General features: G+C 62.3%; 48 protein-coding genes, 10 tRNA genes and 1 other RNA gene. 35 read left to right on the top strand and 24 right to left on the bottom strand.

Features of this window, described 5'->3' with window-relative positions:
• Window positions 1–262: integrase core domain-containing protein (locus C515_RS0111280; protein WP_043650107.1), on the top strand; the 262-nt coding region annotated here is incomplete at its 5' end.
• Between the two features lie 274 nt (window positions 263–536).
• Here C515_RS0111280 and C515_RS0111275 read toward each other — a convergent pair.
• From C515_RS0111275 to gyrA, 12 genes are all read right to left on the bottom strand, one after another.
• Window positions 537–809 (bottom strand): (2Fe-2S) ferredoxin domain-containing protein, encoded by a 273-nt coding sequence (locus C515_RS0111275; protein WP_028455622.1) that lies wholly within the window; start codon window positions 807–809, stop codon window positions 537–539.
• Window positions 810–911: 102 nt separating this feature from the next.
• Window positions 912–1,475, bottom strand: a complete 564-nt coding sequence (efp, locus tag C515_RS0111270; protein WP_028455621.1) for an elongation factor P — start codon at window positions 1,473–1,475, stop codon at window positions 912–914.
• A 52-nt stretch (window positions 1,476–1,527) separates the two neighbouring features.
• The gene (gene earP / locus C515_RS0111265) at window positions 1,528–2,658 is read right to left on the bottom strand and encodes an elongation factor P maturation arginine rhamnosyltransferase EarP (RefSeq protein ID WP_028455620.1); all 1,131 of its coding nucleotides are present in this window, start codon (window positions 2,656–2,658) and stop codon (window positions 1,528–1,530) included.
• A gap of 249 nt (window positions 2,659–2,907) precedes the next feature.
• Window positions 2,908–4,239: a UDP-glucose dehydrogenase family protein gene (locus C515_RS0111260; protein ID WP_028455619.1), complete on the bottom strand. Its 1,332-nt coding sequence runs from the start codon at window positions 4,237–4,239 to the stop codon at window positions 2,908–2,910.
• 186 nt (window positions 4,240–4,425) lie between these two features.
• Window positions 4,426–4,629, bottom strand: coding sequence for a DUF3460 family protein (locus tag C515_RS0111255; protein WP_043649188.1), 204 nt, complete (start codon window positions 4,627–4,629; stop codon window positions 4,426–4,428).
• A gap of 108 nt (window positions 4,630–4,737) precedes the next feature.
• Complete coding sequence (gene hisC / locus C515_RS0111250) at window positions 4,738–5,850, bottom strand: histidinol-phosphate transaminase (RefSeq protein WP_051304864.1); 1,113 nt, start codon at window positions 5,848–5,850, stop codon at window positions 4,738–4,740.
• 148 nt (window positions 5,851–5,998) lie between these two features.
• Window positions 5,999–6,586, bottom strand: coding sequence for an LOG family protein (locus tag C515_RS0111245; RefSeq protein ID WP_028455616.1), 588 nt, complete (start codon window positions 6,584–6,586; stop codon window positions 5,999–6,001).
• 152 nt (window positions 6,587–6,738) lie between these two features.
• On the bottom strand, window positions 6,739–7,812 hold the full coding sequence (pheA, locus tag C515_RS0111240; RefSeq protein ID WP_028455615.1) for a prephenate dehydratase: 1,074 nt from the start codon (window positions 7,810–7,812) through the stop codon (window positions 6,739–6,741).
• 121 nt (window positions 7,813–7,933) lie between these two features.
• Complete coding sequence (serC, locus tag C515_RS0111235; protein WP_211234043.1) at window positions 7,934–9,031, bottom strand: 3-phosphoserine/phosphohydroxythreonine transaminase; 1,098 nt, start codon at window positions 9,029–9,031, stop codon at window positions 7,934–7,936.
• Between the two features lie 74 nt (window positions 9,032–9,105).
• The gene (locus tag C515_RS0111230; RefSeq protein ID WP_028455613.1) at window positions 9,106–9,534 is read right to left on the bottom strand and encodes a PaaI family thioesterase; all 429 of its coding nucleotides are present in this window, start codon (window positions 9,532–9,534) and stop codon (window positions 9,106–9,108) included.
• On the bottom strand, window positions 9,531–9,992 hold the full coding sequence (locus tag C515_RS0111225) for a PaaI family thioesterase (RefSeq protein ID WP_028455612.1): 462 nt from the start codon (window positions 9,990–9,992) through the stop codon (window positions 9,531–9,533). The genes C515_RS0111230 and C515_RS0111225 overlap by 4 nt, the downstream gene beginning before the upstream one ends.
• Window positions 9,993–10,238: 246 nt before the next feature.
• Window positions 10,239–12,908 carry a DNA gyrase subunit A gene (gyrA, locus tag C515_RS0111220; RefSeq protein WP_028455611.1) on the bottom strand — a complete coding sequence of 890 codons (2,670 nt, stop codon included), beginning with the start codon at window positions 12,906–12,908 and terminating at the stop codon, window positions 10,239–10,241.
• Window positions 12,909–13,157: 249 nt separating this feature from the next.
• Between gyrA and C515_RS24795 the strand changes: the two genes are divergently transcribed.
• From C515_RS24795 to serS, 11 genes are all read left to right on the top strand, one after another.
• Window positions 13,158–13,883 (top strand): OmpA family protein, encoded by a 726-nt coding sequence (locus tag C515_RS24795; RefSeq protein WP_028455610.1) that lies wholly within the window; start codon window positions 13,158–13,160, stop codon window positions 13,881–13,883.
• Window positions 13,884–14,002: 119 nt separating this feature from the next.
• Window positions 14,003–14,623 carry an outer membrane lipoprotein periplasmic chaperone LolA gene (gene lolA / locus C515_RS0111210; RefSeq protein WP_028455609.1) on the top strand — a complete coding sequence of 207 codons (621 nt, stop codon included), beginning with the start codon at window positions 14,003–14,005 and terminating at the stop codon, window positions 14,621–14,623.
• The gene (locus C515_RS0111205; protein ID WP_028455608.1) at window positions 14,616–15,941 is read left to right on the top strand and encodes a replication-associated recombination protein A; all 1,326 of its coding nucleotides are present in this window, start codon (window positions 14,616–14,618) and stop codon (window positions 15,939–15,941) included. The genes lolA and C515_RS0111205 overlap by 8 nt, the downstream gene beginning before the upstream one ends.
• Window positions 15,942–16,092: 151 nt before the next feature.
• Window positions 16,093–19,146: a beta-galactosidase gene (locus C515_RS20690; protein ID WP_043649185.1), complete on the top strand. Its 3,054-nt coding sequence runs from the start codon at window positions 16,093–16,095 to the stop codon at window positions 19,144–19,146.
• A gap of 215 nt (window positions 19,147–19,361) precedes the next feature.
• Window positions 19,362–20,741 carry a glycoside hydrolase family 125 protein gene (locus C515_RS20685; protein ID WP_043649182.1) on the top strand — a complete coding sequence of 460 codons (1,380 nt, stop codon included), beginning with the start codon at window positions 19,362–19,364 and terminating at the stop codon, window positions 20,739–20,741.
• The gene (locus C515_RS20680) at window positions 20,738–21,745 is read left to right on the top strand and encodes a LacI family DNA-binding transcriptional regulator (protein ID WP_051304863.1); all 1,008 of its coding nucleotides are present in this window, start codon (window positions 20,738–20,740) and stop codon (window positions 21,743–21,745) included. Before C515_RS20685 ends, C515_RS20680 begins: the two co-directional genes overlap by 4 nt.
• A complete protein-coding gene (locus C515_RS0111185; protein WP_028455607.1) occupies window positions 21,732–22,919 on the top strand; it encodes an AGE family epimerase/isomerase in 1,188 nt (395 codons plus the stop codon). Before C515_RS20680 ends, C515_RS0111185 begins: the two co-directional genes overlap by 14 nt.
• 69 nt (window positions 22,920–22,988) lie before the next feature.
• Window positions 22,989–23,666, top strand: a complete 678-nt coding sequence (locus C515_RS0111180; protein WP_028455606.1) for a hypothetical protein — start codon at window positions 22,989–22,991, stop codon at window positions 23,664–23,666.
• Window positions 23,663–24,604, top strand: a complete 942-nt coding sequence (locus C515_RS0111175) for a carbohydrate kinase family protein (RefSeq protein ID WP_028455605.1) — start codon at window positions 23,663–23,665, stop codon at window positions 24,602–24,604. Before C515_RS0111180 ends, C515_RS0111175 begins: the two co-directional genes overlap by 4 nt.
• Window positions 24,605–24,628: 24 nt before the next feature.
• Window positions 24,629–25,090, top strand: a complete 462-nt coding sequence (locus tag C515_RS0111170) for a tetratricopeptide repeat protein (protein ID WP_043649179.1) — start codon at window positions 24,629–24,631, stop codon at window positions 25,088–25,090.
• 142 nt (window positions 25,091–25,232) lie between these two features.
• Window positions 25,233–26,507 (top strand): serine--tRNA ligase, encoded by a 1,275-nt coding sequence (gene serS, locus C515_RS0111165; RefSeq protein ID WP_028455603.1) that lies wholly within the window; start codon window positions 25,233–25,235, stop codon window positions 26,505–26,507.
• 144 nt (window positions 26,508–26,651) lie between these two features.
• On the opposite strand, the gene C515_RS0111160 is transcribed toward serS, so the two are convergent.
• The gene (locus C515_RS0111160; RefSeq protein ID WP_144290432.1) at window positions 26,652–27,326 is read right to left on the bottom strand and encodes a hypothetical protein; all 675 of its coding nucleotides are present in this window, start codon (window positions 27,324–27,326) and stop codon (window positions 26,652–26,654) included.
• A gap of 202 nt (window positions 27,327–27,528) precedes the next feature.
• On the opposite strand from C515_RS0111160, the gene C515_RS0111155 reads away from it, so the two are divergent.
• The 3 genes from C515_RS0111155 (at window position 27,529) to C515_RS0111145 (ending at window position 30,003) form a co-directional block, all read left to right on the top strand.
• Complete coding sequence (locus C515_RS0111155; protein WP_028455601.1) at window positions 27,529–27,972, top strand: NfeD family protein; 444 nt, start codon at window positions 27,529–27,531, stop codon at window positions 27,970–27,972.
• A 78-nt stretch (window positions 27,973–28,050) separates the two neighbouring features.
• The gene (locus C515_RS0111150) at window positions 28,051–28,998 is read left to right on the top strand and encodes an SPFH domain-containing protein (RefSeq protein ID WP_028455600.1); all 948 of its coding nucleotides are present in this window, start codon (window positions 28,051–28,053) and stop codon (window positions 28,996–28,998) included.
• Between the two features lie 72 nt (window positions 28,999–29,070).
• Window positions 29,071–30,003 carry an exopolyphosphatase gene (locus C515_RS0111145; RefSeq protein ID WP_028455599.1) on the top strand — a complete coding sequence of 311 codons (933 nt, stop codon included), beginning with the start codon at window positions 29,071–29,073 and terminating at the stop codon, window positions 30,001–30,003.
• 91 nt (window positions 30,004–30,094) lie between these two features.
• Here C515_RS0111145 and C515_RS0111140 read toward each other — a convergent pair whose 3' ends face one another.
• Window positions 30,095–30,955, bottom strand: coding sequence for a polysaccharide deacetylase family protein (locus tag C515_RS0111140; protein ID WP_028455598.1), 861 nt, complete (start codon window positions 30,953–30,955; stop codon window positions 30,095–30,097).
• A gap of 87 nt (window positions 30,956–31,042) precedes the next feature.
• Window positions 31,043–31,348 (bottom strand): PilZ domain-containing protein, encoded by a 306-nt coding sequence (locus C515_RS0111135; RefSeq protein ID WP_158380813.1) that lies wholly within the window; start codon window positions 31,346–31,348, stop codon window positions 31,043–31,045.
• A gap of 240 nt (window positions 31,349–31,588) precedes the next feature.
• On the opposite strand from C515_RS0111135, the gene C515_RS0111130 reads away from it, so the two are divergent.
• The 12 genes from C515_RS0111130 to C515_RS0111075 all read left to right on the top strand — a co-directional run bounded on the left by C515_RS0111130 (window position 31,589) and on the right by C515_RS0111075 (window position 39,822).
• Window positions 31,589–31,664 (top strand) — tRNA-Val (locus C515_RS0111130).
• A 23-nt stretch (window positions 31,665–31,687) separates the two neighbouring features.
• A tRNA-Asp gene (locus tag C515_RS0111125) sits at window positions 31,688–31,764 on the top strand.
• A 32-nt stretch (window positions 31,765–31,796) separates the two neighbouring features.
• Window positions 31,797–31,872: transfer RNA gene (locus C515_RS0111120), tRNA-Val, on the top strand.
• Between the two features lie 78 nt (window positions 31,873–31,950).
• A tRNA-Asp gene (locus C515_RS0111115) sits at window positions 31,951–32,027 on the top strand.
• Window positions 32,028–32,060: 33 nt separating this feature from the next.
• Window positions 32,061–32,136: transfer RNA gene (locus tag C515_RS0111110), tRNA-Val, on the top strand.
• An 84-nt stretch (window positions 32,137–32,220) separates the two neighbouring features.
• Window positions 32,221–32,297: transfer RNA gene (locus C515_RS0111105), tRNA-Asp, on the top strand.
• A gap of 194 nt (window positions 32,298–32,491) precedes the next feature.
• Entirely contained in the window at window positions 32,492–33,676 is a 1,185-nt protein-coding gene (locus tag C515_RS0111100; protein ID WP_028455596.1) for a PAS domain-containing protein, read from the top strand.
• 49 nt (window positions 33,677–33,725) lie between these two features.
• Entirely contained in the window at window positions 33,726–37,613 is a 3,888-nt protein-coding gene (gene hrpA / locus C515_RS0111095; RefSeq protein WP_028455595.1) for an ATP-dependent RNA helicase HrpA, read from the top strand.
• Window positions 37,614–37,773: 160 nt separating this feature from the next.
• Window positions 37,774–38,403, top strand: a complete 630-nt coding sequence (locus C515_RS0111090) for an inner membrane-spanning protein YciB (RefSeq protein WP_028455594.1) — start codon at window positions 37,774–37,776, stop codon at window positions 38,401–38,403.
• Between the two features lie 15 nt (window positions 38,404–38,418).
• Window positions 38,419–38,721, top strand: coding sequence for a YciI family protein (locus C515_RS0111085; RefSeq protein WP_028455593.1), 303 nt, complete (start codon window positions 38,419–38,421; stop codon window positions 38,719–38,721).
• Between the two features lies 1 nt (window position 38,722).
• Window positions 38,723–38,983 (top strand): BolA family protein, encoded by a 261-nt coding sequence (locus tag C515_RS0111080; RefSeq protein WP_028455592.1) that lies wholly within the window; start codon window positions 38,723–38,725, stop codon window positions 38,981–38,983.
• Window positions 38,984–39,024: 41 nt separating this feature from the next.
• Window positions 39,025–39,822, top strand: coding sequence for a peptidylprolyl isomerase (locus C515_RS0111075; protein WP_028455591.1), 798 nt, complete (start codon window positions 39,025–39,027; stop codon window positions 39,820–39,822).
• A gap of 223 nt (window positions 39,823–40,045) precedes the next feature.
• Here the strand turns inward: C515_RS0111075 and ffs are convergent.
• From ffs to C515_RS20670, 7 genes are all read right to left on the bottom strand, one after another.
• Window positions 40,046–40,143: signal recognition particle sRNA small type (gene ffs / locus C515_RS23105), an RNA gene on the bottom strand.
• An 84-nt stretch (window positions 40,144–40,227) separates the two neighbouring features.
• Entirely contained in the window at window positions 40,228–41,169 is a 942-nt protein-coding gene (locus C515_RS20675) for an asparaginase (RefSeq protein ID WP_043649176.1), read from the bottom strand.
• Between the two features lie 83 nt (window positions 41,170–41,252).
• Window positions 41,253–41,328, bottom strand: a tRNA-Glu gene (locus C515_RS0111065).
• Between the two features lie 26 nt (window positions 41,329–41,354).
• A tRNA-Ala gene (locus tag C515_RS0111060) sits at window positions 41,355–41,430 on the bottom strand.
• A 55-nt stretch (window positions 41,431–41,485) separates the two neighbouring features.
• Window positions 41,486–41,561 (bottom strand) — tRNA-Glu (locus C515_RS0111055).
• 51 nt (window positions 41,562–41,612) lie between these two features.
• Window positions 41,613–41,688 (bottom strand) — tRNA-Ala (locus C515_RS0111050).
• 73 nt (window positions 41,689–41,761) lie between these two features.
• Complete coding sequence (locus C515_RS20670) at window positions 41,762–42,565, bottom strand: outer membrane protein assembly factor BamD (RefSeq protein ID WP_081686902.1); 804 nt, start codon at window positions 42,563–42,565, stop codon at window positions 41,762–41,764.
• Between C515_RS20670 and rluD the strand changes: the two genes are divergently transcribed.
• The 6 genes from rluD to btsR all read left to right on the top strand — a co-directional run bounded on the left by rluD (window position 42,564) and on the right by btsR (window position 49,934).
• Window positions 42,564–43,619, top strand: coding sequence for a 23S rRNA pseudouridine(1911/1915/1917) synthase RluD (gene rluD / locus C515_RS0111040; RefSeq protein WP_028455590.1), 1,056 nt, complete (start codon window positions 42,564–42,566; stop codon window positions 43,617–43,619). The genes C515_RS20670 and rluD overlap by 2 nt on opposite strands.
• Window positions 43,606–44,349, top strand: coding sequence for a peptidoglycan editing factor PgeF (gene pgeF / locus C515_RS0111035; protein ID WP_028455589.1), 744 nt, complete (start codon window positions 43,606–43,608; stop codon window positions 44,347–44,349). The genes rluD and pgeF overlap by 14 nt, the downstream gene beginning before the upstream one ends.
• A 186-nt stretch (window positions 44,350–44,535) precedes the next feature.
• Window positions 44,536–46,233, top strand: coding sequence for a DUF2971 domain-containing protein (locus C515_RS0111025; RefSeq protein WP_158380812.1), 1,698 nt, complete (start codon window positions 44,536–44,538; stop codon window positions 46,231–46,233).
• Between the two features lie 95 nt (window positions 46,234–46,328).
• A complete protein-coding gene (locus C515_RS0111020; protein ID WP_028455586.1) occupies window positions 46,329–47,297 on the top strand; it encodes a ZIP family metal transporter in 969 nt (322 codons plus the stop codon).
• A gap of 221 nt (window positions 47,298–47,518) precedes the next feature.
• Window positions 47,519–49,234: a sensor histidine kinase gene (locus tag C515_RS0111015; protein WP_144290431.1), complete on the top strand. Its 1,716-nt coding sequence runs from the start codon at window positions 47,519–47,521 to the stop codon at window positions 49,232–49,234.
• Window positions 49,215–49,934, top strand: coding sequence for a two-component system response regulator BtsR (gene btsR / locus C515_RS0111010; RefSeq protein ID WP_028455584.1), 720 nt, complete (start codon window positions 49,215–49,217; stop codon window positions 49,932–49,934). The genes C515_RS0111015 and btsR overlap by 20 nt, the downstream gene beginning before the upstream one ends.
• 122 nt (window positions 49,935–50,056) lie before the next feature.
• On the opposite strand, the gene C515_RS0111005 is transcribed toward btsR, so the two are convergent.
• Window positions 50,057–50,545, bottom strand: a complete 489-nt coding sequence (locus C515_RS0111005) for a DUF2059 domain-containing protein (protein ID WP_028455583.1) — start codon at window positions 50,543–50,545, stop codon at window positions 50,057–50,059.
• Between the two features lie 202 nt (window positions 50,546–50,747).
• On the opposite strand from C515_RS0111005, the gene C515_RS0111000 reads away from it, so the two are divergent.
• Window positions 50,748–52,814 carry a carbon starvation CstA family protein gene (locus C515_RS0111000; RefSeq protein ID WP_028455582.1) on the top strand — a complete coding sequence of 689 codons (2,067 nt, stop codon included), beginning with the start codon at window positions 50,748–50,750 and terminating at the stop codon, window positions 52,812–52,814.
• Window positions 52,807–53,187 (top strand): YbdD/YjiX family protein, encoded by a 381-nt coding sequence (locus C515_RS24870; protein WP_028455581.1) that lies wholly within the window; start codon window positions 52,807–52,809, stop codon window positions 53,185–53,187. Before C515_RS0111000 ends, C515_RS24870 begins: the two co-directional genes overlap by 8 nt.
• Window positions 53,188–53,371: 184 nt before the next feature.
• Here C515_RS24870 and tnpA read toward each other — a convergent pair whose 3' ends face one another.
• Window positions 53,372–53,803, bottom strand: coding sequence for an IS200/IS605 family transposase (tnpA, locus tag C515_RS0110990; protein WP_028455501.1), 432 nt, complete (start codon window positions 53,801–53,803; stop codon window positions 53,372–53,374).
• Window positions 53,804–53,843: the final 40 nt, after the last annotated feature.

Raw genomic sequence — 53,843 nt, 5'->3', positions numbered from 1 at the left:
GTTGCGTAACTATGGCATGACGGCGTCGATGAGTCGCAAGGGCAACTGCTGGGACAATGCGCCGATGGAGAGTTTTTTCAACAGCCTGAAAAACGAGCGCGTGTTCCACCGGCGCTACGCGACCCGGTCGGCAGCCAAGGCAGATCTCTTTGATTACATCGAGGTGTTTTACAATCGCAAGCGCCGGCATTCGTCGCTGAATTACGAATCACCGGCAACCCATTACGCAGCCTGGCTGGAGCGAGAAAAGCTGGCCGCATAACCGCTACCTTGGTAGCCGGAAAGCGCGGGTAACCTCACCTGGCCAATACTGTTAAGCAACACTTGAGGAATTTGGTACTAGCAACACCAGACAACTGGCGCGAAAAATTCTCAAAATTGGCATCTATATAAAAACGCCTGATTACGCGAATCACCCCTGCATGGGCCGTGCGGTCATCGGTCTTCAATTGCTTGGCGGAAAGAAGCAAGTAGGTGCCAATAGCTCAGCGTATTCGTACACATGAACAATCGGGCGATATGATCCAGCCACCTGCTCAGTCATCCAGCGCCGCCAGCACCACATCCAGCCGCTCAAGCGTCACCTCGTGCAGCAGCTCGCCGCCGACAATCTTCACATTCGGCCCGCGCTCGCAGTTGCCCAGACAGCCCATAGGAAAAACATCGGCCAGCCTGCCGGCACTCGCCAGGCGGTCGCGCAGGGCGGTCAGCAGCTGCGGGCTGCCGAGGGCGGCGCAGGAGGGCTGGCCCTTGAGGCGGCGATGCACGCAGATGCCGATACGTGCAATGGGCGTGGTGGTTTCGTTCATGGGCGCAGCATAAAGAATCCGCACCAAAACAAACAGCCCCGCTGTGCGGGGCTGTTTTGTGCAGCACAGGGCTGCAGGACACGAGCCTTGCGGCTCTGGCACTCAGGCGCGCTTCTTGAATTCGCCGGTGCGGGTGTCGATTTCGATCTTGTCGCCGATTTCGATGAAGGCGGCAACCTGGATCTGGGTTTCGGTGCCAACCAGCTTGGCCGGCTTCATGACCTTGCCCGAGGTGTCGCCGCGTACGGCCGGCTCGGTGTACTCGACTTCGCGGACGATGGTGGTCGGCAGCTCGACGGAAATGGCCTTGCCGTCGTAGAAGGTCACTTCGCACTGGTCTTCCATGCCGTCAACGATGAAGGCAGCGGTGTCGCCGAGGTTTTCGGCTTCGACTTCGTACTGGTTGAATTCGGCATCCATGAACACGAACATCGGGTCGGCGAAGTAGGAGTAGGTGCACTCCTTCTTGTCGAGCACGATGACGTCGAACTTGTCGTCGGCCTTGAAGACGTTTTCCGATGCGGAATCGGTCAGCAGATTCTTCATCTTCATCTTGACGACGGCGGCGTTGCGGCCGGACTTGTTGTATTCGGTCTTTTGCACAACCAGCGGCTGGCCATCAACCATGATCACGTTACCAGCGCGAACTTCCTGAGCGGTCTTCATTACTTGGATTCCTGTTGCTGCACGAGCAGATTAGACGATAAAAAACGCGCGATTATACCTTGCCCGCGACGAAGCTGACCAGATTCGCCGCCAGATTTCCGTGTTGCGCCAGTTGCTTAGCCCAGCCACGCGCATGCAGGGCCAGGTCGGGCCAGGCGGCAAGCCAGGCGCGCCAGACGGCCGGATCGGCCAGCCCGGCATTCCAGGCGGCGAGCGCGGCAGCCTGGGCGGTGGCGGCCGGTGCGGGACACTCGGCCAGATAGACGGTCTGCCAGGCGGCCAGCTTGTCCAGATGCGCGTCCTCGCTCTGGTGATAGATATGCCAGATCAGCGGCTTGCCGGCCCACTGGGCGCGCACGAAGCTGTCTTCCCCGCGCACGAAGTTGGCGTCGCAACTCCACAGCAAGCGGTCGTAATCGTCCTGTGCCAGCATGGGCAGCGCGATGAGCTGCAGGCTGCCGGCTTGCCAGCAGGCACCCGGCGCCAGATACCCGCCAACATATTCACCCAGATCCTTTTCCAGCAATGACTCGGGGACGTATACCCGGCTTATCTGCTCATCATCCCGCAGCGCATCCAGCAAGCCCGGCAGGGCGCGGTTCGGGTAGGCGAACAGCGAAATCCGCCGATGCGCCGCGGCGCCGGGAAGCGGCCATTGCGCCAGAAAGCGTGCGGCATCGTCGGCCTGCCAGCGCGCGCACTCGCTCTGCTGGCGCTGCGACTGCAAAAGGCCGCCCGTGCCGGCGACAAAGCCGGGGAAGAAGAAAAACTTCTGCAGGCCCTGCCCTTGCGGCGAACCCAGGCCATGGCAGCCCGTCACCCAGTCTTCGGCGCTGAGGTATTCGAGATTGATCCAGCAGCGCGTGCTGCCCGGCATGGCAGCCCGGTAGCTGACGGGCAACTCGCAGGCAAACGCCTCGATCACGACGTCGGCCGGACGTACGAGGGGAAAGGCGTCGACCCAGTGGCCAACGGTAATGCCGCCCAGCTGCTGGCTGGCGGCACCGGCGTCGACTGCGGGGGCGATGCGGGCAAAACTTGCCAGATCGTCCACCCACAGGCGCACGACCAGACCATGCTCGTCGGCCAGCTGGCGCGCCAGCCGCCAGCACACGCCGATGTCGCCGTAGTTGTCGACCACGCGACAGAAAATGTCCCAGTGCGGGCTGGCAGCCTGAGTCATCACTTCAGCACAATCCCTGATTAAAAAATGGCAGTGCAATCAGCACAACACGCTGATTTTGTTCCTACCCCAGGCAGCGTCATTCCCGCGCAAGCGGGAAGCCGGTTCGCGCAGCAAACTCAACTCTGGCTCTGGATGCCCGCCTGCGCGGGCATGACGATAAGGCATTTCTGAAAGCAGAGAGACTTCATCAGGAAAACCAAGGGCACAGCCTGCGCTGGCTGTGCCCTGGCCGCCCGCAAACCGGCGTCAGTCCGCCTGCTGGCGGCCGACCGGGAAGTAGCGCAAGCCGGCTTCGGCCACCCGCTTCGGTTCATAAAGGTTGCGGCCGTCAAACAGTACCGGCTGCTTCAGCGCGGCCTTGATTTCACTGAAATCGGGGCTGCGGAATTCCTTCCATTCGGTGACGATCACCAGGGCATCGGCATTGGCCAGCGCGCCCTTGGGCGAGGTGGCGTAACTCAGGCCGGCCAGTTCGCCAAAACTGCGCTGCGCCTCCTTCATGGCGACCGGGTCGTAGGCCGTCACCGTGGCGCCGCGGGCCAGCAGGCCGTCGATGATCACGCGGCTGGGTGCTTCACGCATATCGTCGGTGTTGGGCTTGAACGCCAGCCCCCACAGCGCGAAATGGCGGCCGGCCAGGTTTTCACCGAATTCGCGCACGATCTTGGCGATCAGCACGGCCTTCTGCGCGTCATTGGCCTCCTCGACGGCACTGAGGATGCGTAGCGTGTGGCCATGTTCACGGCCGGTGCGCACCAGCGCCTGCACATCCTTCGGAAAGCAGGAGCCGCCATAGCCCACGCCCGGATAAAGGAAGTGGTAACCGATGCGCGGGTCGGCGCCGATGCCGCGGCGCACGTTCTCGATGTCGGCGCCCAGCGTCTCGGCCAGATTGGCCAGCTCGTTCATGAAGGAAATGCGCGTGGCCAGCATGGCATTGGCCGCGTACTTGGTCAGCTCGGCCGAGCGCACGTCCATGTAGAGAATGCGGTCGTGGTTGCGGGTGAATGGCGCGTAGATCGCGCCCATCAGATCCTTGGCGGTTTCATCGTCGGCGCCGATGACGATGCGGTCGGGCCGCATGAAATCTTCGATAGCCGCGCCTTCCTTCAGGAATTCGGGGTTGGAGACCACACTGAAACTGCTGCGCAGATTGCGTGCATCCAGTTCTTCCTGGATGGCGGCACGCACCTTGTCGGCGGTGCCAACCGGCACGGTCGACTTGTCGACCACCACCTTGTAATCGGTCATCAGCCGGCCGATCGTGCGCGCGGCGGCCACCACATACTGCAGATCGGCCGAGCCGTCCTCATCGGGCGGCGTGCCCACGGCGATGAACTGCAGCGTGCCGTGCGCCACCGACTCGGCCACATCGGTGGTAAAGCGCAGGCGACCGGCCTCGACATTGCGCTTCACCATTTCCTCCAGCCCCGGTTCGTAGATCGGGATGCCGCCTTCCTGCAGGATGCGGATTTTTTCCGGGTCCACATCCAGACACAAAACATCATTGCCAAATTCGGCCAAACAGGTGCCGGTAACCAGACCGACGTAGCCGGTGCCGATAACGGTGATGCGCATGCCTTAGTCCTTTTGAAAGTGCCCCGGGCTCGACGGCCGGGTCAGACCGCAAAGCGTGATTCTAACGCGTCATGCTGCTTTTCCGTGAAGGAAAGCCCGCATCGGCCACCGTGGCCGCGCCTGCCTGCTGTCGATCACGTCCGCGCCGATAAAAAAACCAGCCTTGCGGCTGGTTGTTCTGGCCGTTCAGTCGGGCTGATACGGATAGGGTTTTTGCTCGACGCGCGAGGCGTTGTTGCGCGCGCGCTCGTCAAGATCGATCGGCGCCTTGTCCCACAAGAGGCCGCGGCCTTCGACCTGGCCGGCGGCCACATCCGGGTTTTGCTGCAGATAGGACTGCATGAACTGGGTGAATTCGGAAACGTATTGCGAATCGGCAAGCAGCGGCATGACGGACATCCAGAAGTTCGGTTGATTTTGCGCCGGATTATACCGGCAAAGACGGAAAACCAGCCACAGCGACAGCGGGGCCGGGGCCCCTCTGCCGGCCTGGCGGCATCAGCCTGCCAGCGCCTCTTCCAGCACGGCGATGAAGCGGGCGTTTTCCGCCTCGGTGCCGATCGACACCCGCAGGGTATTGGGCAGGTTGTAGCCACCGAGCGGGCGCACGATCACGCCGCGCTCCAGCATGAAGCGGTTCAGCAAGGCCGCATCGCCGACGTGGAAGGCAATGAAATTGCCATGACTGGGAATGAACGGCACTTCCAGTCGCTGGAAGGCGGCCACCAGCTGCGCCATGCCGGCCTTGTTCACCGCCACGGTTTCGCGCAGGAAGTCCAGATCATCCAGCGCGGCGGTCGCGGCGGCCAGCGCCAGACTGTTGACGTTGAACGGCTGGCGCACGCGGTTGAGCAGATCGGCGACCTCGGGCGAAGCCAGCCCGAAACCGACACGCAGGCCGGCCAGACCGTAGGCCTTGGAGAAGGTGCGCACGACGATCAGATTGGGGAACTGCTTCAGCCACAGGATGGAATCGCTGCGCTTCTCCGCCGGCAGGTATTCGGTGTAGGCCTCGTCGAGCACCACCAGCACGTTCTTCGGGCACAGCTCGAGGAACTCCAGCAGGTCGCCGGGGCGCGCCAGCGTGCCGGTCGGGTTGTTCGGGTTGGCGATCCAGACAATCTTGGTGTCCGGACGGATCGCTGCGCGCATGGCGGTGAGATCGTGGCCGTAATCGTCGGCGCGCACCTGGATGCCGGTCGCGCCGACCGCCTGCACCGCCAGCGGGTAGACGGCGAAGGCGTATTGCGAAAACACCGACGAATCGCCAGCCTGCAAAAAGGCGCGGGCGATCAGCTCGAGCACGTCGTTCGAGCCGTTGCCCAGCACAATCTGGTCGAGTCCGACGCCGAACTTCTTCGCGATCTTGCTTTTCAGCTCGAAGCCGTTGCCGTCCGGGTACAGCGCCAGCGTCGCGAGTTCGGCTTCCACCGCCGCGCGCGCCTTCGGGCTCATCCCCAGCGGGTTTTCATTGGAGGCCAGCTTGACGATGCCGGCGGGGTCAAGATTCAGCTCGCGCGCCAGTTCGGAAGTCGGCTTGCCGGGCTGATAGGGCGCGATGGCGCGGATATGTTCGGGGGCCAGCGCAGACAATTCGGACAATTCGGGCATTTCTCTTCCAGTAACGGGGTATATGGCTACAGCCATTCAGAATCAATGGGTATGGAGCGATACATCACATGAGCCTTGATGTTTCAGCTCCGGGGCGCGCTTGCTCGCGAGCAACAGAACTTCGCGAGCAAGCTCGCTCCCACAGCAATCAGGTGCGATTGCGGAGCTCTTCGTTTTCCCAGTCCCCTTCGCGGGACGGTCGCGCGGCGAGCATGTCGAGCAGCTTGCCGTGCTGGCTGGAAATCTGCAGGGCGTTGAGTTCGGTTTCGCGCACAAAACCGTCGGCCGCGACCTTGTTCAGGAACATCAGCAGGCCGTCGTAAAAGCCGTTGACGTTCAAGAGCCCGATCGGCTTGCCATGCAGACCGATCTGCGCCCAGGTCAGGATTTCGAACAGCTCGTCAAAGGTGCCCAGCCCGCCGGGCAAGGCGATGAAGGCATCGGCCAGCTCGGCCATGCGCGCCTTGCGCGTGTGCATGGAGTCGACGACGATCAGGTCGGTGCAGGCCGCGTAGGCCAGCTCGCGCATGACCATGAATTGCGGAATCACGCCGATCACCTCGCCACCGGCGTCGAGCGCGGCGCTGGCCACTTCGCCCATCAGCCCGACATTGCCGCCGCCATACACCAGCGTGAGGCCGCGACCGGCCAGGGCGCGCCCCAGTTCGCGCGCGGCTTCGGCATGCGCCGGGTCATTCCCGATGCGCGAACCGCAGAATACTGCGACTTTTTTCATGCTTCGCTCCTTGGCTTGCTTGCCACCGCGCTGGAAAAGCCGTCAAGCGCGGCGCAGTGAAAATCGATTTCCGCCAAACTGCACCATGTATATGGTCAGAACCAATCTGGAGAAAGGGCTTCAGACAAATACCCCATGAACCGCACAGCCACTCAGATCACCGCCAGCGGATAGGCACCAAGCACCTTCACAAAGGCGGCGGTATTGCGCAGGCCGGTCAGTGCGGCCTGCAGCTTCGCTTCCTGTACATGCCCTTCAACATCCACGAAGAACACGTATTCCCACAAACCGGTGCGGCTGGGGCGTGACTCGAACTTCGTCATCGAAACGCCATTGCTGGCCAGCGGCTCGACCAGCTCGGCCAGGGCGCCGGGACGATTCGGTGCGGAGATCACCAGCGAGGTCTTGTCGCGCCCCGAAGGCACGGTGTCCTGATAGCCCAGCACCAGAAAGCGTGTGGTGTTGTTCGGCTCGTCCTCGATGTTCTGCGCCAGCTTCAGCAGGCCGAACTTCTCGGCCGCCGCGTCGCCGGCAATCGCCGCACACTCGGCATCCAGGCTCGCCAGTCGCGCGGCTTCGGCATTGCTCGCGACCGAAACGCGCTCGACATCGGCCGGCAGATTCTTGTTCAGCCATTCGTGGCATTGCGCGAGGCTTTGCGCGTGCGAATACACGCGCTTGATGCCGGCCAGCCCTTCGGTGGCGCGCAGCAGGTGATGATGGATGCGCAGCACCACTTCGCCACAGATTTTCAGCGGGCTGGTCACCATCAGATCCAGCGTGCGCCCCACCGCGCCCTCGGTGGAGTTTTCCACCGGTGCGACGACATAATCGGCGGTCCGCGCTTCAACCGTGCGGAAGGCTTCGTCGATGGACGCGCAGGCCAGCGTGCTCGCCGCATGGCCGAAATGCTTGATCGCGGCGGCCTGGCTGAACGTCCCCTCGGGGCCGAGGAAGGCGATGGTCAGCGGGCGCTCCAGCGCCAGACAGGCCGACATGATCTCGCGGAACAGCCGCGCGACGGTTTCGTCCGGCAGCGGGCCTTCGTTGAGCTCCTTGATGCGCGTGAGCACCTGTGCTTCGCGCTCGGGGCGGTAGACAATGCCGCCGCCCTTGATCTCGCCGATGGTGTGCGCGTGCTTCGCGCGCTGGTTCAGTAGGTGCAGCACCTGCGCGTCGATGGCATCGATGGCGTCGCGGTGTACTCTAAGCAGATCGTCACTCATGGTTTAACTTGAAACCCTAAAAAACGAACCACAGAGACACAGAGACCACAGAGAACATCCATTCCCATGTTTTCTCCGTGCCCTCTGTGCCTCTGTGGTGAATTGGTTTTAAAAGCTGGTTTTAGCCGTGGCGGCGGGCGAAATCGGCCATGTAGGCGACCAGCGCCTGCACGCCTTCCAGCGGCATCGCGTTATAGATCGAGGCGCGCATGCCGCCGACGCTGCGGTGGCCCTTGAGCTGCACCAGCCCGGCGGCTTCCGCGCCCTTGAGGAAGTCGGCATCCAGCGCCGCGTCCTTCAGCCAGAACGGCACATTCATGCGCGAGCGGGCCGCGCCCGACACCGGCGCGCGGTAAAAGCCATCGGAGTTGTCGATGGCGTCGTACACCAGCGCGGCCTTGGTGGCATTGTGCCGGGCCATGGCTTCGAGGCCGCCGTTCTTTTGCAGCCACTTGAACACCAGGCCGGCGACATAGATCGCGAAGCTCGGCGGCGTGTTGTAGAGCGAACCGGCGTCGGCGTGCGTCTTGTAATTGAGCATGGTCGGCACATCGGCACGCGCGTGGCCGATGAGGTCATCACGGATGATGGCGATGGTCATTCCCGACGGGCCGATGTTCTTCTGCGCGCCGGCGTAGATCAGGCCGTAGTGGCTGACATCCAGCGGCTGCGAGAGGATGTTCGAGGACATGTCGCAGATCAGCGGGATGTCCTTGCCGGCAAAGGAGGACTGCGGGATGAAGGGGAATTCGACGCCGCCTATGGTTTCGTTCGAGCAGTAGTGCAGGTATCTGGCATCGGCCGAGCGCTGCCAGCCCGCTTCGTCGGGGACATAGCTGAAGTTGCGGTCTTCGCTGCTGGCGACGATGTTCACGTTCGCGTAGCGCTGCGCTTCCTTGATGGCGGTTTTCGACCAGCTGCCGGTATTGACGTAATCGACGGTATCGCCGGGCCGGGTGAGGTTCAGCGGAATCATGCCGAACTGGAAATGCGCGCCGCCCTGCAGGAACAGCACCTTGTAATTGGCGGGAATGCCCAGCACCGCGCGCAGATCGGCCTCGGCCTCAGCAATGATCTGGGTGAACTCCGGTCCGCGATGGCTCATTTCCATCACGGACATGCCGGAACCGTGCCAGTCGGTCAGTTCCTGCTGCACCTGCAGCAAGACGTCACGGGGCAAAACGGCCGGGCCGGAGCTGAAATTGTATGTCGTCATCAAGGGCATCCCACGGGCAGAAAAAACACAAGCCGGTACGTTGCGGCTTACCCGTATTGTGCCGTTTTTCGGGGCATTCAGGCGAGCAGAAAATGTGCGCGCGCCTGGGCAATCGGCCGCGCCGGGTCGTCCTGCCAGGCGCTCATCAGCACATTGGCGATGCGCTTGCCCTGGCGCACGATCTCGCAACGCGCCCAGGTATCCAGGGGCTTGCCCGAGCGCAGGTAGTCGATGGAAAAATCCACCACCTTGGGCAACTCGAACGCTTCACGCGCCCACAGGAGGTGCATCACGGCCGCGTTTTCCAGAAAGCCGCCGATCACCCCGCCGTGCAGCGCCGGCAGCTGCACATTGCCGATATTCGCCTCCCGGTATGGCAGCAGAAACAGTGGCTCGCCGTCCTCCCCGGCCCGCGCACGGATACCCAGCAGCGCGGCGTAGGGAATGCGCGCCTGCAGCAGCTGATCGAGCTCGGCGATCGAATTGACCTGCCAGTGCGGACTCATAGCGCCCCCGCCACTGCAGCCGGCACCGGCGTGCGCGCGAACGTCGCCACGCCATGCGCAACCGGACGCTGCGGCTCGTCCTGATAGGCCGTGGCGCGCGTGAAGGCAATATGGTCGGTCAGCCGGTAGCACTCGGCCTCGCAATACAGCGTCGCATCGGGACGCGCCGGACGCAGGTAGTCGATGCGCAGATCGAGCGTGGCGAGCGACTCGACGGCATCCAGCAGGGTAAAAATCGACGCCGCGCTGCTGGTATCGATCAGGCTGGTCACCACCCCGCCATGCAGCACGCGGGTCAGCGGGTTGCCGATCAGCGCCTCGCGAAACGGCAGCGCCAGCACGACCCTGCCCCGCGACGCGGCCCGCAGCTGCAGGCCCAGCGCGCGGCAATGCGGCATGGCCATGAACCACGGCGAGACGCGCTCGAAAAACTCCGGACTGCTTACCGGCAACCACATGGCTACCTCCAAAAACAAACCTGATTATGTCTCTGCTTCAGAATCGTCATTCCCGCGTACGCGGGAGTCCAGATGAGGGTGTGAAATCAAGCTTTGCTCTGGATGCCCGCCTTCGCGGGCATGACGAAAAAAGGGTTTCCGAAAGAAAGACACAATCAGGAAAACAAAAGGGGTATTGGCCTGCAACTTAATCACTGATTAGGCTACAGGCCAATACCCCATTTACCGTAGGCAATGCCGACCGGCTTATTCGGCCGTCGGCTCCAGCGCATCGGCATCACCGGCCTCTGCACTGCCATCTTCGTCGGATTCCGGCTCGCAGACCTTTTCCAGACCGGAGAGGAACTCGCCCTCGTCCAGGTTGATCAGGCGCACGCCTTGCGCGGAACGCCCGGTCTCGCGGATTTCCGCCACCTTGGTACGGATCAGCACGCCACCGGTGGTAATCAGCATGACGTCATCGCTTTCTTCCACCAGGCTCGCCGCCACCAGCTTGAAGCCGGTTTTTTCCGTCAGATCCATCGCGATCACGCCCTGCGTGCCACGGCTGGTGAGGCGGAAATCGGCTACCGTGGTGCGCTTGCCATAGCCGCCATTGCTGGCGGTCAGCACCATCTGCGTCTCCGACGTGGACACCAGCAGCGCAATGACCTGCTGGCCGTCTTCCAGCTTCATGCCGCGCACGCCGCCGGCGGTACGGCCCATGGGGCGCACGCCGCCTTCATCCGGATGTTCGTTGAAGCGCACCGACTTGCCGGCATCCGAGAACAGCATGATCTGGTCGTTGCCAGAAGTGATCGCCACGCTCACCAGACGATCGCCCTCGTCCAGCTTCACCGCAATGATGCCGGCGGTGCGCGGACGCGAGAAGGCCTTCAGCGGCGTCTTCTTCACGGTGCCGTTGGCGGTACACATGAAGATGAACGGACCATTGGCCTTTTCATCGAATTCGGCGTCGTCATCGAGCTCCGGCGCATCGTGATCGGTGAAGGCCTTCACCGGCAGGATGGCGCTGATCTTCTCGCCATCTTCCAGCGGCAGCAGATTGTTGATCGGCTTGCCACGGCTGGCGCGTCCACCCTGCGGCAGCGCATACACCTTGAGCCAGTACACGCGGCCGCGACTGGAGAAGCACAGGATGTAATCGTGGGTGTTGGCGACGAAGAGCTGGTCGATGAAATCATCGTCCTTGGTCGCCGCCGCCTGCTTGCCGCGCCCGCCACGCTTTTGCGCGCGGTATTCGTCGGTCGGCATGGCCTTCATGTAGCCGCCATGCGTCAGCGTCACCACCATGTCCTGCGGGGTGATCAGGTCTTCGATGCTGATGTCGTCGCCATGCAGCACGATTTCCGAACGGCGGGCGTCGCCATAGTTGAGCTTCACTTCCGCCAGTTCGTCGGCAATGATCTGCGTGACGCGGGCGGGATTGGCGAGGATATCGAGCAGGTCGATGATCTTCGCCATGATGTCCTTGTATTCGCCAACGATCTTGTCCTGCTCGAGACCGGTAAGGCGCTGCAGGCGCAATTCCAGGATCGCCTGCGCCTGGGCTTCCGACAGACGGTAACCATCGGCCGAGAGGCCAAATTCGGCCCCCAGATCATCGGGGCGCGAGGCGGCGATATCGGTGCGCGAGAGCATGTCTTCAACCAGCTCCGAGCGCCATACGCGCCCCATCAGGGCGGTCTTGGCTTCCGGCGGCGTGGCTGCGGCCTTGATCAGCGCGATGATTTCGTCGACATTGGACAGCGCGACGGCCAGACCTTCGAGGATGTGGCCGCGCTCGCGCGCCTTTCTGAGTTCGAACACCGTGCGGCGGGTAACAACCTCGCGGCGGTGCTTGAGGAAGCTTTCCAGCACCTGCTTGAGATTCAGCAGACGCGGCTGGCCATCAACCAGCGCCACCATATTGATGCCGAAGCTGTCCTGCAGCTGGGTCTGCTTGAACAGATTGTTCAGCACCACATCGGGCATTTCATTGCGCTTGAGCTCGATCACCACGCGCATGCCGGATTTGTCCGACTCGTCGCGGATTTCCGAAATGCCTTCCAGCGATTTTTCGCGCACCAGTTCGGCCATGCGCTCGAGCAGTCGCGCCTTGTTCACCTGATAAGGCAGCTCGTCGACGATGATGGCCTGGCGGTCACCATTCTTGCCGCAGTCTTCAAAGTGTGTCCGCGCGCGCATCACCACACGGCCACGGCCGGTGCGGTAGCCTTCGCGCACGCCATGAATGCCGTAAATAATGCCGGCGGTGGGGAAATCGGGGGCCGGGATGAAGTCGATCAGCTCGTCGACACTCAGCTCCGGGTTATCCAGCAAGGCCAGCGCGCCATTGATGACCTCGCCGATATTGTGCGGCGGAATATTGGTCGCCATGCCCACCGCGATGCCGGACGAGCCGTTGATCAGCAGGTTGGGAATACGGGTCGGCAGGACGGTAGGCTCGAGTTCCTTCTCGTCGTAGTTTGGCGTGAAATCGACGGTTTCCTTGTCGATGTCGGCCAGCAGTTCGCTGCTCACCTTTTCCAGCCGGCACTCGGTGTAACGATAGGCCGCCGCATTGTCGCCGTCGATGGAACCAAAGTTGCCCTGACCGTCGATCAGCGTGTAGCGCAGCGAGAAATCCTGCGCCATGCGCACCAGCGCCTCGTAGGCTGCATAGTCGCCATGCGGGTGATACTTACCCAGCACATCGCCGATCACCCGCGCGCATTTCACATAGGGGCGATTCCAGACATTGTTGCTTTCATGCATGGCAAACAGAATGCGCCGATGAACGGGCTTGAGGCCGTCACGGACATCCGGCAGCGCCCGACCGACGATGACGCTCATTGCGTAATCGAGGTAAGAACGACGCATCTCCTCTTCGAGGCTGACCGGCAGGGTTTCTTTGGCAAACAGGTGTTCGGACATGGGTGGGCGACTTGGTTCGTTGAACTTGCTATGCTTTAAGCAGGCAAGCTGCTTGAGTAACCTAGCATCTTACCATGCCTTAAGGTTCTGGCTGTTTATTGCTGGGCACTCCGTATTTTTCACGCAGCTTGCGTTTGCCATAAATCATGTAACAGACCTAAAATCGGAACTGTGGAATATTGGGACGTGCGGTCAGAGCCGCCAGTTGCTTGAAAAGAAAGCGGCAAACCGGTATTCCGTAGTACGTGCATGAAATACAAATCAACTCTCTCGGAGAACAAAGTCATGTTGAAGCAAACACTCACGACCCTGGCTCTGGTGGCTGCGTTCGGCGTTGCCGGCACTGCTGCCGCTGCTACCGACGCATACGTTACCAACGGCACCAACGTTAACGCCGAAAATCCGGAAGGCGTGGTAAAGAACGGCAAGGGCGAATGCTGGCAAACCGGCTCCTGGAGCGCTGCCAAGGTAGTCAAGGGTTGCCCGGGCTGGGTTGAGCCGGTAGCAGCCAAGCCGGTTGAAACCAAGCCGGCTCCGGCTCCGGCACCGGCTCCGCAGCCGGTTGTAACCACCAAGAAGTTCGTACTGAAGTCCGACGTGCTGTTCGACTTCAACAAGGCCACCCTGAAGCCGGAAGGCAAGGACGCCCTGGACAAGCTGGTTGAAGAGATCAAGGGCATGGCCGGCACCAAGGATGGCTCCGCCATCGTCGTAGGTCACACCGACCGTCTGGGTTCCGACAAGTACAACCAGGCTCTGTCCGAGCGTCGCGCCAACACCGTTCGCGATTATCTGATCGCCAAGGGTGCACCGGCCGACAAGATGACCGTTGAAGGCCGCGGCGAAAGCCAGCCGGTAACCGGCGACACTTGCAACAAGATCAAGGCTCGCGCCAAGCTGATCGAATGCCTGCAAGCTGACCGTCGCGTTGAAATCGAAGTGAAGGGCACTCAGGAAATCGTTGAGCAGAAGTAATTCTGTCCCTTGCTGGAAAGGCCCCGCCCTGCGGGGCCTTTTTCATTGCTGTTTCAGCGGAATCAATCCGCCCCCATCCGGTCGAAGCCCATCCAATCGCGACAATCCAGGCAATGCCCATGCGACATACCACTCTTGCCACCCTCTGCGGATTAGGTCTGGCCCTGATCAGCACCATCGCTCATGCCGGCCCCAGCGCCGATCTGCAGCGCTACCTGACTGATACCCAGTCGCTGCGCGGCGAATTCCAGCAAGTCGTCACCCAGCGCTCCGGCAAGGTCCAGCGCTCCAGCGGCACTCTCGTCATCGCCAAGCCGGGCAAGTTCCGCTGGGAATACCTCAAGCCCTACCAGCAGCTGCTGCTTGGCGACGGCAAGCAGGTCACGCTGTACGACGCCGACCTCATGCAGGTCACGATCAAACCGCAAGGCAAGCTGCTTGATGCAAGCCCGGCCGCACTGCTCGCCGGCCAGGCCGATCTGGCCAGCCGCTACACGCTGAAAGAGCTGCCAGAGAAAGACCAGCTGCAGTGGGTCGAGCTGACCCCGAAGCAGCCAGACCAGAGCTTCGAGCGTGCCCGCATCGGACTCGACAAGGCTGGCGTCAAGGCGATGGAGCTGGATGACCACTTCAACCAGACCACCCGCATCAGCTTCGACAAGCTTGAGCGCAACCCCAAACTTGCCGTCGACATCTTCAATTTCACCATCCCGGCTGGCGCCGACGTGATCCGTGAGTAAAGACCTCTTCAGCAGCACACCGCCCGCACATCAGCCCCTGGCCGAACTGCTGCGCCCGCAGGTCATTGGCGACGTGGTCGGCCAGGATCACCTGCTCGGCAGCGGCAAGCCGCTGGCGCTGGCGCTGGCAGCCGGCCAGCCGCACTCCATGCTGCTGTGGGGGCCGCCCGGCGTAGGCAAAACCACACTGGCGCGCCTGCTGGCGCGCGCCTTTGGCTGCGAAATGCTGGCCCTGTCCGCCGTGTTTTCCGGCGTAAAGGATATCCGCGCCGCGATGGACGAGGCGGAGATGAATCGCCAGCGCGGTTTGCGCACCATGCTGTTTGTCGACGAAGTACACCGTTTCAACAAGGCCCAGCAGGATGCCTTCCTGCCCTACGTCGAATCCGGGCTGGTCACCTTCATCGGCGCCACTACCGAGAACCCCTCCTTCGAAGTCAACGCCGCGCTGCTGTCACGCGCGCAGGTCTATGTGCTGAAGGCACTGGACGATGCCTCGCTCGGCCTGCTGGTCGCACGCGCGCTCGAGCGCCACCATCCGGAGCTGGCCTTCACCGACGACGGCATCGCCTCACTGATCGGTCTGGCCGACGGCGACGCACGCCGGCTGCTCAATCTGGTCGAGCAGGCCGCCAATGCCGCCCGGGCCAGCAGCCGCAACGAGCTCGATGCGGCATTTCTCAATGAGGCGCTGTCGCTGAACAACCGTCGCTTCGACAAGGGCGGCGACAATTTCTACGACCAGATCTCCGCGCTGCACAAATCGGTGCGCGGCTCAAACCCCGATGCCGCGCTGTACTGGTTTTGCCGCATGATCGACGGCGGGGCTGACGCGCGCTATCTCGCGCGCCGCATCGTGCGCATGGCCTGGGAAGACATCGGCCTGGCCGATCCGCGCGCGATGCAGCTCTGCAACGACGCGGCGACCACCTATGAGCGTCTGGGCAGTCCCGAGGGCGAGCTGGCGCTGGCGCAGGCGGTGATCTATCTGGCCGTCGCCCCCAAATCCAATGCCGGCTACATGGCGCACAAGCAGGCCATGGCACTGGTCGGCAAGGACAAATCGCGCCCGGTGCCCGAGCACCTGCGCAATGCGCCAACGCGGCTGATGAAGGAACTCGGCTATGGCAAACTTTACCGCTACGCGCACGACGAGCCGGAAGCCTATGCCGCCGGCGAAACCTACCTGCCCGAAGGACTTGAAGGCACACGTTTTTACGAGCCGACCCCGCGCGGACTGGAAGGGAAAATCGCCGAGAAACTGCGGCACCTGTCCGAGCTGGACGCCCTCTGGCGCAATGAAAACGGCAAATCCTGAGTTCCCGACCCCGCCCTGTGCGGGGTTGTTATTTTTCACGGCTTGCTATTCGCACCACACGACTTGAAGTCGCCGCAGCCCCGGTCCACAATGCAGCAATCGTTTAGTGATTTTAATAATTTACTAAACACCACTTCCACGGACTGCTGCCATGACCATCTACGCTCTGCTCGACCCGGCCTTCCCTGCTCCGCATCCACTGCCCGACACACTGCCAGACCAGTGGCAAGCCCTGAATGCCAGGCAGCTGGCCACAGCACTGACTCAGGCCAAAGCCGGCAGCGTGTATGTGCACCTTTACGGCAGCGCTTTTCCCCGCGCCGCCTGGCCGGCACTGAAGCAGTTTCTGGCGCAAGGCGGCAACCTTGTCAGCCTCGGGCGCACGCCATTCGGGCTGCCGGTTGATGAGCATGGGCAGACCACGGCGCAGGCCGCGCTGTTTCGCGAACTCGACATTCACGAAATCCAGCATGTCGATTGCGGCGCGGCAACACAGCTGAAATCATCCGCCCTGCATCCCTGGCTGGATGGCCAGCTGGCCTGCCTGTCGGCGCAAGCCGCGACCGACGGTTTCGTGCTGATGCCGACCAAGGATAAGGATCAGCCGCTGGATTCCGGCTCGGCCGGGCCGATGGATGCGCGGATTGTGCCGCTGGCCAGCGCCGTCAATGCGCAAGGCCATGCGATTGCCAGCCCGGTGGTGATGATCGAGCGCCTGCGCGGTGCCATGGCCGGATCGCGGCAGATGTTCGTGAATGTCGAGCCGACTGCGGCCTTCTGGCAGAACGGCGGCATGGCCATGCTCGATACCCTGACCAAGTACGCCGCGCATGGCGTGACCGAGTGGTGGCTGAAGCCCGATTTTGCCTGCTACGAGCCCGGCGAAGTTGCCACGCTGACGCTGCAGGGCGAGGCGCTCGGCACCACCCGCGGCCAGCGCTGGACAGCTCGGATCACCACCACGTATGGCCTTGAAGCCCTTGATGAACGAGAGCTGCAGCTCGATACCCTGCAGGATGGCCCGATCTCGAAACGCTTTACCCTGCCCTACCCGATCCGGGCCGGCCGCTATGCAATCAGTGCAACACTCACCAGCGACGCCGGGGAAGTCATCAAACTGGAACAGGGCTTCTGGGGGCGTGACGCCGAGCTGCTGGCGCGCGGCACGCGACTGAAGGCCGGGCGCGATTATTTCGAGCGCGATGGCCAGGTGATGCCGGTGGTCGGCATGACCTATATGGCGAGTGATGTGCACCGCAAATTCCTGCAGCTGCCCAATGTGGCGGTGTGGGATGCCGATATGGCCACGCTGGCTGGCATGGGCGTCAATTACCTGCGCACCGGCATCTGGAGTGCCTGGCGGCAGCTGATGTTTGTCGACGGCCATGCCAGCGAGGCGCTGCTGCGCGCAATCGACGCCTTTATCCTTACCTGCGCCAGCCATGACCTGGAGTGCTGCTTCACCTTCTTCGCCTTCACGCCGGAGGCCTGGGAAGGCAGCAACCCTTACCTCGATCCGCGCAGCCGTGCTGCGCAGAAGCGCTTCATCCGCAGCGTGGTGGCGCGCCACACCGATACCAAACGCGTGCACTGGGATCTGATCAACGAGCCGTCGCTGTTTGACCCCGAGCGCATTTTTGTCGGCCCGCGCACGCTGCACGACAAGCACGAAAACCAGGCCTTCCGCGACTGGCTGCGCGCGCGCAATCCGGACATTGCGCACTGGCAGGCCGCCTGGGACATGAGCCCGGCCAAACTGCCGGACTTTTCCGCCATCCGCCCGCCGCAGCCGGAGAAAATCGGCTTCAACACCACCGAAATCGCCCCGAAGCAGCACGGCCTCTGGCTCGATTACGCGCTGTTCACGCAAAGCGCACACCGCGACTGGGCCGCCGATCTGGCCGCCAGTATCCGCGAGCTGGTTCCCGATGTGCTGGTCTGCGTGGGCCAGGACGAGGCGCTTGGCCAGCAACGCCCGCATGCGTTCTTTTATGCCGATGCGGTCGATTACACCACCGTGCACAGCTGGTGGCTGAACGACGCGCTGGGCTGGGACAGCCTGTTCAGCAAGACGCCGCACAAGCCGAATCTGGTGCAGGAGACCGGCATCATGCACGTCGAGCGCCCGAATGGCCGCTCGCGCCGCGGTGAAGTCGAGCTGATGCAGTTGCTGGAGCGCAAATACGCGTACTCCTACGCCTATGGCAACGCCGGCGCGGTGCACTGGATCTGGAACATCAACTATCACATGGACAATATCAACGAGTCGCACATCGGCGCCTGCCGCTCCGACGGCTCGCAGAAACCCGAGGCCGAGATCACCGCCGCCTTTGGCGATTTCTTTGGCAAGGTCAGGGTATTGCTCCAGAACCGTGAACTGCCAAAGGCCGCCGTTGTATACCCGTTCACCAATGACTACAGCAACCGCCGTACCACCCTGGATGCAACGCAAGCGCTGGTACGCCAGTTTGGCTTCGAGCTGGGCGTCAATCTACAAGCAGTTTCCGATCACGATCTCTCTTGCCTGATGAGCGCACCGCCGCAACTGCTGCTCCTGCCCTGCCCGTTCAATCTGGACGACGGCTGCTGGGCGCAAATTGCCGCGCTGCTCGATGCACATCCGGTGACGCTGCTGCTGACCGGCCCGGCGACGCTTGACCGATATTTCAATGCCACCGCGCGCGCGCCGTTTGACCAAGCCAGCATCCGCAACCTCAGCCGCGAAGAACCGTGCGATATCGCCGGTAAAACATTGCGCGCCACCTTTGCCGGCGAAGCGATTGCCCGCATCGAAACGGGCATCGCAGCCGATGGCGAAACGGCGCTGTTGCAGCGCATCCCCTTCGGCCAAGGACGTCGTGGCCAGATTCTGTGGCACCCGCTGCCGCTGGAGCTGAATGCCAATCCTGCAGCCTTGAACACGCTGTACCGTGAAGCGCTGCATGCCGCCAATCTCACCGCCGACTTCATCTGGCAGGGCGAAGCGCCGATGGGCGTCTTCCTGCACGCGCAGCATTTCGCCGGCCACACGCTGTGGATCGCGATCAGCGAAACCAGCCGCGACCAGCTGCTGCAGTTCAGCGACCCGCGCAGTGGCCGGCACTATCAAACGCAGCTCGCCGCCGGCCGTGCGCAGCTGTGGCTGACCGACGCCAGCGGAAGCATCGTCGCCAGCCTGCGCGATCATCCGGTCACCCGGCTGTAAGACCGGTTCACCACAGAAACACAGAGAAACCCTTTCAACGCAGAGACGCAGAGAAAGGCAAGGCAAGATGAAGGGTATGTAAACCGTAGGATGGGTTGAGCCCGTCAAGGGCGATACCCATCGGAATGGCTTGTGATGGGTATCGCTGCGCTCAACCCATCCTACCGCCGGCCAGCCCTCCTGCCGCCGAACAAGAGTCGAAGAGGAACAAGCAAGTGAACCACCGCCCCGCCACCCCGCGCTTCCAGTCCATCGCCGTCGAGGCGACCATTGCCACGGTGTCTGCACGCATCACGGATGCGAAGCTGCGGGCGCTGTTTGCCAACTGCTACCCGAACACGCTCGACACCACCGTCTTCCACCGCGACGACGAACAAGGCCGGCCGGATACCTTTGTGATTACCGGCGACATCCACGCGCTGTGGTTGCGCGACAGCACCGCGCAGGTGTGGCCCTACCTGCCGCTGGCGGCAGATGACGCGGCACTCGCACGCATGATCGCTGGCCTCGTGCGCCGGCAGACGCACTGCATCCTGATCGACCCGTATGCCAACGCCTTCAACGACGGCCCCGGTGACAGCGAGTGGAAGACGGACCACACCGAGATGAAGCCCGAACTACACGAGCGCAAGTGGGAGCTGGATTCGCTGTGCTACGCCATCCGCCTCGCGCACGGCTACTGGCAGGCAACACGCGACTCTGACGTATTCAATGCGGGCGTGTTCGATGCGGATGTTTTCGATCAGGACTGGCTGGCCGCGATGGAGCTGGCGGTAGCCACAATGATTGCCCAGCAGCGCAAGGCCGGCCCCGGCCCATACCGCTTTGCGCGCACCACGCACTGGCAATCGGACACGCTGCCGTGCAATGGCTGGGGCAACCCGCTGAAGCCCGTTGGCCTGATCGCGTCGATGTTCCGGCCTTCGGATGATGCCTGCGTGTTTCCGTTCCTGGTGCCATCCAACCACTTTGCCGTCGTCAGCCTGCACCAGCTGGCCGACTTGCTCGACCAGCATTATCCCGGCCACCCGCTGGCCGCCCGCAGCCGCGCACTGGCCGACGAGGTGGATGCGGCTCTGCATGAACACGCCATCGTCATCCACCCGGAATACGGCCGCATCTGGGCCTACGAGGTCGACGGCTTTGGCAATGCGCTGCTGATGGATGACGCGAATGTGCCGAGTCTGCTTTCGCTACCGTATCTGGGTGCATGCACTGAGGATGATGAGGTCTACGCCAATACCCGCCGTTTTGCGCTCTCCGGTTCGAACCCCTGGCACTTCCGCAGCAGCGACGGGCGCATCAGCGGCATCGGCAGCCCGCACACACTGGTTCCGCGCATCTGGCCGATGAGCATCATCCTGCGCGCGCTGACCAGCCGCGACGCCGGCGAAATTCGCGAGTGCCTCACGATGCTGGTCAACAGCGATGGCGGCAGCGGGCTGATGCATGAATCCTTCATGCCGGACGATCCCTCTGATTTCACCCGCGCCTGGTTTGCCTGGGCGAATACGCTGTTTGGCGAGCTGGTGCTGAAGGTGGCGCAGGAGCAGCCGGCGCTGCTCAGCGAACACTATGCGCGGGAGGGTGTATGAGCATCAGCCTGCGCGAACTTGCCGATGCCGCCGGCGTGTCGGTCGGCACCGCCTCGCGCGCGCTCAAGCATCAGGGCGGCGTGTCGGAGGCGACGCGGCAGAAAGTCATCGCGCTGGCCGCAGCACTGGGTTACGACAGGGAACGCCTGCAACGAGAGCCGCTGCGCCGCGTGCTGCTGCTGGTGCACCACACCCACGCCACGGCAGCGACGTCGCCCTTCTACGCGGCCATTATCGCCGGCGCACAGACGGCCTGCGACAAACAGGGTATTGCCCTGCAGCCTTTCACCACAAACGCCTCTGGCTCGATACGTCGCCAGATCATGCAGCAGGAACCCGACGCCATCCTGTGCGCCGGCTTTATCGAGCCGGATGTTCTTGAAGTAATCAAGGCGCTGGGCAAACCGCTGGCGCTGATCGACACCAGCGCACCGGGGCTGCCTGGCGTGAACCCGGACAACCAGGAAGGCGCACGCCAGATGACCGCCGCGCTGATCCGCGCGGGGCGGCAGCGCATCGCCTTTCTGTCCGGTTCGCTGGCGCACCACTCGATCCGCCTGCGCGAGCGCGGCTACCGGCAGGCCCTGTTTGCGGCCGGACGACTGGCCGACCCGGCACTGGAAGCGCTGATTGCCCCGGGGGTGGAGCTGGCGCGCGGCACGGAAACCGCGCTGGCCGAGCTGCTGGCACTGCCGGAGCGGCCCGATGCCATCGTCGCCTTCAACGACGCCTGCGCGCTGATCTTGCTGGCCGCTTGCCGGCAGCGCGGCCTGCGCGTGCCGGAAGACATCGCCATTGCCGGCTTTGACGACATTCCGGCCGCAGCCCCGGCCGGGCTGTCCACCGTGCAGGTGGACAAGGCCGCGCTGGGCGCAGCCGGTGTCGCGGCGCTGCTGGCCGCAGCCGAGCACCTCCCCGCATCCGAAACCCTGCATCCTGTCCGGCTGTTGCTGCGATCCAGCACCGGCCCCCATTGCCAAGGAGACCCCCATGCACCTGCCTGATTTCCGCAATCCGCAAACCCTGCTGGCCCACGTGCGCCACACGATGGCCTTCTACCATCCGCGTGCGATTGACGAAAGCGGCGGCTTCTACCACTTCTTCAAGGATGACGGCACGGTGTACGACGCACACACCCGCCATCTGGTCAGCAGCACGCGCTTTGTTTTCAACTATGCGATGGCGTACAGGCACTTCGGCGGTGACGAGTATCTGGCCGGTGTGAAGCACGGGCTGGACTTCCTGCGCCGCGTGCACCGCGACCCGGCTACCGGCGGCTATGCCTGGCAACTGCAATGGCAGGACGGCGTGAAAACCGTCGATGACGTGACCAACCACTGCTACGGGCTGGCCTTCGTGGTGCTGGCCTACGCGCATGGCGTGATGGCCGGCGTGCCGGAAGCCAAAGCCTGGCTGGAAGAAACCTGGCTGCTGATGGAAGCGCATTTCTGGGAACCGGATTACGGCCTGTATGCCGACGAAGCCACCGCAGACTGGCAGCTCAAACCCTACCGCGGCCAGAATGCGAACATGCACGCCTGCGAAGCAATGCTCACGGCCTTTAAAGCCACCGGCGACGTGAAATACCTCGACCGTGCCGAGCTGCTGGCGAACAACATCGCCAACCGCCAGGCCGCGCTGGCGAACGGCATGATGTGGGAACACTACCACCGCGACTGGTCGGTGGACTGGGATTACAACCGCGACGACAAGACCAACATTTTCCGCCCCTGGGGCTACCAGCCCGGCCATCTGGCCGAGTGGGCGAAGCTGCTGCTGATTCTGGAGCGCCACCGCCCGCTACCCTGGCTGTTGCCGCGCGCGGAAGAATTGTTCACCACCGCGCTGCAGAAAGCCTGGGATGCCGAGCATGGTGGCCTGTATTACGGCTTCGGCCCACAGGATGAAATCTGCGACAGCGACAAGTATTTCTGGGTGCAGGCGGAAAGCCTCGCCGCCGCCGCGCTGCTCGCCAAACGCACCGGGAAACCGGAATACTGGCATGACTACCAGCGGCTGTGGGCGTATTCATGGGAACACTTCGTCGATCACCAGCACGGCGGCTGGTGGCGTATCCTGCGGTCGGACAACAGCAAATACAGCGACGAGAAAAGCCCCGCCGGCAAGGTCGATTACCACACGATGGGAGCGTGTTACGAAGCGCTGAATGCCTTGTGAGGGAGCTGTCCGTTAAGTAGCCGATTGATTTCGGCCCTCCCCAAACACAAAACTCGGAGTCAAGACTGGATGAGCACAGTCAAGTACAAAATTCCTGAAAACTGGATCAACACCTATCTGGCCCCCCGTTATCCGGACTTGGTAGCACCATTTCGCGAAGCGGCCGACATTACGCTCAGCGCCCTGCAAAATGGCCAGCTTGATAACTCCGAGTTGGCCACACTGCTCACGTACGCCGCCAGCCCGAAAAGCATACTGGCTGAGAATGTGGTCGAAATGCTGGGAAAACTGGCAAACGCATTTCCATCCGCACAAGAGGCGATTGCGGAGATGGCCACCAGTAAAAAGCAGGCGATGCGCAGCAAAGCCTTGATGGCTTTGCAATTTCTTGCTCCCGGCCCCTTGCACGAGCAGATTTACGCCAACGCATTGCGCGATACAAGCAAAACGATTCGCGCCACTGCGGCGCAAGTCATTCAGAAAAGCAACTTGAAGACACTCCTCCCCGTCCTTGCTGCCGCCATCGAATGCGAAAGCGATGAAGAAATTCGCTCCTGGCTGAATGACTCGCACAGCATTCTGCGTGATGGTTATTGCCTGAAAAAGATCATCGAAGAACAGATTGTCTGGGTTACTTATCAGGATGCAAACGGTTCACGAAGCAAGTCATTCAGCACTGACAGCCATGCACATGAACTCGAAGCCTGGGTCAGGCTCATGACCAGCCAGCGGAGTCCCAGAACATGAATACAAGCACGACCTTCCCCCGCTTCATTGCCGCCGGCGAGGCGCTCACCGACCTGATCCGTGGCGACGGCGACGCCTGGCACGCCAAGGTCGGCGGCGCGACCTGGAACGTCGCCCGCGTGATGGCGAAACTCGGCATCCCCAGCGCCTTTGCCGGCGCGGTCAGCCGCGATTGCTTTGGTGATGAACTGGTGGAGGCGAGCCGCGCGGCGGGGCTTGATCTGCGCTTTCTGCAGCAGAACGCGCACTCGCCACTGCTCGCCGTCGTGCACCAGACCAATCCGCCGGCCTACTTTTTCGTCGGTGACGACAGCGCCGACCTGCACTTCGACCCGGCGCAGCTACCCGCCGGCTGGCTGAGCCGGGACATCTGGCTGCATTTTGGCGGCATCAGTCTGGCCCGCCCCAGACTGGCAAACACCTTGCTGCAGCTCGCGCGCGACGCGCGCGCAATCGGCGCGAAAATCAGCTTCGACCCGAATTTCCGCGTGCTGATGAACGAGGACTACGACCCGGTGCTGCGGGAAATGGCGCAGCTTGCCGACGTGATCAAGGTGTCCGACGAAGACCTGCGCGGGCTGTTCAGAACGGACGACGAAGCGGCGGCCTTTGCCACACTGCGCAGCTGGAATCCGCAGGCGCTGTATCTCTATACGCGCGGCGCAGCCGGCGCGAGCCTCTATCACGGTGACGCACACTGGCAGCAGACGCCGCCGCAGATGAAGGTTGTCGATACCGTCGGCGCGGGCGACGCCAGCATGGGCGGGCTGATCTGGAGCCTGATGCAGCACCCGCAAGCCGACGGTGCCACCCACCTGCGCCACGCCGTTGCCGCCGGCAGCCTGGCATGCACCAGGGCCGGCGCCAATCCGCCGGAGGCAGCGGAGCTGTGCGAACTCTATAAAGTACTATCGGCGACACTGCTGCAAACTGGTTGATTGCAACATATTTGGTGACTCAACATGCAAACTGACGAACTATTCCTGAAAGGCGATGAGCTCTACGAGAAGGGGGATTTCGCTGGTGCATTCGCAGCCTTCATGCAGGCTGCAATGGAGGGGGACACATCTTGTATGCTGCGTGTAGCAGTAATGTATACATGCGGAGAAGGTGTCAATTGCGATTATGACAAAGCTATTGAGTGGGAACTTAAAGCTGTAGAAGGCGGGGAGATTTCCGCACTCGTCAATTTAGGGATTTCATTCCGGATTAAAGGCGACATCAGAAAAGCCAAACATTGGTTTGAGCGCGCCATTGAGTCCGGAGATGGAAGCGGTGCGTTGGAGTTAGCAAAACTGTATCTGGTTAGTCCTAAAGAAAACGAAAGAACAATCGAATATTTGAAACTCGCCATCAGTAGCAAAAATATGTGTGAGGTCGAGGTTGAAGAGGCACAAAAACTACTGAGCGAGCTAGAAGCTTGAATCGGAAAGATACGCCCAAAGCAAGTAGCACCCTCTTGAACACGAATCGTATTGCGCAGCCTGCCCTCCCCCCCGGCCAGACTGCGCGCCCCCTTTGTGCTTGGTGTAGAATCTGCCTTTTGCTTATTCATCCGAGCCCGCCATGCTGGACATCAACCAACTGCGCCATGACCTCGACGGCGTTGCCGCCCGTCTCAAGACCCGCAAATTCGACCTCGACACCGCCGCCTTCGCGGCGCTGGAAGCCGAGCGCAAAACCCTGCAGACCAAGACCCAGGAACTGCAGGCCCAGCGCAACAGCGTGTCCAAGTCCATCGGGCAGGCCAAGGCCAAGGGCGAAGATGTGGCGCCCATCATGGCGCAGGTGGAAAACCTGAAAAGTGAACTCGCTGCCAGCGAAACCGCACTTTCTGATCTGCAGGGCAAGATGGAAGCGCTGCTGGCCGCCATCCCGAATGTTCCGATGGATGCGGTGCCGGTCGGCAAGGACGAAAGCGAGAACCGGGAAATCCTGCGCTGGGGCACGCCGCGCGTCTTCGATTTCGAGGTAAAGGATCACGTCGATCTGGGCGCACCGCTGGGGCTGGATTTCGAAACCGGTGCAAAACTCTCCGGTGCACGCTTTACCGTACTGAAGAGCCACATCGCCAGGCTGCACCGTGCACTGGCGCAGTTCATGCTGAACACGCACAGCAATGAACACGGCTACGAAGAGGTCTACACGCCGTATCTGGTCAACGCGGCCAGCATGCATGGCACCGGCCAGCTGCCGAAGTTCGAGGAAGATCTCTTCAAGGTGCCGCACAACGACAGCGCGCTGTACCTGATCCCGACCGCCGAAGTGTCGGTGACCAACTTCGTGCGCGACACCATCCTGAAGGCGGACGAGCTGCCGCTGAAGTTCACCGCGCACACCCCGTGTTTCCGCTCCGAGGCCGGCGCCTATGGCCGTGACGTGCGCGGCATGATCCGCCAGCACCAGTTCGACAAGGTGGAACTGGTGCAGATTGTCCATCCGGAAAAGTCGGCCGAGGCGCTGGAAGAACTCACCGGCCACGCCGAACGCATCCTGCAGCTGCTGGAGCTGCCGTATCGCAAGGTACTGCTGTGCACCGGCGACATGGGTTTCTCCAGCCAGATGACCTACGACCTGGAAGTGTGGCTGCCGGCGCAGAACACCTACCGCGAAATTTCCAGCTGCTCGAACATGGGCGCTTTCCAGGCCCGCCGCATGCAGGCGCGCTTCAAGAACGAAGCGGGCAAGAACGAGCTGGTGCACACGCTGAACGGCTCCGGCCTCGCCGTCGGCCGCACGCTGGTCGCCGTACTGGAAAACTACCAGAACGCCGATGGCTCGATCACCGTGCCGACGGTGCTGCGCCCCTATCTGGGCGGCGTGGAAACGCTGAGCGCGTAAGCGGATTCAGCACAACAAAAAGGCGCACCGGGTGGTGCGCCTTTTTGTTTCTGTGCTTGCGGGATGTCACGGCGCAAAGTCTGCTGCGATTTCGCGCTGCCGTACCTACGGCTGGATCAAATCGATCATTGCCGGCCAAGCAGGCTAACGGATACCGATATTTTTCCGATAGTAGTTGAAAACCTCCATTGAGCAACCGCCATAATTCGGGAACTTCCATTGCAAATCGCCTCCGGCATTCCACCAGGTCGGTTCGCCCTGGAAGGATTTGCGCACCTCATCACCAAGCACGATCAAGTGCGTGGACTCACGAATTGGTTTGCCATTTTTGTCGGGGCGCCTGAAACGGTTGGCTCCATCCCGTTGATCAGCAAGCACAGAGAAAAATGCAAGGCTTTTCTTGCCAAGCCCCTCACTCAAAGCCCCTCTGTTTTGGCAAATGTCGGCAAAGTCAGACGTATCGGCATTAATCATATGCAAGCTGACTTCACTTCCTTTGGCGGATTCGGGATAAACCTGCCGCCCCTGCACCTGAAACACATACCGCATCTCCTTCCCTTCTCGCCGACGATTGCAATGCGATTTCAACTCGTCACTAGTGCGAATCAAGGAAGTGGACAACTCTTCATCCAGTGCAAGGATTGCAACAATCTCTCCCTGAATAATCGCCTCGATCCATTCATTAATAAAAACCCCAACCTGCTCATTACCTTTCATAATTTCACCGCCAGAATTACCACAAATCTGAACTTTTCCCATCGCAGTCATCGGCGGAAAAACCAGCGCCAGACCAACAAACAATCTGCAAATCAATCCCATGAATTTTCCCTGAATCAAAAAAACCGCGAAGCGGGGAAGCGGCGCATCCCGCCAACACACAGCCTCGCCACACTACCCAAGCCCTGACGGCTGGATTACAGTAGCCAGTGTACCCGCCCGACGGCGCGGCAGGAACGATCCGGCCGCCTCGCGGCTCTAAGCGTTAAGCGCGCCGCGCGGGTGATCGACGAAGGAGATGCGCATGTCTGTTCTGGCTTGGTGGCTGGTGACCGCTCTGGTGCTGGCCGGTCTGGAAATGGCGACGGGGACGTTCTACCTGCTGGCGCTCGCCGTGGGCATCCTGCCCGGTGCGCTGGCGGCATGGCTGGGCGGCGATCTGGCGCTGCAGCTCATCGTCGCCGCGATCGGCTGCCTGATCAGCCTGTATGTCATCCGCCGCTGGAAAAGCCGGCTGATTCCGCTGCAGGCCCAGCGCGTCGAGGACATCGGCGAGCGCGTGCAGATCGAAAGCTGGCTCGATGAAACGCATGCGCGCATCCATTATCGCGGCACGCAGTGGGATGCGGTGCTGGCGGCAGGCGAGTCGCGTGACGACACGGTGGCGCAGTATTACATCGTGGCCCGCAATGGCGTGCACTTCACCGTCAGCCGGCATGCACAGCCGAAAATACCCACAAACCCATAGCACTCAAACCATTTCACAGCATTGGCTTCATCCATATACCCATAGAAAGGCCTGCCAAGGCCATTACGGAGGTGTCTGATGTACGCGTTTCCGATTGCGCTTTTCCTGCTGGTGGTGATCTTCATCGCCAAGACCTTCAAGATCGTGCCGCAGCAAAATGCGTGGGTGGTCGAGCGGCTGGGTCGCTTTCATGCGGTGCTGCAGCCGGGGCTGAACATCGTCATTCCCTTTATCGACCGCATCGCCTACAAGCACAGCCTGAAGGAAGTGCCGCTGGATGTGCCCAGCCAGATCTGCATCACGCGTGACAACACCCAGCTGCAGGTGGACGGCATTCTGTACTTCCAGGTGATGAACCCGGAGCAGGCGTCGTACGGCACCAGCGACTACGTGCTGGCCATCACCCAGCTGGCGCAGACCACCTTGCGCTCGGTGGTCGGCAAGCTGGAACTGGACAAGACGTTTGAAGAGCGCGACGAGATCAACCGCGCGGTGGTCTCGGCACTGGACGAAGCCGCCACCAGCTGGGGCGTGAAGGTGCTGCGCTATGAAATCAAGGATCTGACGCCGCCGAAGGAAATCCTGCACGCCATGCAGCAACAGATCACCGCCGAGCGCGAGAAGCGCGCGCGCATCGCGCAATCGGAAGGCGTGCGCCAAGAGCAGATCAACCTGGCCAACGGCCAGCGCGAGGCGGCGATCCAGCGCTCGCAGGGCGATATGCAGGCGGCCATCAACGAATCCGAAGGCGAAAAGCAGGCGGCGATCAACCGCGCGACCGGCGACGCCGAGGCGATCCGCCTGATGGCGCTGGCCAATGCCGAGGCCATCGCCCGCATTGCGGCCGCCATCGGCAACCAGGGCGGGCTGGAGGCGATCAATCTGAAGGTCGCCGAGCAGTATGTCGCGGCGTTCGCCAACATCGCCAAGGAAGGCAATACCGTGCTGCTGCCGCAGAATGTCGGCGATGTCGCCGGCCTGGTGGCAACCGCCATGAATGTGGTGAAGGCCGCCAGACCTGCCTGATTTTTTCCGGCAAGCCGGCTGCGCAGCTTCTAAAAAGTAAGTCGATACCTGCAAACAAGGGAGAACCTGAGAATGGCAGAACAGAAATTCCGTCTGGTCACGCGCAGCGATTTTGATGGTCTGGTGTGTGCGGTACTGCTGAACGAGCTGGAACTGATCGACGACATCCTCTTCGTGCATCCGAAGGACATGCAGGATGGCAAGATCGCGATCTCCGCGCGCGACATCACCACCAACCTGCCCTACGTGGCCGGCGCGCATCTGGCTTTTGACCATCACCTGTCGGAAACCATCCGCAATACCGGGGACAACAAGAACCACATCATCGACCCGGCAGCCCCGTCGGCCGCGCGCGTGGTGTACGACTATTACGGCGGCGCCGAGCGCTTTCCGAACATCAGCACCGAGATGATGGAGGCCGTGGACAAGGGCGATTCGGCCAATTTCAGCCGCGAGGAAATCCTCAACCCGGAAGGCTGGGTGCTGCTGAACTATCTGATGGATGCACGCACGGGGCTGGGGCGCTTCCGCGAATTCCGCATCAGCAATTACGCGCTGATGATGGATCTGATCCAGTACTGCCGCAATCACGGCATCGACGACATCCTGGCGCTGCCGGACGTGAAGGAGCGCGTCGAACTCTACTTCGAGCACTCGGCGGCGGCCAAGGAACAGCTGCAGCGCTGCAGCCGCATCTACGACAATCTGGTGGTGCTGGACCTGCGCGAGGAGGAAACCATCTACGCCACCAACCGCTTCATGGTGTATGCGCTCTTCCCGCAGTGCAATATCTCCATCCACGTGCTGTGGGGCGTGCAGAAGCAGAACACCGTGTTTGCCACCGGCAAATCCATCCTCAACCGCTCCTCGCAAACCAATATCGGCGAGCTGATGCTGAAATACGGCGGCGGCGGCCATGAAAATGCCGGCACCTGCCAGGTCAGCAATGAGCAGGCGCCCGAGGTATTGCGTGAATTGATATTGACCATAACGGCTGACGGCTGATACCCGACGCTGTATCTATGCAGGAAATAAAAAACCGCCGAAATGCATCCGGCGGTTTTTTGTTGCCTGCGCGCTTGTCCGCACGGCAGGATCAGGGGAAGGCCAGACCCTGCCTGTCGTGCGCGCCAGCAGCGCCCCACTCCAGCGCGTGGTGGGGCAAGGCCGGCAAGGCCAGCGCTTCGGCCAGTTGCCCCAGCGCCACGATGCGATGACCACTGGCCAGCCAGCCTGTCAGCAACTCCCGCAGCGCAGCCAGCGCGGACGGCTGCAGGCAGGATTCGGCGTCCAGCTGCATGACGGCATAACGGCCTTCCGGCCACTGCGCGCTGTCACGCAAGAGCTGCTCGCGCTCACTGGCTGAGCCGGCCAGCAGCGCAAAATCGGGCTGATTGACCGGCAGGGCCATGCACTGCACCGCTTCGCCATCGGCCACCGGCCAGAAGGGCTGCTCGCCACGGCAGGCCGAGACCCAGGCCATTCCCTTGCGCTGCAGCAGACGGTAAGCCGTGCGGTTCATGTGATTGGCGGGTGCGGCAAACAGCTCGGCCTGACGCCCGAAGGCCTGCTGGAACAGTGCCTGCGCCTCGTCCAGCTCGGCCAGAATGGCGGACTCGGGCAGGAAGCGCGTCCTGACCAGTCGCCGCCAGCGCACGGACGACGGCGGCATCAGACCGCATTCCAGCCCCGACGCGGCCAGCCTGGCCAGCACATCGCGTCCCTTGCGCGCCAGCAAGGGCGCAGGCCAGCAGCGGCCATATGCCAGCGCCGACCAGCCCAGCATGCGCCGCTGACGCCAGCTTGCCGACCACTCGCGCCCGGAGCAGTCGCGACCCAGCGCCACGCAAACGCTGGCTCCAGCCTCCAGCTCGTGCAGCAGATCCAGCAGCAAGGGCAAGGCGCGATTCAGGCCGGCAAGATGGGTGACGTCGATACGAAGGGCAATGGCGGTCATGACGGGAGGCGGGCAAATGTGGATTCACCCCTGCCTTAAGCGCAGGGCGCGCTAGCTTACCACGCCCGCTGCAGGCGCTGCGCAGACTCAGCGCAGCACATCAAGAATGGCCAGACCAAGTTCATAAAGCGCACCGCGCTGCACCTCGTGACAGCGCATGACACGCACGCGCGCTGCCATGGGCTGGCGACTGGCGCCCCCCGCGGCCGGCGGCATGACATACACTTCGAATTCTTCCTGCGGGCGCGGTACATAGCTGGTGCGTATCGTCAGCCCCTGCACACTGAGATCGGTGCAGTCGCCATAATACGAGATGCCCAGATCCGGAAAACGCAGCTTGACCTTGCAATTGACCGGAACGCGCAAAGCGCTGCGCTGATCCTGCGGGGACATGCCGGGGTTGCTGCGCTTCATAGCCTTCTATACTCCTCTTGCCAGGCGCAAATCATAGCGCCAGCTCGGGCCGAGGTACATCAGCAAACACTGAATTTCGTCGGATTGCCAGCCGCAGGCCCGAGGCGCCGGTCATCATTCATGTAAAAACAAGGGACTAGGCATTTCCACAAAGATTTTTCAGCTTTCTCCTTGACGCACCCGGGGCCGCGTGATTAAATGCGCCCCTCTTCAGACGAAGGGTTGTTAGCTCAGTTGGTAGAGCGTCTGCCTTACAAGCAGAATGTCGGCGGTTCGATCCCGTCACAACCCACCAGTTCTTCTAGAAGAAACCGCTGCGGAGCGGTAGTTCAGTTGGTTAGAATACCGGCCTGTCACGCCGGGGGTCGCGGGTTCGAGCCCCGTCCGCTCCGCCAGCATCACAGCAGTAAATTTGGCAACACCCAGTGGGTTGTTAGCTCAGTTGGTAGAGCGTCTGCCTTACAAGCAGAATGTCGGCGGTTCGATCCCGTCACAACCCACCACCATTGCAAAGTGGCAGTTCAATTGGCGTAGGTTATCAATTGATTGCAATGATGCCTGGTGAAAGCTTGTACCGCTGCGGAGCGGTAGTTCAGTTGGTTAGAATACCGGCCTGTCACGCCGGGGGTCGCGGGTTCGAGCCCCGTCCGCTCCGCCAGCAACACAGCAGTAAACCAGCAATACCTCACATGGGTTGTTAGCTCAGTTGGTAGAGCGTCTGCCTTACAAGCAGAATGTCGGCGGTTCGATCCCGTCACAACCCACCACCGCTGCAGAGCGGCAGTTCAGTTGGCATAGGTTAGCCAACTTGCACTCCTGCAATGTACGCGTCAATTTGTTAGTACCGCTGCGGAGCGGTAGTTCAGTTGGTTAGAATACCGGCCTGTCACGCCGGGGGTCGCGGGTTCGAGCCCCGTCCGCTCCGCCACTTCCTTCCCCACGTCTTTGTTGCACTCCGGCCACGAAAAACCCGGGCACGCGTATTGTTGCATCCGGTTTGCGGTTACACTCGCACTTACCGTCAACATCAGCGTTTTCGACAGGGATTGAACAATGGCCGTAACGGCTCACGGAAAACCGGCAGCGCCCCCCTGGTATTTGCGTCCCACCTGCATTGCCAACATGGCCGGCGGCCTTTTCATGCTGGCCGCCCTGCTGTTCCTGATCGCCGAAATTCCCCTGCTGAGTTACGCCGCCCTTGCCATCGGGATTGCCGCCAATCTGTTTGCCCTCAACCACGAACGCACGCGCCGCCAGGGCAGACTCCCGGCAACCCAGACGCAAACAATTTCCGCATTCACGCCGCCGCCCGGGCATGGCGAACTGCTCGCCGACATCCCCGACCTGCTCTGGCTCATCGAAGGCAGCAACCGCACCATCACCCCCCTCAACAAGGGACGCCTGGAGCACCACCCAAGCGGCGGCGGCGACAAGGACAGGCTCAGCAGCATTCTGCCCAGCCGTGCCTCGCGCCTCTATCTGGAAGCGCTGATCGCGCTGCACAGCGACAATACCCCGCAGCGCTTCGAATACCAGCTGGGCCAGGATGGCGAGCAGAATACCTACGAGGCCCGCCTGATCCCACTGGCCAACAGCCGCTGCCTGGCGATCATCCGCGACATCAGCCACATCAAGGCCATGGAAGAGGCGCTGTTTCACCAGCAACTGTTTGTGCACCAGATCATCGACGCCAGCCCGTCACTGGTCTTCGTGCGCGACCGGCATGGCCGCTTCCTGCTGGTCAATCGCGCAACGCAATCTGCACTGGGCCACGAACTGCTGGTGCAGTCGCACATGGCCTGGATGGATCCGGACCGTCCGTTTGCCAGTGGCGACGAGGAAGTACTCGCGCAGCAGCGCACCGTGCGCGTACTGGACCAGTGGACCATGCCCAACGGTCAGGTGCACTGGTTCGACGTCACCAAGCAGCCGCTGGTGCGCGATGATGAAACCTACATTCTCAATATCGCCATCGACATCACCCACCTCAAGGCCGCCGAAACCGCACTGGCCAGCGGCGACAGCCTGCTGCACGCCATGGCCGATGCCCTGCCTCACCCTTTCCTGCTGATCGAGAACGGCGGCATCGAATTCGCCAACTATGCCGCCTGCAATCTGCTGGGGCTGACGCCCGGCGAGCTGATCGGCGAACCGCTGGAAGCCATCAGCAGCAACGCCGCCAGCCTGCTCGACGGCGAAGGCCCGACCCGGCTCGACCGCCACAATGCCGCCAGCCTGCCCTGCACGGTCCACGCCGTCGAACGCGCTGCGCAGGCAGCCCACCTGATCGTGCTCGGGAGCACCTGAGCCCGCATGCTAGAATCCCGGGCTTGGTATCGCACACAAGCCCCGCCCGATGTCCCGAATCCCCGCCGCACTGCAACAGCAACTGAAAGACTGCCAGAGCCAGGACCGCCAGCCCTTGCAGCGCTTGGCGCGCAACCTTGCCGAGCGCATCGCCCGCAAGCAGCCGGCCGACCGCCTGCAAGCCCAGCTCGACGAGCAGCTTGCCCAGTCACTGGCGAAAACCCGCCGGCGCCGCGAGCAACTGCCGCGTCCCCAGTTTGACGACGCCCTGCCGGTCAACCAGAAGAAGGATGATCTGCTGGCCGCGATTGCCGCCAACCAGGTGGTCATTGTCTGCGGGGAAACCGGCTCGGGGAAAACCACCCAGCTGCCCAAACTCTGCCTCGAACTCGGTCGTGGCGTACACGGCCTGATCGGTCATACGCAGCCAAGGCGGCTGGCTGCGCGCTCGGTCGCGCAACGCATCGCCGAAGAACTGCACAGCGAACCCGGACAGCTGGTCGGCTACAAGGTGCGCTTCACCGACCGCACCGGCCCCAACAGCTACATCAAGCTGATGACCGACGGCATCCTGCTCGCCGAAACGCTGTCGGACAAATTTCTCGCCGCCTATGACACGCTGATCGTCGACGAGGCGCACGAACGCAGCCTGAACATCGACTTCCTGCTGGGCTACCTCAAGCAGTTGCTGCCGCGCCGACCGGACCTCAAGGTCATCATCACCTCGGCGACCATTGATGCGGAGCGTTTCAGCAAACACTTCGGTGGCGCGCCGGTCATCGAAGTATCGGGACGCACCTACCCGGTGGAAGTGCGCTACGCGCCACTGCAGGCCCGCGACGAGGATGACGCCGAAATCGAAATGGAAGAAGCGGTGGTCAACGCCGTCGAAAACCTGTGGGCGCGAGACGGCAATGGCGATGTGCTGGTCTTCCTGCCCGGCGAGCGCGAGATCCGCGAAACCGCCGAAGAGCTCAGAAAGGCCAAGCTGCGCGACGCCGAAATTCTGCCGCTGTTTGCCCGGCTGTCCAATGAAGACCAGCAGCGCATCTTCCGCCGCAGCAACGGCCGGCGCATCGTGCTGGCGACCAATGTCGCCGAAACCTCGCTGACCGTCCCCGGCATCCGCTACGTGATCGATACCGGCCTGGCGCGCGTGAACCGCTACAGCCCGCGCGCCAAGGTCGAGCAGCTGCAGGTCGAGAAAATCAGCCAGGCCTCGGCCAACCAGCGCGCGGGCCGCTGCGGCCGCGTGGCGTCGGGCATTTGCGTGCGCCTGTATGGCGAAGACGACTTCAAGGCACGCGCCGCGTTTACCGATCCGGAAATCGTGCGCTCCAGCCTGGCGGCGGTCATCCTGCGCATGGCGGCGCTGAAGCTCGGCCGCGTCGACGACTTTCCCTTCCTCGAAGCGCCTTCGGGCCGCCTGATTGCCGACGGGTATGCCCAGCTGCGCGAACTGGGCGCTGTCGATGAGAGCGATACCCTGACGCACACTGGCGAGCAGCTGGCGCGCCTGCCGGTCGACCCGCGCCTTGGGCGCATGCTGCTGGCAGGCCAGGAGCAGCACTGCCTGGCCGAAATCCTCATCATTGCCAGCGGCCTTTCGGTGCAGGACCCGCGCGAGCGCCCCTTCGACGCCCGCGAGGCGGCCGATCGCGCCCAGCAGAAATTCCGCGACGAGAAATCCGATTTCCTCGCCTATCTGCACTTGTGGCAATGGTTTGAGAAGGAAAGCAGCGAGAAGGCCTCGAACCGCCAGCTGGTGCAGCGCTGCCACGAACACTTCCTCTCCTGGCTGCGCCTACGGGAATGGCGCGACCTGCATCGCCAACTCGCGGACATCGTCGATGACATCGGCTGGCAACTGAACCAGAAGCCCGGCACCTATGAACAGGTGCACAAGGCGCTGTTGACCGGGCTGTTGGGCCAGCTGGGCATGAAATCGACCGAGTCGGACGAATACCTCGGCGCGCGCGGCATCAAGTTCCACATTTTCCCCGGCACCGGCCTGAAAAAGGCCAGACCGAAATGGGTGGTGGCCGGTGAACTGGTCGAAACCAGCAAGCTGTTTGCCCGCACCGTTGCCGCCATCGAGCCGGAATGGGTGGAAACCCTCGCGCCGCATCTGGTCAAGCGCCAGTATTTCGACCCGCACTGGGAAAAGGACCAGGCCCAGGTGGTCGCCAGCGAGCGCGTCACGCTGTATGGCCTGCCCATCGTCAACCGGCGCCGCGTGCATTACGGCAGCATCGATCCGGCCGCGGCGCGCGAATGCTTCATCCGCGAAGGGCTGGTGCAATTCAATCTGAAAACCCAGGGCAAGTTCAATGACCACAATCTGGCCCTGCTGCTGGACGTCGAAGAACTGGAGCACAAGGCTCGCCGGCAGGATGTGCTGGTCGACGAAGAAGCACTGTTCCGCTTTTTCGATGCACGCATTCCCGCCGACATCGTCAATGGCGCCGGCTTCGAAGCCTGGCGGCGCGAGGCGGAAAAGACCACGCCGAAACTGCTGTTTCTGACGCGCGACGACCTGATGCTGCACAGCGCGCAGACGGTCACCGAGGAGCAATATCCGGAAATCTTCAAGCTCGCCGACGCGAAACTGAAGCTGGCCTACCGCTTCGAACCCGGCCATGCGCTGGATGGCGTGACGCTCACGCTACCGCTGCACCTCTTGAACCGCGTCAATCACGCGACCTTCGACTGGCTGGTGCCCGGCATGCTGCGCGAAAAAATCACCCTGCTGATCAAGGCGCTGCCCAAGCCGCTGCGCCGTCAGTGCGTGCCGGTGCCCGAATTCGCCACGCGCATGCTGGGCGAACTGGAACAGGCCAGCCGCGAAGAGCCCTTGCTGCCGCAGCTCGCGCAGGCCGTTACGCGCGGCATCGGCCAGCCAGTCTCGGCCGACGACTTTGCCGGCGCCGAGCTGCCCGCGCACCTGCGCATGAATTTCCGCATCATTGATGATGCGGGTCAGGAGCTGGCGCAAGGCCGCGATCTGATCGCACTGCGCGCCCAGCTGGGCGAAGCCGCGCAGCTGACCTTCCGCGACGCCGGTGACGACACGACGGGCATCGAGAAAACCGGCATCGTAAAATGGGATTTCGGCGACCTGCCCGCCAAACTGAACTTCCGGCGCAACGGCCGCAACATGACGGGCTTCCCGGCACTGGTGCCCGCAGACGAAGTACTGGCCATCCAGCTCTTTGACACCGAACACGCCGCACTCGCCGCCCATCGCGCCGGCGTAGTGAAACTGCTGCAGCTGGAATTGAAGGAGCACCTGAAACAGCTGCCGAAAAGCCTGCCGAACTTCAGCCAGCATGCCATCGCGTTGCGCGCCCTGGGCAATGCCGACCAGCTGCTGGACGACCTGCTGGCCTGCATCTGCAATCGGGCCTTCCTCGGCGAGGACGAGCCGCCGCGCCGCAAGAAGGATTTCGACGAACAGAAAAACCGCGCCAAGGTGCGGCTGCCCTCGGTGCGCGACGCGGCACTCGCCACGCTCGCCGCGGTCGCCAGTGAATTCATGCCGGTCTCCGGCCTGATTGCCAAATCAGGGGTATTAAGCCACGAGCTAAAGCAGCAAATGACTGCAACCATATACCCTGGCTTTATGCAGCAAACCCCCTGGGAGCAGCTGCCACGCCTGCCACTGTATCTGCAGGCGATGCGCATCCGTCTGGAAAAGCGGGTCGCCAACCCGGCGCGCGATGCCCAGCGCGGCGCCGAAGTCGCCGCCCTGTGGCAACGCTGGGAAGACGAGCTCGCCAAATGGCAGCGCGAAGGGCGCGACACAGCGCCACTGCTGCCGTTCCGCTGGATGCTGGAGGAGCTGCGCATCTCGCTGTTTGCCCAGGAACTGCGCACCCCCTACCCGGTCTCAGTGAAGCGCCTGAACAAGGTCTGGGATGAGCTCACGCGCCGCTAAGCCGGCAAGCCGCCTCGCCCGTCACGGCAGGGGGCCGGTGTGTGATGCCGGCAACAGGCAGCCTCCCGGCCGGGCGATCTGGTGCAGATTACCGCCCGGCACGGCTTGCCGGCTTGACACTACAGCCGCATAATCAGCGCTCATTCTTCAGGCGGACCCGATGAAGTTTCTGTTTGAACTCTTTCCGATCTTGCTGTTCTTTGGCGCCTATACGGTCACCAAGGACATGTATATCGCCACGGGCACGGCCATCGTCGCCACCCTGGCCCAGGTTGCCTACAGCTGGCTGCGCCACCGCAAGGTGGAAACCATGCTGTGGATCAACCTTGCCCTGATCAGCGTGCTCGGTGGTGCCACCATCCTGCTGCACAACAGCACTTTCATTTACTGGAAACCGACCGCGCTGTACGCGCTGTTCTGTGCCGTACTGCTGGGCGCCTGGTATCTGAAGGGCCTCAACCTGATCCGCAAGATGATGGGCGCCCAGCTCAGCATTCCCGACGCGATCTGGCTGCGTCTGCTGTGGGCCTGGGCACTGTTTTTTGCCGGCATGGCGGTGCTCAACCTGCTGGTGGCCTTCCATCTTCCCGCCGCATTCTGGCAAAGCTTCGAGACATTCAGCAGCTGCGCTCCCGCTGCCTGTGATCAGTTGCGCGAAGCGCTGTGGGTCAAATTCAAGGTGTTCGGCACGCTGGGCCTGACCATCCTGTTCGTGATCGCCCAGAGCATCTATCTGGCCCGCCACATTACCGAAACCGACGAGGCACTGGCGCAGGCCAAGGCCGACTGACATCCCGGATCATCCATGCCCCTTTACAGCATCATCGGCACCGACGTGGCCAACTCGCTGGCCCAGCGCCAGGCCAGCCGTCCGGCACACCTCGCGCGCCTGCAGGCCCTGCAAGATGCCGGCCGCCTCGTGCTGGCCGGCCCCTTCCCCGCCATCGACAGCAGCGACCCCGGCCCGGCCGGCTTTTCCGGCAGCCTGATCGTCGCCGAATTCGCCTCGCTTGCCGAAGCGCAGGCCTGGGCCGCTGCCGACCCCTACCGCAGCTGCGGCGTCTACGCCGACGTGATCGTCAAGCCGTTCAAGCAGGTTTTCCCCTGACATGACGCTGGAAGACGAAATCCGTACCCGCCTGGCGCCGCTGGCAGCCCAGGAGCTGCTGATCGAGGACGACAGCGCTGCCCACGCCGGCCATGCCGGCAATGGCGGCGGCGGTCATTTCAATCTGCTGCTGGTGTCGTCGGCCTTTGCTGGCCAGCGCCTGCTGGACCGGCACCGCATGGTCAAGGATCTCCTCAAGGATCTGATGCCGCACCGCATTCACGCACTCAGCATCCGGGCGCTGACCCCGGACGAGTTCTAACCCACCCAGGCCCTGCCTGAGCGCAATACAAAGGAAACTGCATGTTTACGCAAAAACGTATTTCCCTCGCCCTTGCTGGCGGCCTGCTGGCCCTGAGCACCACCGGCTTTGCCGCCGTCGCCACCGTCAATGGCGTGGCCATTCCGGACAGCCGCATGAATGCGGTCATCAAGCAACTGACCCAGCGCGGCCAAAAGGACAGCCCGGAACTGCGCACACGCATCAAGGAAAAGCTGATCCAGGAAGAAATTCTGGCGCAGGAAGCGCAAAAGCGCGGCATCGACAAGAGCGCCGACTACCTGAGCGGCATGGAACTGGCCAAGCAGCAACTGCTGGTCGGCGCACTGATCAACGATTACATGAGCAAGGCTCAGGTGAGCGATGCCGACGTGAAGGCCGAATACGACAAGATGAAGGCCAGCGCCAGCGGCAAGGTATTCAAGGCCCGCCACATTCTGGTGAAGGATGAAGCCGAAGCCAACGCGATCCTGGCCGAGCTGAAAAAGGGCAAGAAGTTCGAAGATCTGGCCAAGAGCAAGTCCATCGACAAGACCAGCGCGACTCAGGGCGGCGAGCTGAACGGCCCGCAGGGCGACTGGGTCAACCCGCAGCTGTTCGTGAAGGAATTCGCCGACGCCCTGGCCGCCATGGGCAAGGGCCAGATCAGCAAGGCGCCGGTCAAGTCGCAGTTTGGCTTCCACATCATCAAGGTTGATGACGTGCGCGAAAACAAGGCGCCGGAATTCAAGGACGTGAAGGACCAGATCAAGCAGCAAATGCAGCAGCAAGCCGTGCAAAAGCAGATCGACGAGCTGAGCAAGAAAGCCAAGGTTGAATAAACCGGCCCAGGCCAGCCTAAACCCCGCCCCGGCGGGGTTTTTCTTTGTGCGTCAGCAGCGGCGTGCAAAAAAAACCGCCGCGTAAAGACGCGGCGGAAATTACCACTGGAGATACACGAAGCATCAGCTTGCGTAACGTATTCTGCGCGGATTGCCCGCAAGCGTCCTTGACCGCGCTCAACAATGCGCAGCGGGTGGAACAATCAGCATGAAATATGGGGAAGGTGGCGAGCCCGACCCCCGGCACTGGCATCAAAAGCTGTGGCTGCTTCCTTCCGGACCTGACCAGGTTCACCTTCTAGCCATGCGGGGAGACCCGCCGTCGAAGCCGCTGCGCAAGGCAACGTCAATGAGAACGGGACTATACCACGACCACGCCCCGGAAGGAATGCCCGCAGCCGCAGATCAGCCTGTCTGCCAGAGCTGCCGCAGCTCGGCAGCATCACGACTGGTGGACAGCAGCACATGCAGCTGGGCCAGGCAGGCCGGCGCCCCCAGCCGTCCCGCCGGCAACGCGCCAAGCTCTGCCAGCAGGCTACCCGCCTGGTAACGCCCCAGCTGTACTTCGCCGGACAGGCACTGGCTGCAGGCCACCAGAGGAATGCCCCCCGCCAGTTCACGCAACACCACCGCCAGCGCCGGATCGTCGGGCAGGTTGCCAGTGCCATAACATTCCAGCAGCAGGGCATCCGGCGGATCATGGCGCAGCGCCGCAGCGAGCCAGGCGGCCGAGCCGGGATACAGGCGCACAGCCAGCACCCGCAAGGTCGGATCCAGCGCCCTCACACGCAGGGGCGCAGGGTGCGGCATCACCTCCGCCAGCGGAGACACCGGGGCATTAGGGGCAGCAAAGGCGTCATCGGCATCGGCCGCCACCTTGTGCACATGACGCCCCGGCAGCAGCTTGCCACCAAAGGCCAGCCAGACGCCCGCCTGCCCCGCCAGCGCACTTTCCAGCGCCAAACGGACATTCGCCGGTGCATCACTGCCCTCTTGCCCCCATGGACGCTGCGAACCGGTCAGCACCACCGGCCGCGCCAGGCCATCCAGCAGGAAACTGAGGGCCGCCGCCGTATAGGCCATCGTATCAGTGCCGTGCAGCACGAGCACCGCATCATGCTCAGCCAGCGCGGTAGCCACGCGACAGGCAATTGCATGCCAGTCGGCCGGCAGCATGCAGGAGGAGTCGAGCAGCTCGGGCAAGGCAGCAAAACTCAGCGCACAACCAAGCGCCCCGGCCTCGGTGGCAAGGCGCTCGGCCATGCCATCCGGAGCGGGGCGCAAGCCGTCGGCCCCAGGAACGCAACCGATGGTGCCACCGGTATAAAGACAGAAGACCCGCTGCATGCCCCATCCTTTTTGCCAGGCTGAAAATGAAAAAGCCGGCTTGCGCCGGCTTCTCATTGTACTGCAGTTCACATCAGTTATCGTGGCGTCCCCACGGGGATTCGAACCCCGGTTATCGCCGTGAAAGGGCGGTGTCCTAGGCCTCTAGACGATGGGGACATACAGAAACTGCCTGTGTGTCAAAGTGGTGGAGGTAAACGGGATCGAACCGATGACCTCTTGCATGCCATGCAAGCGCTCTCCCAACTGAGCTATACCCCCACGATTGTTCTGGCCTGTCCTGCGTCTTGCGTCTTGCTGCGACGCCGGACTAATTTGGCGTCCCCACGGGGATTCGAACCCCGGTTATCGCCGTGAAAGGGCGGTGTCCTAGGCCTCTAGACGATGGGGACAAAACTGTGCTGCCAACAATCAAAAGCAACGCAATCTGTGTAATTTGGTCTTGGTGGAGGTAAACGGGATCGAACCGATGACCTCTTGCATGCCATGCAAGCGCTCTCCCAACTGAGCTATACCCCCGACAAGAGCTGCGCATGATAGAGGGTGATTAAACCCCTGTCAAGCACGCGCCCTCATTTTTTTCACCGGATCATCAAACCGGCTTCCACCAGTCCGGATCGTAGGTGAAGTCATCCTTGTCCGCCGTGCTTTGCGGGAAGTTCTGCTTCAGTACGCGCAGCGCATCATCACGCAGGGTGGCCATGCCAAGCCTGTCATAGGACTGCACCATCATGCCCAGCGCCATTTCGACCTGCTTGGTGTTGGGGAAATTGCTGACCACGGCGGCGCTGCGGTTGGCGGCAGCCAGATAGGCACCACGCTTGAAGTAGTAGCGCGCCACGTGCAGCTCATACTTGGCCAGCACGCCGATCAGGTAGCGCATGCGGATTTCGCCGTCACTGGCGTACTTGCTTTCCGGATAACGCGTCAGCAGCTCGCGGAAGGCGGCATAGGACTCGCGCGCGGCCTGCGGATCGCGCTGCGACATGTCCTGCGGTACGGCCATCGACAGGAACCCCTGGCGGTCATTGAAATTCACCAGGCCCTTCAGATAGAGCGCGTAATCCATGCTCGGGTGCGCCGGATTTTGCTTGATGAAGCGGTCGATGGCGGCCAGCGCCAGCACCGGGTCTTCATCCTTGTAGTGGTTGAAGGCCATTTCCAGCTGGGCCTGCTGGGCGTAGCGGCCATAGGGATAGCGGGCCTCGAGCTTTTCCAGCAGCTTGTTCGATTCGACCCAGTTCCGCGCGGCCTGCTCGGACTTGGCTTCATTGAAAATCTTGTCGGCCGTCCAGCCACGGGTCTTGTCTTCCTCCTGCACGGGGGTCGACGAGCAGGCGGTGATCAGCGCAAGGGCACAAGCGGACAGCAGGAAACGCGGTAGAATGGTTCTCATGATGCATCCTGATTACGAACTCGACGATTATAGCGAGATAGTTGACCGCCGTGTCCTTGCTGTTCCGGCCGACTGCGCCGGCATGCGGCTGGACGCCGCGCTGGCGCAACTGCTCCCCGATTTTTCCCGCAGCCGGCTTGCCCAGTGGATCAAGGACGGTCAGGTCACGGTCGACGGCCAGACCGTCACCACCCCGAAGCACAAACTCTGGGGCGGCGAGGCGCTCAGCGTGGACGCCCGCCCCGATCCCGACGAAATTGCCTTCCAGCCGGAAGACATCCCGCTCGACGTCCTGTATGCGGACAGCGCCATCCTGATCATCAACAAGCCCGCCGGCCTCGTCGTGCACCCCGGCAGCGGCAACTGGTCGGGCACCCTGCTCAATGCCCTGCTGTTTCACTATCCCGAACTCAAAAGCGTGCCGCGCGCCGGCATCGTGCACCGGCTCGACAAGGACACCAGCGGCCTGATGGTGGTGGCGCGCACGCTGGCCGCGCAAAACCATCTGGTCCAGCAACTGCAGGCCCGCACCGTCAAGCGGCACTATCTGGCCGTCGCGCAGGGGGCGATTGCCAGCGACGGCACCGTCGATGCCCCGATCGGCCGCCACCTGCGCGACCGCGTGAAAATGGCGGTGGTGCACGGCGGCAAACCCGCCGTCACGCATTACCGCGTCCTGGAGCGCTTCAGTGCGCACACGCTGGTCGAATGCCAGCTGGAGACCGGGCGCACCCACCAGATTCGCGTGCACATGGCCCACATCGGTCATCCACTGGCCGCCGACTCGACCTACAACGCCCGGCCGGTCAAGGTTTCTCCCGAGGTGGAACTGGCGCTGGACGACTTCCAGCGCCAGGCGCTGCACGCCAGAAAGCTGGCGCTCGTGCACCCGGAAAGCGGCAAGACCATGCAGTGGAAAGCGCCCATCCCGCAGGATTTTGAAAACCTGCTCGCCGCGCTGCGCTTTGACGCCCATCCCGATGACGAAGGCGACGACGACTGGGACGACGAAGACGACGATCATGACTGCGAAATCATCTATGTCCGTGACTGAAGCCGGCCTGCTCGTTCCCGACTGGCCCGCGCCCGCCTGCGTGCGCGCGCTGCAGACCACGCGACTGGGCGGCATCAGCCCGCCGCCCTACGCCAGCCTCAACCTGGGTACGCATGTCGGTGACGCAGCGGCCCACGTCGCCGCCAACCGCGCCCTGCTGGCCCGCCACCTGCCAAGCGAGCCGGCCTGGCTGAATCAGGTGCATGGCACGGCAGTCATGAATATTGCGGGTATGCAGCCACAGCCCAATGCTGACGCAAGCTTCAGCCGCATCCCCAATACTGTATGCGCCATCATGACGGCCGATTGCCTGCCGGTGCTGTTCTGCGACCGCGCCGGTACGGTGGTCGCCGGCGCGCATGCCGGCTGGCGCGGCCTGTGCAATGGCGTTCTGGAAGCCACCGTCGCCGCAATGCAGACCGCAGCGGGCGACATCCTCGCCTGGCTCGGGCCCGCCATCGGGCCGGATGCCTTTGAAGTCGGCAGCGAGGTACGCGATGCCTTCATGGCGCATGACGCCAACGCCGCCGCCGCCTTCCGGCCGGCAGCCACGCCAGGCAAATGGCTGGCCGACATCTACCTGCTTGCGCGCCAGCGCCTGAATGCCGCCGGCATCCGTGCCATTTACGGCGGCGGCCTGTGCACGGTCAGCGACAGCGAACGCTTCTTCTCCTACCGTCGCGACCAGCAAACCGGCAGGATGGCCAGTCTGATCTGGCTCGCGGACTGAGCACAGCACAACAAGCCACGACGGGTATGTAGCTACAACCCTTTGAAGTGAATGGCTGCGTGGCAATACCCATCAGGCAGGCACACCAACAAGCACCCACCCCGCACATGACTGACACTGTGTTTGCGCGAGACCAGCGCACTCCGTATGCTTGCCGGCATTGCGAATTCACACGGCACGGCCAGCATGAACGATACAGCACAGCCAACCCCATCCCCGCACGAACAGGCGGAAGCCCTTTTCCAGCAGGCACTGGCTCTTGACCACGACGGTGCCAGTCCAACCGATCTTGCCGAAGCAGCAAAACTGTATGAGCAGGCTGCGGAGCTGGGGCATCCTGCCGCAATGTTCAATCTGGCGCTGATGCATCAATCCGGCCAACTTGGTAAACCCAATTACCGAAAAGCCGAAGAATTTTACAAACAGGCGATCAAGCAAGGCCATGCAGCCTCTATGTTCAACTTGGCCTCGCTATATCATGACGGCCGACTTGGCGAACCGGATTACATACAAGCTGCAAAACTGTATGAATTAGCAATTGAACAAAACCTGCCTGAAGCGATGGTTGGTATTGCTTTTATGTACATTCGCGGTGAACTTGGGAAACCAGACTACCCCAAAGCAGAAGAACGACTCTTACAAGCTATCGACCTTGGTAACACCCTAGCCATGCTGAACTTGGCCCTGCTCTACAAGAGTGGTGCACTGGGTGACAAGCGTTTGGACAAGGCACAATACTGGTTTGCCAAAGCACATGAAGCTGGAGACCCGCATGCGCATCTGTACTTTTCCAACCAACTCATTTCGGACACAGGCAACCAGCTGCAACAGGCCGGCGTTACCCAGGAACTATGCAGCGAACTTCAAGACGCACTCGACAAACTGGAATTTGTTTTTTTTACCATCCGCGAAGAACATCGAGTCAAGAAAGCAATTCCACTGTCGCACTTCACGCGCTGGGAAGCCATAGAAAGCATCCTGAGCGTCGACCCAAACGGACAGCCTAAGCCTGGCGGCAACTGCTTGCGCCAGTACCATGTCGATTACATGAACGACCCCACCGAAGGGCGTCGACTGCTTGAAGTCAAACCCAAGGCGGTTGCATTAGAGGAAGAGCATCAAACAGCAAAAACCAGCGCAAAACTGAAAACACTAATCGACCGCCACTATCATTCGCAATTCGACTATTGCCCTGACAGTATCAGCATCCTGCCTTCCGTTTTCGTCACGTCGCTCACCAAAGAATCGGACCGGCTGGACCTGTGGCGCGCTTACGGCCGTGACGGCGACGGATTTTGCCTAACCTTCACACCAAACATGAGTGAGCAGGATGCTTTACGCACGATGCTAAGCCGAGCCAATCACGAAGCCTTTTTGTCGCAAAGCACAAACGGCGATACACAATCCAGAACACCCAGCGAGCCAGCCCATGATCAGCCACCACCGCTGTATGAAATCCGCTATGGCGACAAGGAAATCGCTGCAACACTGAAACGGCTCGCAGCGCCCATCGAACGCGTCGAGCAACTGCGAGACCAACTCGACAACCAGGCGCTGAAAAACCGCGTGTCGTCGTGCATGGCGGCGATCCTGCTGGAGCTGCTCTACCTGTACAAGGACGAGCAGTATTCGACCGAGAAGGAAGTGCGCGCGCTGCGGGTGCTGCACATTGGCGACCCGCGCATCAAGGCCGACGAGCGCCACCCCGGCTGCCTGTATTGCGAAACGCCGCCGTTCTTGTTCAGTAGCGGCAAGACCGAAGTCATCGTCGGCCCCAAGGTTGCACAGCCGATGGCGGCGCTGTGGAATATCCGCTGGCGGCTGAACAAGCTGGGCTACGCCCGACAGGCCAGCGTGCGGCGCTCCGGAGTAAGCTACCGCTAGCCACGCGGCCACCCAGCCTGAAACACCGTCAAACGCCACCAAGTTGCATTTTGCGGTAAACTTCGCCCCTCCCCGTCGCTGACCATCAAATTGCCATGTCAACCTTAAGCTGGATCGTCTTCGTCACCCTCGCCGGCAGCCTGCTGAGCGTGGTCACCGCCGCGCTGCTGGCCTACTCGGCACGGCCGAGCTGGATTCCGAAGCTGGTCAGCTTTGCCGTCGGCGCGCTGCTGGCCGCGGCCTTCCTGGAAATCCTGCCGCACGCCTTTGGCGAGCACGACCATGCCGAAGCGTCGGCAGCGCATGCAACACTGGCACCGGCTTCGGCGCCCGCCGCGGCCCATGACAACCATGAGCACGAGCACGACGGGCATGAGCACGAGCACGCGGCAGAAACACCCGCCGCAGCGCCAGTCGCCGAGCACGCGCCGCACTCAGGCGAAGCCGCCAGCGAACGCCCCTCGGCCGCCGCGATTTCGATGACGCTGCTGGCCGGCATCCTGGCGTTTTTCATCCTGGAAAAGCTGGTGATCTGGCGGCATTGCCACCACGAGCAATGCGAGGAGCTCGAGCCACACGAACACAGCCACGGTCATGGCCACGACCATGGGCACGGCCGCGCCGGGGTGATGATCATCGTCGGCGATACCTTCCACAACTTCCTCGACGGCGCGCTGATCGCCGCCGCTTTCATGACCGACACCTCGGTCGGCATTGCCACGGCGGCGGCCATCATCGCGCACGAAATCCCGCAGGAAGTCGGCGATTTCATCGTGCTGCTGCACTCGGGTTACAGCAAGGCGCGCGCGCTGCTGTTCAACCTGCTGTCCTCACTGGCCGCACTGGCCGGCGCCCTGCTGGCCTGGTGGTCGCTGCACTTTGTCGAACACCTGCAGCCCTATCTGCTGGCCATCGGCGCCGCGAGCATGATCTACGTCGCCATCGCCGACCTGATCCCCGGCCTGCACAAGCGTCCGCAGCTGCGTGACACCGCCCAGCAGGTGCTGCTGATTCTGGCCGGCGTCGCACTGATCGCCCTGCCGCACTTTCTGCTGCCACACTGATACCGCCAGACCCATAGCTACATAACCAATTGCAAGCATGGGCTTGCTCGACACACCCAAGCCTAAACGGGCACACACCCGTGCAAACGCAAGGCTTTGGTGGCGCCGGCCAGGCGGATAGGGACAAACCTGCATGGCCGTCGCCTGCCGCCTGCGGTATACCTGCTGCGACCGCGCCGGCACCATCCGGCCGCGCGGAATGGCCGGGAGAGGAGCGCATCGTGTCCGAGCAAATTCTGCTGGTAAGCCAGCTGCTGCAGCAAACCTGCGTGTTCCTGGTCATTGCCTGGCTGCTGTCCAAGACACCGCTGTTCACGCCGCTGATGCAGGTGACCATCCGCCTGCCGCACAAGCTGACCTGCTATGTGGCCTTTTCGGCCTTCTGCATTCTCGGCACCTATCTGGGCCTGAAGGTCGGCGAATCGATTGCCAATATCCGCGCGATTGGCGCCGTGCTCGGCGGCCTCTTGGGCGGGCCATCGGTCGGGCTGGCCGTCGGCCTCACCGGCGGCCTGCATCGCTACAGCCTGGGCGGCCCCACCGACCTGGCCTGCATGATTTCGACCATTGCCGAGGGACTCTTGGGCGGGCTGATCCACCGCGCGCTGATCCGCCGCGGCCGTGTCGACCTGCTGTTCCAGCCGCTGCTGGTCGGCGTGGTGGCGCTGGCGGCGGAAATCCTGCAGATGCTGATCATCCTGGCCGTCACCCGGCCGTATGCCACCGCCTTCGCCGTGGTGGACAGCGTGGCGCTGCCGATGCTCACCGCCAACAGCATTGGCGCGGCGATGTTCATGCGCCTGCTGCTCGACCGCCGCGCCATGCTGGAAAAATACTCGAACGCCTTTTCGGCGCACGCGCTGCGCATTGCCGCGCGCACCGAAGGCCTGCTGCGCGCCGGTTTCAACGAGGCCAATTCGCTGAAGGTGGCACGCATCATTTACGAGGAAACCGGCGTCGGCGCGGTGGCGATCACCGACCGAGACAAGCTTCTGGCCTTTACCGGCACCGGCGCCGACCACCATCTGCCGGGCACGCTGATTGCCTCGCCGCACACGCTGGAGGCCATTCGCGACAATCGCGTTGTCCATGCCGACGGCAACGAGGTGGCCTATACCTGCTCGATCCATCCCGAATGCCGGCTGGGCTCGACGCTGGTGATTCCGCTGCAGGATGCCGACGACCAGGTGATCGGCACGATCAAGCTCTACGAACCCAAGGGACGGCTTTTTGCGCGGCTGAACCGCACGCTGGGCGAAGGCATCGCCAGGCTGCTGTCGCGCCAGATCCTCACCGGGCGCATCGACGCACAGCGCGCGCTGCTGGCGCAAAGCGAGATCAAGCTGCTGCATGCGCAGGTCAACCCGCATTTCCTCTTTAACGCGCTCAACACCATCAACGCCGTGATCCGCCTCGACCCCGACCGCGCGCGCGGGCTGGTGCAGCACCTGTCGACCTTTTTCCGCAAGAACCTCAAGCGCCCCGAGGAAACGGTGACGCTGGCCGACGAAATCGACCATGTGAACGCCTATCTGCAAATCGAGCTGGCGCGCTTTGGCGAGCGCCTCAAGGTCGACATCGACCTGCCCTACATCTACGCCCAGGTACGCCTGCCGGCCTTTTCGCTGCAGCCGCTGGTGGAAAACGCCATCAAGCACGGCACGGCGCACCTCTTGGGCACCGGCCACATCCGCCTGTTTGCCGAGCCGGGCAAGCAGGCGGATACGCTGCTCGTGCATGTCGAGGACAATGCCGGCCTGTTCACCGCGCGCCAGGCGAGCGACGGCATGGGCATGGGGCTGGTCGACAAGCGCCTGAAGGCGCGCTTCGGCCCCGGGTTCGGCCTGCTCGTCGCCAGCGAAACCGAGCGCTATACCCGCATCACGCTGACCCTGCCGCTGAGCGAGGAGACCGCCCATGCAAGCCCTGCTGGTTGACGACGAACCGCTGGCGCGCGCCGAGCTGCGCGCCCTGCTGGCCGCCCACCCGGATGTCACGATTGCCGCCGAGGCCGGCAACGCCATCGAGGGCATGCAGCTGATCAACCGGCTGAACCCGGACGTGATCTTCCTCGACATCCAGATGCCGAAGATCACCGGGATCGAGCTCGTCAGCATGTTCGACCCCGAACACATGCCGCGCATCGTTTTTGTCACCGCCTTCGACGAACACGCGATCCGCGCGTTCGACGCGCACGCCTTCGATTATCTGCTCAAGCCTGTCGAGCCCGAGCGCCTGGCCCGAACGCTGGCGCGCCTGCGCCGCGCGCAGTCATCCGCGGTTCCCGACTACCGGCCGCTGATCGAATTGCAGCCCTTGCAGCAGCTGCCCTGCCACGGGCATAACCGCATCGTGCTGCTGCCGCTGGCCGACGTCGAATCGGTGACGGCCAGGCTGTCGGGGATTTACCTCGTCGACACATCCGGCAACGAGCACTTCACCGAGCTGACGCTGAAAACCCTGGAAGAGCGCACGCCGCTGTTGCGCTGCCACCGCCAGCACCTGGTCAACCCGCAGGCCATCGCCGAAATCAGGCTCGTCGACGGCGGCGGCGCCGAGCTGCTCACACGCCACGGCCGCTGCGTGCCGGTAAGCCGGCGCTTTCTCAAGCCGCTGAAGGATGCCCTTGGGGTATAGCCGGCCAACCATTCAAGCCATTTGGCTACAGGGCAATACCCGGCACATCGCCGCCACGCCTGTCGCCAACCACTCGACCAGATTCCGCAGCAAAACCCCAGGCAAGCACGGCGGCGGCGCACTTAGTCCGGTGTCGCCTCGGCCGGCGCGGCCTGTGCATCGTTCTTCTTGCGCGCTTCGCGCAGCGCCGCCATCAATTCCGGCATATGCGCGGCAACACGCTTGTTGGCAATGTCGGAGCCAGCCTTCATCAAGGCCGGCATGCGCTCGATGACCTTTTTCCCGATCGGGCTGCGATAGAAGTCGAGCACGGCATCCAGCTCGCTGGCCGTGAAATTGTCGGCATAGAGGCTGACCAGCTCCGGCTGCAGGCTGTCATAGCTCATGTGCCTGGCCAGAAACTCGCGGATCACCGGCACAAAGGGCGCCATTTCCGGATTGCTTGCCAGGCCGCTTTGCATAGAATCTTCCAGCGCGGCATCCATCAGACGGCGCATGTCGAGCATCTCGATCAGCTCGGTCGCCTTTTGCCGTGAGTCGGGCTCTGCGGCGTAAACCGGCACAGCCAGTACCGCAGCAGCCAGAAGCAGGGACAGGGTCAATTTTTTCATACACGTTACCAATAAGTAAAAATCGCGTAATTATTTCAGATTCAGACTGAACTTCCCAGCATCATCCCCGCACTGCGGCAACCGCTCGGGGCGTTTTCCGCACCGCTCGCCACGCCAGAGCGCCGCTCACCGGCATGCACCCGCGCTTGCCAAGACCAGCCGCTTAGCATTACCCCGTTATCAATCCCTAACGAGGTTTGCCATGAACCCGATCAAGCAATGGGGCGTGTGGCTGGCGGTGGCGCTGGTCGGTGCGTTCTCCTTTGCCATGCTGGCGCTGTCGCGCGGCGAGCATGTCAATGCGGTGTGGCTGGTGCTGGCGGCGGTGAGCTGCTATTCGATTGCCTACCGCTTCTATTCCAAATTCATCGCCGAAAAGGTATTCGAGCTCGACGACACCCGCGCCACGCCGGCCGTGCGCCGCAACGATGGTCTGGACTATGTGCCGACCAACAAGTGGGTGCTGTTCGGCCATCACTTCGCCGCGATTGCCGGCGCTGGCCCCTTGGTCGGCCCGATTCTGGCCGCGCAGATGGGCTTCCTGCCGGGGACGATCTGGATTCTGGTCGGCGTGATGCTGGCCGGCGCCGTGCAGGATTTCCTGATCCTGTTCATCTCCAGCCGGCGCGATGGCCGCAGCCTGGGCGAAATGGCCAAGCAGGAACTCGGGCCGGTGGCCGGCGTGATCGTCATGCTGGGCGCGCTGGGCGTGATGGTGATCATCCTGTCCGCACTCGCGCTGGTGGTCGTGAAGGCGCTGGCCGAAAGCCCGTGGGGCGTGTTCTCGATTGCCGCGACGATTCCCATTGCGCTGTTCATGGGCGTCTACATGCGCTTCATCCGCCCGGGCCGCATCGGTGAAATTTCGATTATCGGCTTCGTGCTGATGATGCTCGCCATCGTCTACGGCGAAAACATCGCCGCCAGCCCGACCTGGGGGCCCTTCTTCACCATGACCGGCCCGCAGCTGACCATCGCGCTGGTGATCTACGGTTTCATCGCGTCCGTGCTGCCCGTGTGGCTGCTGCTGGCGCCGCGCGACTATCTGTCGACCTTCCTGAAGATCGGCGTAATTGCCGGCCTGGCCGTCGGCATCGTGTTTGCCGCACCGGAAATGAAGATGCCGGCGATCACCCAGTTCATCGACGGCAGCGGCCCGGTGTTCTCGGGCTCGCTATTCCCCTTCCTCTTCATCACCATCGCCTGCGGCGCGATTTCCGGTTTCCACGCGCTGGTGTCGTCCGGCACCACGCCGAAGCTGGTCGAGAAGGAAAGCCATATGCGCGTGATCGGCTATGGCTCGATGCTGTGCGAATCGTTTGTCGCCATCATGGCGCTGATCTGTGCGTCGGTGCTTGATCCGGGCGTGTATTTCGCGATGAACGCGCCGGCCGCAGTGATCGGCAAGACGGTGGAAAGCGCCGCGCAGGTGATCAACGGCTGGGGCTTTGTCGTCACGCCGGAAATGCTCAGCCAGATGGCCAAGGACGTCGGCGAGCATTCCATCCTGTCGCGCGCCGGCGGTGCGCCGACCTTTGCCGTGGGCATGTCGCACATCATCGCCGACATCTTCAACAGCCGCGCAATGATGGGCTTCTGGTACCACTTCGCCATCCTGTTCGAAGCGCTGTTCATCCTCACCGCGGTCGATGCCGGCACGCGTGCTTGCCGCTTCATGGTGCAGGACACCGTCGGCGTGGTGATTCCGGGCGTGGCGAAAAGTCATTCCTGGACCGGCAACCTGATCGGCACCGCGGTGGCGGTCTCCGGCTGGGGCTTCTTTGTCTACCAGGGCGTCACCGACCCGCTGGGCGGCATCAACACGCTGTGGCCGCTGTTCGGTATCGGCAACCAGATGCTCGCCGCGATGGCGCTGCTGCTGGGTACCGTGGTGCTGTTCAAGATGAAGAAGGAGCGCTACGCCTGGGTGACGCTGCTGCCCACCGCCTGGTTGTTTATCACGTCGATGACAGCCGGCTGGCAGAAGATCTTCCATGACAATCCGAAAATCGGCTTCCTCGCGCAGGCCAAACGCTTCGGCAATGCGATTCAGGAGGGCACGCTGCTGGCGCCGGCCAAGAGCATCGCCGACATGGAACGCATCGTCTTCAATAACCAGATCAACGCGGTGCTGTGCGGTTTCTTCATGCTGGTGGCCGTGACCATGCTGATTGCCACCATCGTGCACATCCGGAAGGCGCTGGCCCACGCCCATCCGACCGTGCACGAAATCGGCGCCGATGCCGTTGCCGAGGGCAGCCGTGCTTGACCTGAGCTTCCTGCTCCCGGAGTCCGCCCGCAGCACGCGGGTGGCTCCGGCCAGCGACGAGGCACTGCAGGATGCGTATGACCGCTACGTGGCCGAACAGCGGGCAACGAATCCCTACGGTGTACTGATGAGTGCGGAAGATTTCCGGCGCTACAGTCTGGGCTCCGACTGGTTCAGCGATCTGAAAGACACAGCGAAAAAGGTCGTGCAGACCTGCCGCCTGATGGTGGGCATCCACGATTACGAGTACTACGTTGATCACATGCGCAGCCAGCACCCGGGCGCCACGCCGTTCACACGCGAGGAGTTTTACCGCTATTGTCTGGATGCGCGCTTTCCCGGCGCGGGCAATGTCAACAAGTGTCCGTGCTGATTTGCCAGGGCTGGAATGCCGTTCACTGCAGCCAAGCCATAGCCGCACCTGATTATTGATCCGGCCCTGTGATGTTGTAACAATCCCCCGGCAAAGCCGGGGGCTTTCGTAATGTGAGCCGCTCAAAGCGGCTAAATGGTGGCGCTAACGCGCCCCAATCAAATGCCACCCAAGGTGGCAAGCCCTATGACCACAGCTGCAACTGCTCCAGCCTCTGGTCCTCTTTTTCCTGATTCTTGATGTATTCCCGAATCATCGTCTCATCACGACCCACCGTTGAGACAAAGTAGCCTCTGGCCCAGAAATGTTGCCCGACGAAATTACGCTTGCGCTCCCCATACACCCGCGCAAGATGAATCGCACTCTTGCCCTTCATGTACCCGACTACCTGCGACACCGCGAATTTCGGTGGAATCGATAACAGCATGTGCACATGATCCGGCATCAGATGCCCTTCCAGCACCCGGCTTTCCTTCTGCTCTGCCAGCTTCCGGAAAATTTCTCCGAGATGCTGCCTGAGTTGTACGTACAGCACCTTCCTGCGGCACTTGGGAATGAAGACCACGTGGTATTTACACTCCCAGCGGCTGTGGCTTAGGCTTTCGAAGTCGTCCATCTTTGATACTCCTCTTAAGTGTGCTTGGCGGCTCACAAAG

It is taken from the genome of Chitinilyticum litopenaei DSM 21440, from assembly GCF_000428145.1.
GTDB classification, from domain to species: Bacteria; Pseudomonadota; Gammaproteobacteria; order Burkholderiales; family Chitinibacteraceae; genus Chitinilyticum; species Chitinilyticum litopenaei.
Note: the sequence above shows the minus strand (reverse complement) of the source record. Positions and strands in the feature narration are given on the sequence as shown.

Bases quoted from the DNA above. Each gene is read 5' to 3' on its own strand.
- C515_RS0111275 (WP_028455622.1), bottom strand. From the start codon at position 809: ATGAACGAAACCACCACGCCCATTGCACGTATCGGCATCTGCGTGCAT.
- efp (WP_028455621.1), bottom strand. From the start codon at position 1,475: ATGAAGACCGCTCAGGAAGTTCGCGCTGGTAACGTGATCATGGTTGAT.
- earP (WP_028455620.1), bottom strand. From the start codon at position 2,658: ATGACTCAGGCTGCCAGCCCGCACTGGGACATTTTCTGTCGCGTGGTC.
- C515_RS0111260 (WP_028455619.1), bottom strand. From the start codon at position 4,239: ATGCGCATCACCGTTATCGGCACCGGCTACGTCGGTCTGGTTACCGGC.
- C515_RS0111255 (WP_043649188.1), bottom strand. From the start codon at position 4,629: ATGCCGCTGCTTGCCGATTCGCAATACGTTTCCGAATTCACCCAGTTC.
- hisC (WP_051304864.1), bottom strand. From the start codon at position 5,850: ATGCCCGAATTGTCCGAATTGTCTGCGCTGGCCCCCGAACATATCCGC.
- C515_RS0111245 (WP_028455616.1), bottom strand. From the start codon at position 6,586: ATGAAAAAAGTCGCAGTATTCTGCGGTTCGCGCATCGGGAATGACCCG.
- pheA (WP_028455615.1), bottom strand. From the start codon at position 7,812: ATGAGTGACGATCTGCTTAGAGTACACCGCGACGCCATCGATGCCATC.
- C515_RS0111230 (WP_028455613.1), bottom strand. From the start codon at position 9,534: ATGAGTCCGCACTGGCAGGTCAATTCGATCGCCGAGCTCGATCAGCTG.
- C515_RS0111225 (WP_028455612.1), bottom strand. From the start codon at position 9,992: ATGTGGTTGCCGGTAAGCAGTCCGGAGTTTTTCGAGCGCGTCTCGCCG.
- gyrA (WP_028455611.1), bottom strand. From the start codon at position 12,908: ATGTCCGAACACCTGTTTGCCAAAGAAACCCTGCCGGTCAGCCTCGAA.
- C515_RS24795 (WP_028455610.1), top strand. From the start codon at position 13,158: ATGAAATACAAATCAACTCTCTCGGAGAACAAAGTCATGTTGAAGCAA.
- lolA (WP_028455609.1), top strand. From the start codon at position 14,003: ATGCGACATACCACTCTTGCCACCCTCTGCGGATTAGGTCTGGCCCTG.
- C515_RS20690 (WP_043649185.1), top strand. From the start codon at position 16,093: ATGACCATCTACGCTCTGCTCGACCCGGCCTTCCCTGCTCCGCATCCA.
- C515_RS20680 (WP_051304863.1), top strand. From the start codon at position 20,738: ATGAGCATCAGCCTGCGCGAACTTGCCGATGCCGCCGGCGTGTCGGTC.
- C515_RS0111185 (WP_028455607.1), top strand. From the start codon at position 21,732: ATGCACCTGCCTGATTTCCGCAATCCGCAAACCCTGCTGGCCCACGTG.
- C515_RS0111180 (WP_028455606.1), top strand. From the start codon at position 22,989: ATGAGCACAGTCAAGTACAAAATTCCTGAAAACTGGATCAACACCTAT.
- C515_RS0111175 (WP_028455605.1), top strand. From the start codon at position 23,663: ATGAATACAAGCACGACCTTCCCCCGCTTCATTGCCGCCGGCGAGGCG.
- C515_RS0111170 (WP_043649179.1), top strand. From the start codon at position 24,629: ATGCAAACTGACGAACTATTCCTGAAAGGCGATGAGCTCTACGAGAAG.
- serS (WP_028455603.1), top strand. From the start codon at position 25,233: ATGCTGGACATCAACCAACTGCGCCATGACCTCGACGGCGTTGCCGCC.
- C515_RS0111160 (WP_144290432.1), bottom strand. From the start codon at position 27,326: ATGGGATTGATTTGCAGATTGTTTGTTGGTCTGGCGCTGGTTTTTCCG.
- C515_RS0111155 (WP_028455601.1), top strand. From the start codon at position 27,529: ATGTCTGTTCTGGCTTGGTGGCTGGTGACCGCTCTGGTGCTGGCCGGT.
- C515_RS0111150 (WP_028455600.1), top strand. From the start codon at position 28,051: ATGTACGCGTTTCCGATTGCGCTTTTCCTGCTGGTGGTGATCTTCATC.
- C515_RS0111145 (WP_028455599.1), top strand. From the start codon at position 29,071: ATGGCAGAACAGAAATTCCGTCTGGTCACGCGCAGCGATTTTGATGGT.
- C515_RS0111140 (WP_028455598.1), bottom strand. From the start codon at position 30,955: ATGACCGCCATTGCCCTTCGTATCGACGTCACCCATCTTGCCGGCCTG.
- C515_RS0111135 (WP_158380813.1), bottom strand. From the start codon at position 31,348: ATGTCCCCGCAGGATCAGCGCAGCGCTTTGCGCGTTCCGGTCAATTGC.
- C515_RS0111100 (WP_028455596.1), top strand. From the start codon at position 32,492: ATGGCCGGCGGCCTTTTCATGCTGGCCGCCCTGCTGTTCCTGATCGCC.
- hrpA (WP_028455595.1), top strand. From the start codon at position 33,726: ATGTCCCGAATCCCCGCCGCACTGCAACAGCAACTGAAAGACTGCCAG.
- C515_RS0111090 (WP_028455594.1), top strand. From the start codon at position 37,774: ATGAAGTTTCTGTTTGAACTCTTTCCGATCTTGCTGTTCTTTGGCGCC.
- C515_RS0111085 (WP_028455593.1), top strand. From the start codon at position 38,419: ATGCCCCTTTACAGCATCATCGGCACCGACGTGGCCAACTCGCTGGCC.
- C515_RS0111080 (WP_028455592.1), top strand. From the start codon at position 38,723: ATGACGCTGGAAGACGAAATCCGTACCCGCCTGGCGCCGCTGGCAGCC.
- C515_RS0111075 (WP_028455591.1), top strand. From the start codon at position 39,025: ATGTTTACGCAAAAACGTATTTCCCTCGCCCTTGCTGGCGGCCTGCTG.
- C515_RS20675 (WP_043649176.1), bottom strand. From the start codon at position 41,169: ATGCAGCGGGTCTTCTGTCTTTATACCGGTGGCACCATCGGTTGCGTT.
- rluD (WP_028455590.1), top strand. From the start codon at position 42,564: ATGATGCATCCTGATTACGAACTCGACGATTATAGCGAGATAGTTGAC.
- C515_RS20670 (WP_081686902.1), bottom strand. From the start codon at position 42,565: ATGAGAACCATTCTACCGCGTTTCCTGCTGTCCGCTTGTGCCCTTGCG.
- pgeF (WP_028455589.1), top strand. From the start codon at position 43,606: ATGTCCGTGACTGAAGCCGGCCTGCTCGTTCCCGACTGGCCCGCGCCC.
- C515_RS0111025 (WP_158380812.1), top strand. From the start codon at position 44,536: ATGAACGATACAGCACAGCCAACCCCATCCCCGCACGAACAGGCGGAA.
- C515_RS0111020 (WP_028455586.1), top strand. From the start codon at position 46,329: ATGTCAACCTTAAGCTGGATCGTCTTCGTCACCCTCGCCGGCAGCCTG.
- btsR (WP_028455584.1), top strand. From the start codon at position 49,215: ATGCAAGCCCTGCTGGTTGACGACGAACCGCTGGCGCGCGCCGAGCTG.
- C515_RS0111005 (WP_028455583.1), bottom strand. From the start codon at position 50,545: ATGAAAAAATTGACCCTGTCCCTGCTTCTGGCTGCTGCGGTACTGGCT.
- C515_RS0111000 (WP_028455582.1), top strand. From the start codon at position 50,748: ATGAACCCGATCAAGCAATGGGGCGTGTGGCTGGCGGTGGCGCTGGTC.
- tnpA (WP_028455501.1), bottom strand. From the start codon at position 53,803: ATGGACGACTTCGAAAGCCTAAGCCACAGCCGCTGGGAGTGTAAATAC.